The following is a 57,671-nucleotide window of genomic DNA, read 5'->3' as shown; positions in this document are numbered from 1 at the left end:
AATATCGAGCTGATGTGCTAAATCTAAATAAGTTGTTGGTTCATCCAGTACTAAAATATCTGTGCCTTGCGCCAATGCCATAGCAATCCACACTCTCTGACGCTGACCACCTGATAATGCTTCGATTGGTCGATCACTAAATTCTCTTAGCCCCGTAACATCAATAGCCCAATGGATATATTCATAGTCTTCCTTTTGCAATGTACCAAACCCTACTTGATGAGGAAAACGACCATAGGATACCAGTTCAAAAACCGTTAATCCTCCTGGTGCAGTTGCTGTTTGAGGTAAAATAGCCATTCTTTTGGCCACTTCTTTTGTTTTTAATTGATGTATAGCTTTGCCATCTAAATAGACAGCTCCATTTTGTGTGCGTAATACACGTGCAACAGCCTTTAATAAAGTAGACTTGCCACAACCATTTGGACCAATAATCGTGGAGATCTCACCTTTCGGAATCTCCACACTTAAATCATTGACGATGAGCGCTGAGGAATAACCAATCGCAACATGATCTATTTCAAGTACTGACATTTTTAACTTCCTTTCACTTTTGAGAATGCTATTACTTTTACATTTGTAAACCAAATTGGGCTGTATACAAGCCATAGTAAGCATTTTGGCGTTCCATTAATTGCTCATGTGTGCCTTCTTCAATAATGCCCTTTTTCGATACCACAACAATTCTGTCTGCATCCTTAATCGTTGCTAAACGGTGGGCAATCACTAATGTAGTACGACCGATAGAAAGCTCGTTTAAGGCTTGCTGGATAGCTTGTTCTGTTTCTGTATCCAATGCAGATGTTGCTTCATCTAGTATTAAGATTTTTGGATTTTTCAAGAAAATACGTGCAATTGATAATCTTTGTTTTTGTCCGCCTGATAATTTGACACCACGTTCACCAATGAGTGTATCCATGCCCTCTGGTAAAGCATTGATTACATCTGTCAATTGTGCTCGTTGTGCGGCATACCAAATATCTTCTTCACTGGCATTTAAATCACCATAGGCTATGTTTTCACGAATGGTACCATCGAATAAAAAGACATCTTGCTGGACAATCCCGATATGCGAACGTAAAGATTGCAATTTAAAATCTCGTATATCAACACCATCAATCTTAATGGAACCCTCATTCACCTCATAAAAACGTGGCAATAGGCTACAGATCGTAGATTTCCCTGCACCAGAAGGTCCTACTAAGGCAACCGTTTCACCAGGACGTACCTTTAAATTAATTTGATGTAAGGCACGATTATTGGCAGTGTAGCCAAACGATACATTAGAAAAAATAATTTCACCATCAATTTCATCGATTGTTTTCGCTTCTGGACGGTCTGCAATTTCGGGCTCCGTTTCGAGGAATTCAATATAGCGCCTAAATCCTGCCATGCCCTTTGGATAGCTTTCTATAAACATATTGATTTTGTTAATTGGTCCTAAGAGAATACCTGAAAGTAAAATAAATGCGATAAAATCACCATTTGTTAAATGCCCATTTAATACAAAATAAGCCCCAACAAATAAAGTAAAGAGTGATAATACCTTCGTGAGTATGCCTGAAATTGCTTCATTCCAAGCCATTACTTTATAGGAAAAAAGCTTTGTCATACGGAATCTTTCATTATTTACTTTAAAGCGTTTAATTTCATGATCTTCATTTGTAAAAGCTTGTACAACACGAATACCACTTACATTGTTTTCAACACGTGCATTGAAATCTGCGATATCTCCAAACATTTGACGGAATGCCTTGGACATTAATTTTCCGAAAATAATAGTTAAGATTAAGATAATCGGTACAAGTAAGAAAATAAGAATCGTAAAGGTTGGATCAATATAGTACATGACACCAAATGTTCCAATAATCGTCATAGCTGCAATAAAGATATCCTCTGGACCATGGTGAGCAAGTTCACCAATATCCATCAAATCATTTGTTAAACGAGAAACAAGATGCCCTGTTTTGTTGTTATCAAAATATCTAAAGGATAACTTTTGCACATGACTAAAGGATTCTTTTCTCATATCTGTTTCAATATTAATGCCCAGCATATGTCCCCAATACGAAACGATAAAATGTAGAATGGAGTTAAAAATATATAATGCAAACAGCAATAAGCTTGCCATAATAATCCACTTTAATTCCCCATCTGGCAGAATATCATCAATTACTTTATTTAAAACAATCGGAAACGCAAGCTCTATTAATGCCACTAATATGGCACAGCTAAAATCTAAAATAAATAAACCTTTATAGGGCTTATAATATGAAAAAAAACGCCGTAATAACATGGTGTAGCCTCCTATTATGATCTCGTTTTACGTATCTATAAATGAGCTATCAACAATAGCTCTCCTGTTATCTCAGTTATTGTTGATGAGCCTTTGTAAATTCAACGATTTTGTCAGCTAGTTCTTCAGCTTGGTGTAAGCCAGAGAGTGGGTCAGAGGCAAAATAATATTCAGATGGAAGCTCTAATACTTGATTATTTTTAACGACATCTAAGTTTGTCCATGTTACTGGTAACTGGCCATCTTTGTTAAAGAAATTAATCATGAAGTTATAGTCACCTACATAGTCCTCTACTACCTCATAGGAAATCTCATAGCGTCCATTATTTCCTTCCTTTGTATCAAACAGCTCCCGCACCTTTTCTTGAGGCAACATGTCTAAAATTTGATAGAGTGCTCTACCGCCCGAAACACTAGATTTCCCTATAATCGTTGCATTTTTTTCAAACATTTCATAAATAGTAAATGTAGATCCTTTTGGAATCACATCCATGATTTTTTCTTTAGCTTTGGCGATCCGATCTTCAAATTCTTTTGTAAAAGCCTCAGCCTCTGCTTGTCTTCCTAAGTAATTTCCCATTGCCTTAATCTCCTCAGTCGCTGATCGATGGGCATCTTCAGCGAAAACAATTGTGGGAGCAATTTTTTCATACTTTGCTACATCTTCCACATTCCAAGTAATAATCAAATCTGGCTTTAACTCTAAAACTTTTTCTAATGACACCTTACCATCTGTACCAATATTCGTAATTTCTCCATCCTTATAGTGTCGCTTTAAGAAAGCAGCATAATCAAGGTTAGCCGTTACGCCTCCGACTGGTACAACATCTAACGCTAAAATTTGTCCCAGATACCAATCAGTTACGACTCTCTCTGCCTTCATTGGAATTTCTACTTCACGTCCACTATCATCTGTTACGGTTCTAGTCTCTGCCTTCTCGGGCGAAGTTGGTTCATCAACCTTAGATTGGCTTGTCTCTTCATTACACGCTGCTAGTAAAACGAACAGGCTTAATAAAAAAGGAAGCTTTATATGGTGAATCATCTTCTTCATCATGATTTCATTTTCTCCATTCTCAAATCGTTTTGCTTGCGCGAGCTGATTATTATTGTATTGAAAATGATTCTCATTTGTAATGGCAATTTCGGACATATTAGATGCATATTTCAGCCTAAAGCTACTTGGAGCCAGATTTGTTGCTTTTTTAAAAGCACGACTAAAATAATATTCATCTTCAAATCCAAGAGATATGGCAATTTCTTTTATGCCATATTGATTGGTTAATAAATACTGCTTAGCCTGCTCTATTCTCAATTGTTGTAAATATATTTGTGGGCCTATTTCATAGCGTGCTTTAAAGATGCGTAATAAATGCCGTGTACTAATCTGAAGCATATCTGCTAATGTCTGGATAGATAATGGTTGATGAATGTGTTGCTTTATAAATAATCGTGCGGCTTCCGCCTTATCAATTTCATGTGGTTTCCCTTGTCCTTCTACTAATTCTCGAAAGACATGATAGATAATTTCATAGAAGGACGCCCTTACAGATAAATGCTCCTGTATAGAGCCAGATTGCCATTTGCTATACATATCTTGAAGGATGCCGTGAATGACTATCGGATTTGCGGGTACACAAGAGAAATGTGTTTGAAATGGTTGATAGTGCATGTGCAAATGCTGTATAAAGGCATCTTTGTACATGACATCTCCCTTATAGCTAATGAGAAAATAGCTAACACTTTGCTGTACCCTAATGTGAAGACATTGAGATTTTCCTATATGAAAAATACTGAAGCGCTGCACATGATAAGATTGATCATCAATGACAATCTGTGCATCGCCTGCTGTGACAATAAGAAACGAACTATATGTTAAAACCTTTGACACATGAATGTCTGATTTATTTATGTAATCGATTTGCTTCAACTGGATAAATGCATTTTGCCAAAGAAGCATATAGGCATCATAATTCATCTTCGTCTCCTTCAGAACATATTTACTTACCATTATATTGATAATGATTATCAATTTCAATATACATATATAAAATAAACATATACAAAAAAAATCACCATTGACAATTTGTTTGTCAATGGTGATGCCATTTATAAAAGTCCCTTACCCTTTGTTGCTTTTTTCATATCTTCATTTAGCTTTTCAAAAAATTCTTCATTTGATTTTGTTGTACGTATTTTTTTCAGGAAGCGCTCTGCAAAATCTGGTGCATCAGAAAATGTTTTACGAATCGCCCATAGCTTTTCAAGTTGTTCTGGCTCCAGAAGAAGCTCTTCTTTACGTGTACCCGAACGACGAATGTCAAGTGCAGGGAATATACGGCGTTCTGCTAACTGACGATCAAGATGAAGCTCTAAGTTCCCTGTTCCCTTAAATTCTTCATAGATAACTTCATCCATACGAGATCCTGTATCTACTAAAGCCGTCGCTAAAATTGTTAAACTACCGCCTTCTTCAATATTACGAGCTGAACCAAAGAAACGTTTTGGTCTATGGAACGCAGCAGGATCAATACCACCAGAAAGTGTACGTCCACTCGGTGGAATCACTAAGTTATAAGCACGAGCTAAACGTGTAATGGAGTCCATTAAAATGATTACATCACGCTTATGTTCCACTAAACGTCGCGCACGTTCTAATACTATTTCAGCCACTTTGACGTGGTTCTCAGGTACTTCATCAAATGTTGAGCTGACAACATCTGCATTGACAGAACGTTCAATATCCGTCACTTCCTCAGGTCGTTCATCAATCAGTAGGACAATTAACTCTGCTTGTGGATGATTGGTTGTAATAGCGTTTGCAATCTCTTTTAGTAAAGACGTTTTCCCTGCCTTTGGAGGAGCTACAATTAATCCACGTTGTCCAAAGCCTACAGGTGCCACTAAATCCATTATACGTGTGGATAAATTGCGTTGTGTTGTTTCTAGTTTAATTTGTCTATTTGGATATAAAGGTGTTAGTGCTGGGAAATGAACTCGTTCTTTCGCTACTTCAGGATCTTCGCCATTGACAGCATCTACTTGTAATAGGCCATAATAGCGCTCATTTTCCTTCGGTGGACGCACCTTTCCTGAAACCTTGTCCCCATTACGCAAATCAAAGCGACGGATTTGGGATGCAGAAATATAAATATCTTCTTTACTCGGTGAGTAGTTGATTGGTCGAAGGAAGCCGAAGCCCTCTTGCGAAACAATTTCTAGTACGCCTTCCATAAAGAAATAGCCCTCTTGCTCTGAACGCGTTTTCAAAATAGCAAATATCAATTCTTTTTTCGTTAGCTTGCTATAATAAGAAATTTTATATTGGCGTGCAAGGGCGTAAAGCTCTTTTAACGTCATGTTTTCTAATTGAGCGATTGTCAATGCAGACATATGCACAACTCCAGTCTTTTTCAAAATATAATTCAATTTAATGGGGTTATCATTGAAGTTTACGCTTGGCTCTGCTAACGCTTATATGGTTGCCTTTAATAATATCTTTTGGAATACTTTCCACCATATAACTAAACATTGCCTTAAAAATATGGGATGGTTATTTAAAGAAGAAGGTACCTAGCACAATAGATGTACTAGGTATATTTTAGAAGAAAATAACATTAATATCTAGGTTTTTTCTCAAGAGCGTGACGGCCTTCAACAAAGCGAACCGTACCAGATTTAGCACGCATAACTACTGAATGAGTTAAGGCATAAGCACCTTTATATTGAACACCCTTTAAAAGCTCGCAATCTGTTACAGCTGTCGCTGCAAAAATAGCATCGTCACCTTTTACTAGGTCATCTAAATAAAGTACTTTTTCAACATCCACACCCATTTTTGTGCAGCGTTCTAATTGCTCTTCATCTTCTGGTACTAGTTTTGCTTGGAAGTCACCACCAAGACATTTTAAAGCTACTGCCGCAATAACACCCTCAGGTGCACCGCCTGTTCCAAACATAATATCAATGCCTGTTTCATCAAAGGCCGTATTGATTGCAGCACCAACATCGCCATCTTGGATAAATTTAATACGTGCACCAGCCTCACGAATTTCATCAACAATCGCTTGGTGACGTGGTCGATCTAAAAGAGTAGCTACAACATCCGAAATATCTTTATTTTTAGCTTTTGCTACTTGTAATAAGTTATAAGTGACCGAAGCATTGATATCCACTTTGCCCGCTGCTTCTGGTCCTACAGCAATTTTCTCCATGTACATATCTGGTGCATTTAACAGATTCCCTTTATCTGCAATAGCAAGAACTGTCATAGCACCATTTGTACCTTTTGCTACAATATTTGTACCTTCTAAAGGATCCACTGCAATATCTACTTTAGGACCACCATTTCGTAAACCAAGTTCTTCACCAATATAAAGCATTGGTGCTTCATCCATTTCGCCTTCACCAATTACTACTGTAGCATGCATTGGAATTGTATCGAACATTTTGCGCATCGCTGTTGTTGCTGCATCATCTGCCTCAATTTTCAAACCGCGCCCCATCCATTTCCCGGATGCGATTGCTGCTGCTTCTGTTACTCGTACTACTTCCATCGATAAACTACGTTCCATTGTTGCTTTGCCTCCCGTTATGGGCACCTTTTCGTGCCAAAACATTCAAATTACCTCTATTGTAACATAATTGGTTGAAAACTTTTAGCTCTCATTATTCCTTTGTCTCAGCTACACGTGCCACAATTGTTTCACGTCGAATATCCGCGCCTAAATCACGTAATTTCTCAATAAGTGAGCTATAACCACGTTCGATATGATAGATATCCTGAATCTCAGTTTCTCCTTCTGCTAAGAGTCCAGCTAACACTAAAGCTGCTCCAGCACGAAGATCTGTAGCTGTTACAGTTGAGCCATGTAATCTACTTGGCCCTTTAATAATTGCTGTGTTTCCTTCTACACGAGCATCTGCATTCATACGACGAAGCTCATCAATATGCTTGAAACGAGCTGTGTAAATAGTATCTGTTACTTTTGAGGAACCAAATGCTTGTGACATTAACACGGCAAGCGGTTGTTGAATATCCGTTGGGAATCCAGGGTATACCAATGTTTTAACATCCACTGCCTGTAATGTTGAGAGGTCTGTTTTTGGCACATAAATACTTTCTTCACCAATCTCAATTTTCACACCCATTTCACGAAGCTTGGCAATAATTGCTTCTAAATGCAGTGGAATAACGTTATCGATCGTTATACCATCACCAACTGCTGCAGCCATAATTAAAAATGTGGAGGCCTCAATGCGATCAGGTATAATCGTATGTTCAGTACCATGTAGCTCTTCTACGCCTTCGATACGAATGACACTTGTACCTGCACCTTTAATATTGGCACCCATATTTGTTAGAAGTGTCGCAACATCAATTATCTCAGGTTCTTTTGCAGCATTTTCAATGACAGTACGTCCCTTAGCAAGGACTGCAGCAAGCATGATATTAATAGTAGCCCCAACACTTGCTACATCTAAATAAATTTTTGCCCCAATTAACTCATCTGCACGTAAATAAATGGCTCCATGTTCATTCGTAATTTTAGCTCCTAAAGCCTCAAAGCCCTTTATATGTTGATCAATAGGTCGAGGTCCTAAAAAACAACCTCCAGGTAAACCAATAACTGCTTTTTTGAAACGTCCAAGCATAGCACCCATTAAATAATAAGAAGCACGTAACTTTTTAACGTTGCCGTTTGGTAAGGGCAATGCAATCATCTCTGTTGGATCGATTGTCATTTTCCCATTCTCAAATGAAACTTCCCCACCAATTTCCTCTAATAGAGCCTTTAACGTCCAAGCATCTGAAATTTCGGGTATCCCTCCAATAGTCACTGGAGAGTTCGCCAAAATTGATGCAGGAATTAAGGCGACTGCACTATTTTTTGCACCACTAACTTTAATTGTACCTTGTAGACGATTTTCGCCAGTAATTTTATAAACATCCATTTTGCGTTCTCCCTCATGATTGGAAAGTAGTATTTTTGCAATTTGCACACTTTATAATCTTATTATTCGCCTTTTCTCTTATTCCAATCCGCTAAAAATCCTTCAATTCCTTTTTCAGTTAATGGATGGTGGAAAAGCTGTTTTAATACTTTAAACGGAGTAGTTGAAATATGTGCACCTGCTAAAGCTGCTGCTGTAACGTGTTGAGGGTGACGGACAGAGGCAGCGATAATTTGTGTATCGATATTATGGATTGTAAAAATATCTGCAATTGTTTCAATTAACTCAACACCATTTTGACCAATGTCATCTAAACGGCCGATAAATGGTGATACGTATGTAGCACCTGCACGCGCAGCCATTAATGCTTGGTTAGCACTAAAAATTAATGTCACGTTAGTTTTAATACCTTTGTTTGCAAAGAAACGACATGCCTCTAATCCAGCTGGTGTCATAGGTAGCTTTACTGTGATGTTTGGCGCAATAGCAGCTAACTCCAAACCTTCTTTAATCATTCCTTCTGCATCAAGTGCAATAACTTCCCCACTTACAGAGCCATCAACAAGCTCAGCGATTTCGCGAAGACGATCATGGAAAGAAACATTCTCTTCTTTAGCCACTAACGATGGGTTTGTTGTCACTCCTGATAAAATACCCCATGCATGTGCCTCTTTAATCTCTTCAAAGTTTGCTGTATCAATGAAAAATTTCATATTATTATTTCCTCCTGATCATTTTTCTTATATTATTAAATATTTTCCAAAATTTCTTTATTTCAAAAACAAGAGAAGGTCGATTGAAAGCATCAACACTTCTCTTATTATGTGTATTTATCTATGCTTTTGTAACATATTAAATGCAAAAATTATGCTTTTTGTGCACTTCCAAATTCACGAATTTTACCAATAACCGTAGCTTTGATGGCTTCACGTGCTGGACCAAGGAATTTACGAGGGTCGTAAACAACTTTGTCGTTGTCAAGAATTTCACGAATTACTTTTGTTGCTTCAATTTGATTTTCAGTATTGACGTTGATTTTAGCCGTACCTAATGAAATAGAACGTTGGATATCTTTTGTTGGGATACCTGTACCACCATGTAAAACAAGTGGAAGGTCTGCCAATTTAGAGATTTCCTCCATTTCTTTAAAGCCTAAGTTTGGCTCTCCTTTGTAAGGACCGTGTACAGAGCCAAGTGCTGGCGCTAAGCAGTCAATGTCAGTTAGTTCAACCATTTTGCGACATTCTTCTGGATCAGCGTAAATAATACCACCGATTACGCCATCTTCATCTCCACCAACAGTTCCTAATTCTGCTTCCACAGAAACGCCTTTAGCATGTGCGTATTCTACTACTTCTGAAGTAATTTTCACATTTTCCTCAAATGGGTGATGTGATGCATCAATCATCACGGAAGTAAAGCCTGCATCAATTGCTTCTTTACATTTTGCAAAGCTAGAACCATGGTCAAGGTGAATTGCTACAGGAACTGTAGTACCGTAAGATTCCATTAAACCTTTTACCATATGAACAACAGATATAAATCCGCCCATATATTTACCTGCACCTTCAGAAACACCAAGAATCACTGGAGATTTTTCTTCTTCAGCTGCTTGTAAAATTGCTTGAGTCCATTCAAGGTTATTAATGTTGAATTGACCAACAGCATAACCTTCTGCTTTTGCTTTAATTAACATCTCTTTCATAGATACTAATGCCATACTAAAAATCCTCCTCATAGGACTATTCTTTCTACATAAACATGCTCCTCAATCATAGCAAAAATAATAGCCCCTGAAAAGCAGGGGCTATTATTTTCTACCCGAAAGCGGAGGGTAACGGAGCGGCAGGGTGACGAAGTGAAGGGTAACGCAACGAAGTCCTACTCCCCTGAAAAGCAGGGGCTATTATTTTCTACCCGAAAGCGGAGGGTAACGGAGCGGCAGGGTGACGAAGTGAAGAGTAACGCAACGAAGTCCTACTCCCCTGAAAAGCAGGGGCTATTATTTTCTACCCGAAAGCGGAGGGTAACGTAGCGGCAGGGTTGACGAAGTGAAGGGTAACGCAACGAAGTCCTACTCCCCTGAAAAGCAGGGGCTATTATTTTCTACCCGAAAGCGGAGCGTAACGTAGCGGCAGGGTTGACGAAGTGAAGAGTAACGCAACGAAGTCCTAGCCCCTGAAAAGCAGGGGCTATTATTTTCTACCCGAAAGCGGAGCGTAACGGAGCGGCAGGGTGACGAAGTGAAGAGTAACACAACGAAGTCCTACTCCCCTGAAAAGCAGGGGCTATTATTTTCTACCCGAAAGCGGAGCGTAACGGAGTGGCAGGGTGACGAAGTGAAGGGTAACGCAACGAAGTCCTACTCCCCTGAAAAGCAGGGGCTATTATTTTCTACCCGAAAGCGGAGGGTAACGGAGCGGCTGAAGGGTAACGCAACGAAGTCCTCTCACCTGAAATGCAGAGGCTATTAATCAACATAAAAAACAGGCCGTGTGTCCACTGCCTGCTTTTTAAACTTGTAAAGCTTTATTTACTTCATCACGCACTTCGAAAATATCAAACGGTTTTGTAAAGTAACGAATGGCTCCTAATTCTAACGCTTCTTGCACAACATCCAATTCTCCGTATGCTGTCATCATAAAAACAGGCAGCTTCGGAAATTTCTTTTTTAAACGTCTCAAAATTTCAATACCATCCATTCCTGGAATTTTCATGTCCAGTAAAACACAATCCATCTCTTGTTCGTCTGCATACTTTAATGCCTCTGAACCATTCGCTGCTAAATATGTAATATATCCTTCCTTTTTCAGCACTTCATTTAAAAGTAAACGAATTCCCTGCTGATCATCGACAATTAGTAATCGTTTCACATCGCATTCCGCCCTTTTTAGTTTTATTCTTACACAAAAACTTTCTTTATTATGTATAATTCTCCTTTTTCAGCTTAATACCTTCTAGTATTATAAATTATCTGCTTTTGCTTTCTACCTTTTACCCTCTATAATATGAATAGAGGTGGGAACATGTCAAAAATTCTAACAACACAATTAAGTGGATTATTACAAAGAATTACACAAAATGAAGAAGATGCTATCGAGGAGACAGCAAGGTTATTAGCACAAGCCGCAATCGGCGAAGGAAACGTCTATTTTGCTTGCTTTGGAGAAATGCAGGTTGTGGAATTAAATGCACTTCAAGCAGTCGAAACCTTTAGCAAGTTAGCACCTTGGACTACAGACACAAGCTTAACAGAAGCTGATCGGGTTTGCATTTTTACTCGTAGTGCATATGATGAAGAAGCACTCGTCTTAGCCCAAAAATTAAATACACAATTTATTCCCTTTGCTGCTATAGCTAGTGAAGCAGCTAGTGGAGATAACCCTCTTGCAGATTTAGCCTATACGTATGTTTCTACGCGCATTAAAGGCGGTTTAATACCAAATGATCTAGGTCAACGTATTGTTGTACCACATGCACTTGCAGGACTCTTTGTATATGAAGCTGTCAAAATTGCTTATGATGAAATGCTTGGGTTGGATGAAGAAGAATTGTAGTGATCAACTTAAAAAGAGTTGTCTCGTGTATAACGAGACAACTCTTTCTGATTATTTAAATGTTGAGCCGATAAAGTCGCGGAACAATGGTTGTGGACGATTAGGACGTGACACTAGCTCTGGGTGGAATTGACAGGCTACAAAGAAATTGTTTTCTGGTAGCTCAATAATTTCAACTAATTTGCCATCAGGGCTTGTACCTGAGAAGACAAGGCCAGCTGCTTCCATTGCCTCACGATATTCATTGTTAAATTCATAGCGGTGACGATGACGCTCATAAACAAGCTCTTTACCATAAGCTTTGCTTGCTTTTGAACCATCCTTTAATTTACATGGATATAAACCTAAACGTAAAGTACCACCGATATCTACAGTATCATTTTGATCTGGTAAGAAGTCGATAATTGGATACTCTGTATTTGCATCAAGTTCTGTAGAATGAGCACCTTTTAGGCCAAGAACATTACGTGCAAATTCTACTGTTGCTAATTGCATTCCTAAACAAATGCCAAGGAAAGGAACATTATTTTCACGTGCATATTGTGTTGCTAAAATTTTACCTTCAACACCACGATCACCAAAGCCACCTGGTACTAAAATAGCGTCAGCACCTTTTAATAGCGCGGCAACATTGTCAGCATCAACGTGTTCTGCATTAATCCAGTCAATTTCAATATCAGAATTATATGCATATCCAGCATGCTTTAATGCCTCAACTACAGAAATGTAAGCATCTTGTAGTTCTACGTATTTCCCGACTAATGCTACCTTTCTTTTATTTGGTAAGTTCTTCACTTTTTCTACAAGCTCACGCCATTCTTCCATATCTGCTTCTGGAGCTTCCATACCAAAATGATCCAAAACGATATCATCTATATCTTGCGCATGTAGGTTTAATGGTACTTCGTATAAATGCTCAGCATCACGAGATTCAATAATTTCATGTGGTTGAACATCACAGAATAACGCTAATTTCTCTTTCATTTCTTGTGGTACTTCTTGTTCAGTACGAACTACGATAATATTTGGCTGAATACCTAAAGAGCGTAATTCTTTAACAGAATGCTGTGTAGGTTTTGTTTTAAGTTCACCAGCTGCTTTAATATAGGGAATAAGTGTACAGTGAATATACATTACATTGTTATGCCCTAAATTTGTTTTCATTTGGCGAATGGCTTCTAGGAATGGCAATGATTCAATATCACCTACTGTTCCACCAACCTCTGTGATCACAACGTCTGCGTTTGTTTCACGACCAGCACGTTGAATACGATCTTTGATTTCGTTTGTAATATGAGGAATTACTTGGACAGTTCCACCGTTATAATCTCCACGACGTTCTTTCTGTAATACAGATTGGTAAACACGACCAGAAGTTACTGTAGAATGTTTCCCTAGGTTAATATCAATAAAACGTTCATAGTGTCCTAAGTCTAAATCTGCTTCAGCACCATCATCTGTTACAAAAACCTCACCATGTTGATAAGGACTCATCGTACCTGGGTCAATATTGATATACGGGTCAAATTTTTGAATCGTCACTTCTAACCCACGATTTTTTAATAAACGGCCTAAAGATGCTGCAACAATCCCTTTTCCAAGTGATGATACAACCCCACCTGTTACAAAAATATACTTCGTCATGAATAAATTCCTCCTTATGATGTTCTAAAATATTAGTGCGTTTAGGGGGGATCAGAACCATTTACATTCTAATACCCTAAAAAAAGAAAAGCCGAGAATGTCTACAAAATGTAGTCGATTCGAAGCTGTAATCGGTTCTATCTCTTTTCCACTTTCCTTTAAACCATAAAACTCTAATAGCTATTCAGTCACCGTTTACTATACATCATGAATAATTAAAAACATTTATATTCATATCGATATTAAAAGTATGGGAGAACTAAAATGATTAAAGTTAAAAACAAAAAAACGCTCCTCCTGCATAGGTTTGCAGGGGGAGCGTATTATATACACGGTCTTTCTCCTTCTTTTAAGGAGCCCAAGTAAAAGATTAAACGTAACCGTGATAGAAGTCAAGATTTTTTGCTTCTAGCTTAAAAGAAAGAAAATTCTAAGAGTACTGTATTAGATCTCTTCCTCTTCTTCTTCAAATTCTTCTTCCTCTTCATCGATAAACTCTTCATCAATTTCTTCATCAATTTCTTCTAGCTCTTCATCATCAAAGTCGATGTCTTCTTTATCGTCATCTTCTTCTTCAAGATCTTCTTCATCAATGAACTCTTCAAAATCTTCATCAAAGTCGATATCTTCTTCATCTAAGTCTACATCTTCATCAAGATCCTCTTCATCAAAGGCAGCTTTAGATTTTTTCTTTTGAGTCTTAACAGAAGGCGCTGTTTCTTCTTCGATTTGCTCTACTTTAAACCATTCACGTAAGCCCCAGCCTGCTTCTTGATTATATAAGAAGCGACCATCAATATTGATGTCTGTATAAAATTGTAACAGACGGGATTTCATTTCTGCATCACTATAGCCCACAAGCTCTTGAATTAATTTTAATAAATCATTAAAAGACACTGAGGCACGTTTTTCATTTAAAATTGCATAAGCTAAGTTAATTAACGATTCTTCTGTTAATTGTTCCTTTGTCATTTCACGAAAATTCAATTCGTGCACTTCCTTTCCCTCATCACAATGGACGTTTTAAAATTACATGGTGCTTTATTCTCCAAGCGCAGCAAAAAAGGCCACGCAAAAGGTACTTTCCATACAATAAGCATAATACCCATTATATACAAAGTTTTAGCCCCTTTGCTAGCTTCAATTACTGTTTTTTATATTACGCATTTTTTTTATTCCAAGATAAAACAAATAGACAGATAATAGTAGTAAAGGAATAGCGCCAATTTGCTTATTATACAGGAAAAAGGCTCCCAATACTAAAGCTAATATAATTATGTAGTGAATAGCTGATTTCATCCTCTACTGCGCCTCCCCTTTTTTTACATTTCTATTATAACGAAAATAAAAAGAAGTGCCTAATCTTAAGACTAGACACTAGAAATTAGAGAAGCATGATACTTGAAATAGAAAACAAGAAGTTTTGAACAACCTTGCTTACATATTACGACGATATTGTCCGCCAACTTCATATAAAGCTTTTGTAATTTGTCCTAAACTTGCTACTTTTACTGACTCCATCAGCTCCGCAAAAATATTGCCATTATTGACGGCCACTTCTTGTAGACGTGCAATCGCAGCTTCACTTTCCTCTTCATGTGCTTTCCAAAAAGCTTGTAAATTACGAATTTGCGTCTCTTTTTCTTCTGTCGATGCACGCGCAATTTCCATATTATCTATATCAGCATCTGAAGGTGGATTTGGGTTCAAGTAAGTATTAACACCAATGATTGGTAACTCCCCTGAATGTTTTAACATTTCGTAGTACATAGATTCTTCTTGAATTTTACCACGTTGGTATTGTGTTTCCATAGCACCTAACACACCGCCACGATCATTAATACGATCAAACTCTTCAAGAACTGCTTCTTCCACAAGATCTGTTAATTCTTCAACAATAAATGCGCCTTGTAGTGGGTTTTCATTTTTTGCTAGACCATGCTCTTTTGTAATAATCATTTGAATTGCCATAGCACGTCTTACAGATTCCTCCGTAGGTGTAGTAATGGCCTCATCGTAGGCGTTTGTATGCAATGAGTTACAGTTATCTTGTAATGCCATTAAAGCCTGTAATGTTGTACGAATATCATTAAAATCAATCTCTTGTGCGTGTAAACTGCGCCCTGACGTTTGAATATGATACTTTAGCTTTTGAGCGCGCTCATTAGCACCATATTTATCACGCATTACAATAGCCCAAATACGTCGTGCCACACGGCCGATTACTGTATACTCTGGATCTAGTCCATTTGAGAAGAAGAATGATAAATTTGGTGCAAAGTCATTGATATTCATGCCACGACTTAAATAATACTCTACATACGTAAAGCCATTAGCTAAGGTGAAGGCTAATTGGGAAATAGGGTTTGCTCCAGCTTCCGCAATATGATAACCCGAAATGGAAACAGAATAATAGTTACGTACTTTATGGTCTATAAAGTATTGCTGAATATCACCCATCATACGTAAGGCAAACTCTGTTGAGAAAATGCATGTATTCTGTCCTTGATCTTCCTTTAAAATATCAGCTTGTACTGTTCCACGTACAACTTGCAATGTTTTTTCACGTGTCTCGGTAAACTCTTCAACTGTCAAAGTTCGTCCTAGCTCTTGCTCACGTAATTGAACTTGTTGATCGATTGCTGTATTCATAAACATCGCTAAAATAATAGGTGCTGGTCCATTAATAGTCATTGATACAGATGTAGACGGTGCACATAAATCAAAGCCTGCGTAAAGCTTTTTCATATCTTCTAGTGTACAGATCGATACACCTGATTCTCCAACCTTACCGTAAATATCTGGACGGTAATCTGGGTCTTCCCCATACAATGTTACAGAGTCAAATGCTGTAGATAAACGTTTTGCATCATCATCCTTTGATAAATAGTGGAAGCGTTTATTTGTCCGTTCTGGTGTTCCCTCGCCAGCAAATTGACGCTTCGGATCTTCACCCTCACGTTTGAATTGGAAAACCCCCGCCGTATATGGGAATTCGCCAGGAACATTTTCTTTATAAACCCAACGCAAAATTTCCCCATAGTCTTCAAACTTCGGTAAGGCTACTTTTGGAATTTTCGTGCCAGAAAGACTAGTTGTTTTTAAGATGGTACGAATTTCTTTATCACGAACTTTAGTCACAAACTCATCACCAGCATAAGCTTCTTTTAATGCCTGCCAATTATCCAATATACGCTTAGATTCTGCTGTTAATTCGTCTCTAACACCTTCTGCTAAAGAAGTAAGCGATGCCACAAGCACATCATCTAGCGCTTTTTCTTGAACGGCTGCAATAGCACCTTCTAATTGGAACAGTCGACGAGCAAATGCCACCTGCTGCTCTGTTTTTTTATGATAGCCACGGACAGTGTCCGTAATCTCACGTAAATAATAACGGCGATCGTTTGGAATAATAACATCTTGCTTTTGCGTTTTCGCAAATTGCTCATAGCTTGTTTCCCAATTAAAACCTGTTTTTTCGTTAATTATTTTAACAAGGGCAGCGAATAATGCATTTGTTCCTTTGTCATTAAATTGGCTAGCTATTGTACCATAGACTGGCATGTTATCAAGTGATTCATCCCAAAGCTCGCGTGAACGTTGATATTGTTTTTGTACTTGTCGTAGGGCGTCCTCTGAGCCTTTTCGCTCAAATTTATTGATCGCAATAACATCTGCAAAGTCAATCATATCAATTTTCTCAAGTTGTGTAGGTGCACCGAATTCGCTTGTCATGACATACATGGATAGATCCGTGTATTTAGTAATTTCGGCATCACCTTGACCAATTCCACTTGTTTCTACGATGATTAAGTCATAACCCGCTACACGTACTACATCTAGCACATCACCAATTGATGCAGATAATTCAGTACGTGAGCCACGTGTTGCTAAACTACGCATATAAACACGATTATTAAAAATAGCGTTCATGCGAATACGATCCCCAAGCAAAGCTCCACCCGTTTTTTGCTTTGTTGGATCGACTGATAGAATGGCTACACGTTTATCTGGGAATTCTTTTAGGAAGCGGCGAATTAGTTCATCCGTTAAGGATGATTTCCCTGCACCACCTGTTCCCGTAATCCCCATTACAGGCGTACCTTTTGAAAGCTTTCTTGCCTCTGCTAGCATTTCTTTCGTAGCTTCATCGTCATTTGACTCAGCTGCTGTTATTAGATTGGCTAAAATTTCAGGCGTCTCTGTCGTTAAAGCCTTTAATTTCTCTAAATAATTACCTGTTGCAGTAGGAAAATCTGTTCCTTTAATTTGTTCATTAATCATTCCCTGTAGCCCTAAAACACGGCCATCCTCTGGTGAGAATATACCTGCAATGCCATACGTATGAAGCTCTTTAATTTCACGAGGTAAAATAACTCCTCCACCACCGCCATAAATTTTAATATGTGGTGCTCCTTTTTCACGCAGTAAATCATACATATATTTAAAGTATTCCATATGTCCGCCTTGATAAGAAGAAACAGCAATCCCTTGTGCATCTTCTTGTATCGCAGCATTCACGACTTCTTCAACAGAACGGTTATGACCTAAATGGATTACCTCTACACCGCTCGATTGTAAAATGCGTCGCATAATATTGACTGAAGCATCATGTCCATCAAAAAGACTCGATGCTGTCACAAAACGTACGTGATTTTTTGGACGATATACTTCTACCTTTGTCATATGAAATCCCCACTCTCTCCCATATTGAATAAAAAAAGCCGGCAATTGCAATATCGCTATATGCAATTGCCGACAAACCCCTTACAAAATATTAAAACCCCTTTATGCCTGAAATGAACAAGGTGATTTGCATGTCAATGAATTCGTCAATAGAATGCTGACGATGTAAAGCCCATTTGCGAAACGCCCAGCTTTGTCCTGAAACAACTAAGTTATTGGCTGCTAAATGGATTTGCTTATCTGTCATTGTTAGTTCGCCAGACTGCACACATCGCTGTAACAAGCGTTCAAATGTGGCAACCATTTCAAACTCTTTACTAAAAACATAGCGTTGTGCTTCTTTCGACAATGATTTTGTTTCTTGATACATGATTGTTAGCTCATCAACCATACTATCGATTTGCAGAAAGTATTCCCGAATCATTTCTTTTAACTCATCAATTGTTCCTGCTTTAATCTCATAACTTGAAAGACGCTCCATCGCATGGTGATAGATACTGTCACAAACAAGGTATAGAACGTCTTCTTTCGTTCGGATGTATTCATACAAAGTACCGATACTAAAGCCTGCAGCTTTTGCAATCTCTCTCGTCGTGGCACGGTGAAAGCCTTTTTCTTTAAATAGCTTAATAGCTCCTTGAATCATTTGTTCACGACGAATGGCGATTAGATTTTCATCTTTTACGGTTGACTGTACTTGGGGCCTTTTATCTTTATCAGTCATCAATTATTTCGTTAGCATACGCGAGATAACAAGACGTTGAATCTCCTGCGTACCTTCGTAAATTTGTGTAATTTTAGCATCACGCATAAAGCGCTCTACAGGGTAATCTTTTGTATAACCATAACCACCAAATACTTGAACCGCCTCTGTCGTTACACTCATCGCTGTATCGCCAGCCATTAATTTCGCCATTGCAGATGCCTTACCATATGGTAGGTTATTAGATTCTAACCATGCCGCTTGGTATGTAAGAAGTCGAGAAGCCTCTATTTGCGTTGCCATATCAGCTAATTTAAAGGAAATGCCTTGATTTGCAGTGAGCGGTTTACCAAATTGCACACGTTCTTTGGCATAGTCAACTGCTGCATCGAGTGCTCCTTGTGCAATTCCTACTGCTTGAGCTGCAATACCATTACGTCCACCATCTAGTGTCGTCATGGCAATCTTAAAGCCTTCCCCTTCAGCCCCTAATAGATTTTCCTTTGGAACACGACAGTTATCAAAAATAATCTCTGTTGTTGGAGATGAACGAATTCCTAATTTCTTTTCTTTCTTCCCTACAGAGAAACCTTCAAATCCAGCTTCCACGATAAATGCGGATGTGCCATGTTTTGCTTCTGGATCTGTTACTGCAAATACAATATATGTATCTGCTACTCCACCGTTCGTAATAAAGATTTTTGAGCCGTTTAAAATATAATCATCGCCATCACGTTTTGCATAAGTTTTCATGCCACCCGCATCAGAGCCAGAGCCAGGTTCTGTTAAACCATACGCACCAATATGTTTGCCTTCAGCCATGGGACGAAGGTATTTTTGTTTTTGTTCTTCTGTACCGAACTTGTAAAGTGGCCAACCTGCCAGTGAAGTATGTGCAGATAAAGTTACACCAGTCGAAGCACAAACACGTGAAAGTTCCTCAACAGCTATGACATATGCAAGGTAATCAAATCCTGCACCACCATATTCCTCAGGCCATGGAATACCAGTAAGCCCAAGCTCCGCCATTTTGTCGAAAATCGCACGGTCAAATTCTTCATTTTCGTCACGTTCAGCAGCTGTTGGCGCCACTTCATTTATAGCAAAATCACGAATCATTTCACGTAATTGTTCATGCTCTTCTGTTAACTGAAAGTTCATTGTCCATTTCCCCTTTTTAGTTAGACTCTGTTTTGTATTACCTGATTATGGTTAGTTTAGATTAGGAGCGTTTTTCCCTTACTCTGGAACGGTACACATCACTTTGTACCATTCGCAATATCAGGCTTTATTTCAGTAAATGTTTACTAATGACTAGTCGTTGAATCTCACTTGTACCTTCATAGATTTCTGTCACCTTTGCATCGCGGAAATAGCGCTCTACTGGATAATCTTCCGTATAGCCATAGCCGCCAAATATTTGAACAGCCTCTATTGCCGTTTGTACCGCTGTTCGTGATGAGAAAAGTTTAGCCATTGAAGCTTCTGCTCCACATGATAAACCTTTTGCTCGTAAATCGGCTGCACGATAGACTAACAGTTTTGCAGATTCAACTGCCGTTGCCATATCCGCAATCTTAAATCCAACACCTTGTTGCGTGGCAATCGGCTTGCCAAATTGAATGCGTTCTTTAGCATAGGCAGTAGACGCTTCTAGTGCCGCCTCAGCAATTCCTAACGCTTGTGCTGCAATGCCGATTCGTCCAACATCTAAATTGGCCATCGCAATTTTAAAGCCTTCTCCCTCTTCCCCAAGTAGGTTGTCAGCTGGAATGCGACAATTATCGAATGTCAGCTGAACTGTACGTGAGCCGTGTAAGCCCATCTTATGCTCATCTTTTCCGATGATTAAACCAGGCGTTCCCTTTTCAACAATAAATGCTGAGATACCCTTTGTTTTTTCAGCTGGGTTAGTTGAGGCGAATACAATATACACATCAGCTTCTCCACCATTTGTAATAAATACTTTGGAGCCGTTAATCACATAATCATCGCCATCACGCACTGCCTTAGACTGTAAAGAGCCAGCGTCTGAGCCTGCACTTGGTTCTGTTAAACAAAATGCGCCTAAATATTCGCCTGTTGCAAGCTTTGGTACATAACGTTTCTTTTGTTCGTCATTCCCAAAGTAAATAATTGGATTCGTTCCAACTGAAGTATGGACGGATAAAATAACACCCATTACAGCGCTTACTTTTGATAGTTCATTAATCGCAATAATATAAGATGTAAAATCCATGCCAGAGCCACCTAAGTCTTCTGGCGTCGTAATCCCCATTAAGCCAAGTTCACCCATTTGCTGTAGAAGTTCACGTGGAAATTCTCCCGCTTCCATTCGCGCCACCCATGGTTGAATTTTTTCCTGAGCAAATTGACGAACCATATCGCGCATCATAATTTGCTCATCTGTAAATTGCAAATGCATCTATAATGTCACCCCTCTAAGTTGTCCCGAAACATCTAAATAACCCCATCCCCATAGGATTACTCGTAAACGTAAAAACCTCTTCCTGATTTCTTACCTAGCCAGCCAGCTGCAACGTATTTACGTAGCAGTGGGCAAGGGCGATATTTACTGTCTCCAAGACCCTCATGTAAAATTTCCATGATGTAAAGACAAGTATCTAATCCAATGAAATCTGCCAATGTTAATGGCCCCATTGGATGATTCATACCAAGCTTCATCACATCATCAATTGCTTCTTTTGTCGCCACACCTTCGTAAAGTGCATAAATTGCTTCATTAATCATCGGTAGTAGGATTCGGTTTGAAATAAATCCTGGGAAATCATTCACTTCTACTGGTGTTTTCGATAATTTAACCGTCATCTCTTCAACAGCTTTGTACACTTCATCTGTTGTTGCTAAACCTCGAATGATTTCAACAAGTTTCATAACTGGTACAGGATTCATAAAGTGCATACCAATTACTTGCTCTGGACGTTTTGTTACTGCTGCAATTTCTGTAATAGGCAGTGAAGATGTATTCGTAGCTAAAATAGCATGGGCTGGCGCAATGCCATCAAGTTGCTTAAAAATGGATTGCTTAATTTCCATATTTTCCACAGCTGCTTCAATGATAATATCTACATCACTAGCATCCTGTAAATCTAGTGACATACTAATTCGACTTAGAACAGCAGCCTTCTCATCTTCTGTTTTACGCCCTTTTTCTACATCACGTGATAAATTTTTGGTAATAACCCCTAAACCACGCTCAAAAAATTCTTGTTTGATATCGTTCAATTTCACATCAAAGCCTGCTTGTGCACAAACTTGGGCAATACCAGAGCCCATTTGCCCTGCACCAATGACCATTACCTTTTGAATTCCCATTAGTTCAGTCCCCCTGTTTTTGGTACTTCAATCATAATTGCATCACCTTGGCCGCCGCCTGAACAAATTGCGGCAATGCCAATGCCACCGCCACGACGCTTCAATTCCTGTGCAAGTGTTAATATGATACGTGCTCCAGATGCCCCAATAGGATGACCTAAAGCAACTGCACCGCCATTAACATTCACTTTTTCTGCATCTAAATCTGCCAACTGCTTGCTGACTAAAGCTACCGCTGCAAAGGCTTCATTGATTTCAATTAAATCAATATCTGCTAATGATTTATTAGTCTTTTTCAGTAATTTATTAATAACAAGACCTGGTGTTTGTGGGAAGTTTTCTGGCTCAAGCGCAAGTTCTTCGTGACCAACGATTACTGCCAATGGTTCTCTACCTTCACGTTTTGCACGTTCCTCACTCATGACAACAAGTGCACATGCACCGTCGTTAACCCCAGGTGCATTACCTGCTGTAATCGTGCCATCTTTGTCAAAGGCTGGTTTTAGCTTCGCCAGTACCTCCAAAGATGTTCCTGCTCTTGGTGCCTCATCTGTATCAACAATAAGTGGATCACCTTTCCGTTGAGGAATCTCTACTGGTACGATTTCTTCAGCAAAGTAACCTTTTTCAATTGCGGCTAGCGCACGTTCATGACTGCGTACTGACCAAGTGTCCTGTTCTTCTCGACTTAGCGAGAACTCTTTAGCTGTTGCATTACCATAGCTACCCATATGCGGTCTTTCTTTATCGAAAGCACATGTTAAGCCGTCATATAGCATGCCATCTACCATTGTAGAATCTCCCATACGCAAACCATTTCGACCATTCAGAAGATAATATGGTGCATTGGACATAGATTCCATGCCACCCGCAATAATCACTTCTTCGTCCCCTAAACGAATCAATTGATCTGCTAATGTCACGGCACGCATCCCTGAAGCACAAACTTTATTGATTGTTTCTGTTTTTACTGCTGTTGGTAAATTTGCCTTCAGAGCAGCCTGTCGAGAAGGAATTTGCCCCTGTCCCCCTTGTAAAACAGAACCTAAAATTACCTCATCCACTTGCCCAGGTGCAAGATTTGCTTTCTCTAATGCCCCTTTAATTGCAATCGCACCTAAATCACTTGCATGTAATGCTGATAATGAACCTCCAAATTTACCAAATGCAGTTCTTGCCCCTGCTAAAATTACAGCTCTATTCAAGTAAAACACCCCTTTTGTTTTACGTTCTCGATGAAGCTGCAAAGCATTATTGACTGAACGCTCGCTCGACTTCTATCGAGGAAAAATGGGAGTTTATTATCTCAACTCCCATTCCCATTTAATCTTATTCTACAAAACAATTTTTTATTGTGCAATTTATATTTTTCAGATAACTAAAATATTTCTGCAATAGCAATCATTTTTCTGCGTTCGCTTCCGTATTCTCGTCTTGTCGAGCATTTTCTATAGACGCTACCACTTCTTCGTATGTTTCTTCTGTTTCTTCGGAAGAAGGATTAACTGCCTTTACTTTTTCACCAAACACTGAACGTTCTAGTAATTCTGCAACATCAAATGTTCCAATAGAGTCTTCAACCTCTTTTGCCTTTGTACCATCTTCTAGCATTGTTAGGCAGTAAGGACAGCCCGATGAAATAACTGATGCATTTGTTGCAAGAGCCTGTTCTGTTCGAGCTACGTTAATGCGATTTCCTACATCCTCTTCCATCCACATTAATCCACCACCAGCTCCACAGCACATCGCTGTTTCGCGGTTACGTTCCATTTCAACAAGCTTCACGCCAGGGATTCCTCGAAGGATCTCACGTGGGGCATCATATACATCATTGTAGCGGCCTAAATAACAAGAATCATGGAAAACAATCGTTTCATGAACCTCATAGTTTAGCGCTAGACGATTTTCCTCAATCAACTGATTTAATAACTCAGTGTGATGATACACTTCACCTTTCCAACCAAAGTCTTGATATTCATTTTTAAAGATATTGTAGGCGTGAGGATCGATTGTTACAATTTTCTTCACGTCATTTTTCTCAAACTCATCAATATTTGCTGTAGCTAGCTCTTGGAATAAGAATTCATTCCCTAAACGACGAGGTGTATCCCCAGAGTTTTTCTCTTTATTACCTAAGATTGCAAACTTCACACCAGCTTCGTTTAATAGACGGCAGAATGCTAAAGCGATTTTTTGAGAGCGATTGTCGAAAGCTCCCATCGAACCAACCCAGAATAAATACTCCATTTCCTCGCCAGATTTTTTCAGCTCTTTTACAGTTGGAATTTGGATTGTTGGATCTAGATCACGCCAATTTTCTTTTTCCTTGCGGTTCAAGCCCCAAGGATTACCTTGTCGTTCGATATTCGTCATTGCACGTTGAGCATCAGGATTTACTTTCCCTTCAGTCATTGTTAGATAACGACGTAGATCAATAATTTTATCAACATGCTCATTCATTACAGGGCATTGATCCTCACAGTTACGACATGTCGTACAAGCCCAAATTTCCTCTTCTGTAATGACATCGCCAATTAAAGATGGACTGTAGATATCCTCAATTACAGCACCTTCAGCACCAGCTGCCATTGCAAGCTGATTACCCTTTGTATTGGCAAAGAATTGATAAGGAACCCATGGTTTTTGCTTTGTTACGACTGCTCCCGTAAATGTTAAATGATCACGCAATTTTACGATTAAATCCATAGGAGACAGCATTTTTCCTGTTCCTGTTGCTGGACACATGTTTGTACAACGTCCGCATTCTACACAAGAATATAGATCGAGCATTTGCTTTTGTGTGAAGTCCTGTATGCGTCCTACCCCAATAGAAGGCATATCCTCTTCGCTTTCAGCATTTTCTAAGGCCTCAAAATCAATTGGTGTTAATGTCCCCGTACGATCTAAGCGATTCATGTAAACATTAAGCGGACTGACAATTAAATGGAAATGTTTAGACTGCGGTACATATACAAGGAATGTTAATAAAATTAAAAGGTGTGCCCACCACATTACATAAAACACACCTGCGGCAACTGATGTAGGTAAGAAGCCAAAAATAGCAGCAATACTTGAAGCAACTGGCTCCGTATAAGTTAATCCCTCACCATGCCAAATTAATCCCATACCATTAGCGATTAATGTAGAAACCATTAACCCCCCAATGAAAATTAATACAAGGCCGTTTTTCCATCCTCGTTTTAGACGCACTAGCTTTTCAACATAGCGGCGGTAAAATGCCCACACTACCGCGATTAAAATCATTAAAACTACTAGTTCCTGGAAGAATGTAAAGACACCATAGAAAATGCCTAGTGGCAAATGTGACTCTGGTGCTAGTCCTTTCCAAATTAAATCAATGGCCCCTAACTGTACCATCAAAAATCCATAGAAAAACATAACATGTATTAAACCACTCTTTGGATCCTTTAATAGCTTATTTTGACCAAATACATTGACCATAATATAACGAAGTCGTTCTTTAACACTTTCATCAAACTCAACCTTTTTCCCCAATTGCACATACTTATAGCGTGTTTTCAACAGGTAGAAGAACAATCCTACTGCATAAAGCACAACCACGACTGTTAAGACAATGTTAGCAATTAATAATGGACTCATGGTTGGTCCCCCCTTTAGTTTGTCGTAATTTTCTCTCTTTGTGACGAATTTGCTAGTTCATACAGAAATGTACTTCACTTTATCATTATATTCCTATTCTAATAAATGAGTGAGCATTCAGTCAACATAAAACGGAAATATTTCTGATAATTTTATATTCTTACATTTTACAAGAAAAAAAGCCACCCTGAATTTTTTCAAAGTAGCAATTTTTACTTTCCTTACCTTTTGTACTTAGTTGGATGTCGCATATTCAGTAGACATTTGAACATCTGCTAAAATTGCATACAAACCTATACCGCCCCGTAGCTTAATACCTGGCAATTCATTTTTTGTATAAAAACATTTACTAAATCAAACTTTATTTTTTAAAAACATTCCCACTGCGGATATACTCAACATCTGCAACGTTTAAGCGAGCATTTACAACACGTGCAGCTGCAAATAAATAATCCGATAAGCGATTTAAATATTTTTGTACAACCTTTGGTACATCTTCAACTTCTTTCATGAGTGTCACCATCTCACGCTCTGCTCGACGTGCAACCGTGCGTGCAATGTGTAAAGTTGCCGCTGCTGGCGCACCTCCTGGTAAAATAAAACGTTGTAAAGGTGGTGCTTCGTCTGATAAAACATCTATACGAGTTTCAAGTACTTCAATCGGTTGCTCTGTTAATTTATAATGACGTTCTTTCATCACATTAGCAAGGTCTCCACCAGCATCGAACAGCTCATGCTGAATTGTCTCTAGGTCTGTTAAAATATCCTTAAAAAGCGCTTGATCTAATTCACTTACAGCCTTCCCAATAAAGGAATTTAATTCATCAATTGCCCCATATGTTTCCACACGTAAACTATCTTTATCAACCCGTCCTCCAATAAGACTTGTTTTCCCCGTATCGCCTGTTTTCGTGTAAAGCTTCATTTCTCTCATCTCCTAAAACTGATTTTTGTAATTCCTAATCGCCTGAACTGTTGTTTCATAGACACCCTTTGCAATCATTTTACCAACTTCTGTAATTGGGCCACCATACAGCATTTCTTCCCCTTTTTGAGTTGCAGCAATTAACAGACTATCTGTAGCAGTACCTGTTGCAATGGTTCCACTCCGTTCATCACGAATATTTTCTGATTGCAACGCCTTTGTTTTTGCCTCAGTTGCTGTCATCAATGCCTGAAAAAATGCCTCTTCCGATAAACAGCCATTAATGATAACCCATGTATTAATAGTACCAATATATGGATCATCTTGTCTTTCATGGACTCGAGATACATCAACTGCATTGCCTACGCCAGCAGTTACAGCTACGATTATACTGCCAAAAGGTGCTGAAAATTCATTGATGGCCACTAGAGCTGTTGGTACTGCGGTTAGCATAACAACAGTATTGGTAGGTGAAAAATTTTCCTTTTTTAAAAATTCTTTAACTTCTCGTTTCACATCGCTGATGACATAATCCCCAGGAACTGAGCGATTTAATAAGCAATTATGCCAGCCTATACCCGGGTTATGAACTGCCGAAGATACGGTCTTCAAAGGAAGCTCTGATTGAAGTTGGATATATTGTTCAGTTATCATAAAATGCTCTTTTTTGATGACAGCTCGCTGCTGGTAGTCTGTAGCTGCGGGCATCATTGTAATTTGAGGTTTTGGTACTTCAGGATGAGCATATGTAGTCACCCGTGCTTGATAAACTTCTTCAATTTGGGAGGCAATTAATACTTCATGTGGTGCACCAAGTGCTCTCATTCGTCCGCTTTCCATCAGCAATAATTCATCACAATAAAGAGAGGCTAAATTCATATCGTGTAGTACCATAACAACCGTTAAACCACACTCCATCGCTTCCTTCCGAACCATATCTAAAATTTGACGTTGGTGGGCAATATCTAAATGATTAGTTGGTTCATCCAGTAATAGTATTTCTGCAGTTTGTGCTATGGCTTGTGCTACAAATACTCTTTGTTGTTCACCACCAGATAAAAATTCCATTGGTGTATGCTCATATCGCTTTACACCTGTTTGTAGCATAGCATGTTGTACAGCCTGTTCGTCCTGTTCAGACCAACTCGAGAAAAAGCCTGTTTGATGCGGGTAGCGCCCCAGTGAAACTGCCTCTCTTACACTGTTCGAGAAAGCATTTGCATGAAGCTGTGGTAATACAGCCATTTTTTTTGCCAAAGCACGAGCATTATAAGAAAGAATATTTTGTCCATCAATCGAAATGGTTCCAGCAGTAGCTGGTAAAATACCACTCATTACTTTTAATAATGTAGATTTCCCGCTACCATTCGGCCCTAGAATACCAAGAATTTTTCCTTTTTCAACAGTAAAACTAATGTCCTTGACGATTGGTACATCTTCATAGCCACCTGATAGCTGTTCAACAACAATCATGCCCGTACCCCCTTACTTCTTCGCTGCTTATAAAAAATATAGGAGAAAACAGGAGCTCCAATAAATGCCGTAATAACACCAATTGGTAGCTCTCTTGGCACAATAATTGTTCGTGCTACTAGGTCGCAAATAATGAGTAATGTTGCACCATTGAAAAAAGATAATGGTAATAAATGGCGATGATCAGAACCCCAAATCATCCTTGTCATATGCGGCACCACTAATCCTACAAAGCCAATTGTGCCAGAAACCGCTACAGCCGCTCCAGTGAGCATGGAGCCACCTGCTAATATCAAATATTTACTACGCTTCACATTAACACCTAAATGTTTTGCCCGTTCTTCACCATACAACAAAACATTTAGTTCTCTTCTTTGTGTCCATAGCATAATTGAACCTACAATCACAAATGGAATGATCATTTGGACATATGGCCAACCACGCATCGAAACAGAACCAAGTAGCCAGCCTATTACCTGACGTAATTCTTCACCAGATAAGGCAATCATTAATGAAATAAGGGAACCTAAAAATGAACTAAAAATAACACCTGTTAATATCAACGTTTCCATTTTCAATGAGCGGTCTACGAGTCTAGCAAAGCTCATAACAACTACCATCGTGATGATAGCACCAATCATACTGAAGGTTGGCAGCGCATACAAACCGACAACAGGTATAGAAATACTAAAAAAGATCGTTAAAACAGCACCAACAGATGCCCCTGATGAAACCCCTAGTGTATATGGATCTGCTAATGGATTTTTTAATAAACCTTGGAATGCTGCTCCAGCAATAGCTAGAGATGCGCCTACTAGTCCCGCTAATAACACGCGAGGCAAACGAATTTTCCAAAAAATATTGGCGGCTGTTTCATCAACCGCCTTATTCCATAATACTTCTAATGGAATGTGAACTGAGCCTATCGCTACGCCACACCAGATGCTAATAAAAAGAAGCGTACATGTTAGTGTATAGGCTAGTGCTATTTTTTTCACTTAAATACCTCAGGATAGATTGCTTTTGCTAATTCTTCTAGACCTTCTGCTAAACGTGGCCCTTGACGACTTGTTGTACTTTCATCTACCTGCACAATCGCATTATTTTTTACGGCATTAATCGTATCAAAGCCCGCCCGTTTTGGTATTTTCGTTAAAATATCTGGTACATAATGATATGTCACCACGATGACATCTGGATTTTTTGCGATAATTTGTTCTGCATCAATTTTATACCAATTATCGCCATCTACAGCTACATTCTCTGCATTGATCATTTCAAGCATCGCGTTCATAAACGTACCATTGCCAGCTGTATAAATATCTGGCTCATCTGATGCTTCAACTAACACTTTTTTGGGTTCAACATCCTTGACTTTAGACAAAACTTCTTCTACTTTCGCCTTCATATTAGCAACAATTTTTTCTGCCTCTGGTAATTTCCCTGTAGCACGTCCAAGTTGCTCAATTGTTGTATATGTTTCATTAAAGTCTTGTGCATTTCTTACTACAAAAACTTTCAAACCTGCTGATTCAAGCTGTGCAATAGCCTCTTCTGAAAGAGACATGCTAGATTCGTGTGAAAAAACGATATCTGGTTTTAAGGCAATAATTTTTTCAATATCGTACTCCATACCGCCAACCTTATCCTTCTCAGCTGCCTCTGGCGGATAATCGTCGTTGTCAGTAACACCAACTATTTCATCATTTAAACCTAGTCCAAAAAGGATTTCAGTATTACTCGGAATAAGTGAAACAATTTTCTCAGGAGGTGCTTCAAGTGTAATGTCCTTACCAAGGGCACCTGTTATCGTCATTGGGAATGTTGCTTCATCCACCTGTGCTGTTTCTTGCTGTGTTTGCTGCTCGTTAGATGACTTGTTATCTTTTGCTTCCTGCCCACAAGCAGCTAGCAAGCCTACTGCTAAAAATGCTGATAATCCTATTTTCCAAAATTTCTTCATGTGAATCCTCCTTCGTTGGTCCATGCGACATTTCGCTTTATTTTGCATCAAAATAAAACCCCTCATCTTTGAACGATGAGGGGGCAAAATCGCACCAAAAAACTGATACAAAATCCACCACCCTATCCTCGTAGGTTGTCATGTCGTTATAAAGGCAGGTCTCCTGGCTAGTGCTACTTGCGATTTTTCAAGCCTTCCCGAAATCTTCAGTGGCATCATTTGAAAAAACTCACACTTACAGTGGCGGGACCGCATCGGAATTACACCGATTTCCCTTTTCACTTTACTTAAGTAAAGAACCTTTATAATATTCAGTTGATTTCATTATACATGAAAATGAAAGAAGTCGCCTCCATTCAAGACGACTCCCCGGCCATTATACAATTTCAGAAAAGTATTGGACTGTTTTCATTTGAGCACCCATTTCTCTTAATGACCATGTCTGTTCTAAATAAACGTCCGCTAGTTTTTCATATTTTCCACCAAATTTATGTGCCCACTCAACCGCTATGACACTTTCATAAAGGTGAGCCATTTTTTCAGCCATACCTTTTGCTTCAAAAGTTTTCGTTGCCTCGTCTAAAGCGCTAAAAATTTGCAGTTTTATAGAAATATTCGCCAATTGTTCTTTAACGATTTGTACTAGTGAGCTGTCAGCTAATTTCTCTAATCGTTCCTCCATCTCACAGACAAACAGTTCATGTGCATGAAACTTATCCACTAAACGAATGAGTTCTAAGGCCAAAATATTAGCCGTCCCCTCCCACACCGTCAACACTTGCGCGTCTCTTAATAAGCGGGGCGTTACAAAGTCTTCTATATAGCCATTACCCCCGTGTAATTCAATTGCCTCACTAGCATAGTGAACAGCTTGCTCTGCCGTTTCCTTTTTCATAATGGCAATATATAAACGATTCATAATAAGGTCTTGCTGTGTTCCCTGTCCACTTGTCACTTTATCGTATAATTGAATAAGATCAAAAACTGTCGCTACTTCCACGTGCAACTTAGCTGCAAATTTCCCTAAAGTATCCTGAATCATAGGGTATAGTGTTAAGGGCTTGCCAAATGCATGTCGATTGCTTACATAATGTTTTGCCTCTAAGAAGCCACGACGCATAATACCAATAGAAGCGACTGCATTACAAATTCTTGAGAGATTTAGTGCTTCTAGCATATAATAAATCCCTTTATTTTGCTCCCCTACAACATAGGCAAGTGCACCATCAAATTCTACCTCACCAGAGGGAACTGCCCGAACGCCTAATTTATCTTTCAATCGACGAATACGTAGATGATTTGTTGTACCATCTTCTTTACGCCAAGGAACTGCAAACAACGTTAAGCCTTTGGAACCTGCTGGCGCCCCTTCTATTCGTGCCAATACCATCGCTACACCACACATGCCCGCATTGGATGCAAAGTATTTTTCACCATATAGACGATACGCAGTGCCATCCTTTCTCGCCTCCACCACATTTGCACCGACGTCAGAGCCTCCTTGACGTTCTGTTAAAAAGGTCGCACCTTCATATAAATCTGTGTCACCTGTTGCACAAACATGTGGTAAAAAACGTTGCTTTACCTCTTCATCTGCATAATGATCTAATAGATAGGCAGTAGCCATCGTCAATGTTACAGGACAATAAAATCCTGGCTCTGCATGTGATAGCAAATAACCTTGTGCAAAGCTATAAACATAATTCCCCTTGTGACCTAGCTGCGGAATATGCTTGTGTACATAACCTACAATCCCAGTATTATATGTCTCTTCAATCGTTTTTTTATAGCCATCATTAACCCAAACCTCTGATATCTCTTCACCATAGGCATCATATCTTTGAAGGCGAGGTTCACTCTGTCGATCTGTATGCTTTGCCCTCGTATCAATATCACCTGCACATAGCTCACCAAAATCTGTTAACTCTCGTTGGGCATATGATAGAAACTCTTTATCTAACATCATTCCTACTATTTTTTGAAGCGTGTCATCTTCCGTAAAAAAGTTCGTAGTACGCATTGCTTCTTTTTGTAATACTTTCATGCTATCTCACCTCTTGCCCCTTCAAATTTTGTTTTAATATTTTGCCTGATGCATTGCGTGGTAGCGCTTCCACTTTTTCAAAAATACGTGGTATTTTAAATTTTGCAAGATGTTCCTCTAAATAAGCTTTCAAAGCTTCCTCATCGATGTCTTGTTTAGCAGAATACACCGCCTTTACCGTTTCGCCCCATTGCGGATGTGGCACACCAATTACCGCAACCTCGAATATTCCTTCAAAGCTCAATAAACAATCTTCAATTTCTTTCGGATAAATGTTGACACCACCCGAAATAATGACATCCTTTTTACGATCTACAATCCAAATAAAACCATCTTCGTCCTTACGAGCTAGATCTCCTGTTTTTAACCAACCGTCAATAAAGGCTTCATTAGTTGCTACTTCATCCTTATAGTAGCCAAGCATGTTACCCTCACCCAACAAGACAATTTCCCCCACTTCGCCTACATTTACATCTTCTCCACTGTTATTCACAATACGCAATTCTGTACCAAGTGGCGCCCGCTGACCAATACTTCCTGCCTTTGCTTCATGCTCCTTGCCAAATAATAATGAACCACTTGGACCTGCCTCTGTTAATCCATATACACAAGTTAAGTTATTTGTGCGGAATGCCTGCTGAATGAATCGAACCTCACTTTGAGATAACGGTGCCCCACCATAGACCCACCATTTCATAGAAGACAAATCTGCCGAATGTAGCCTTGGCATCTGTGCCGTTAATAAATAAGCAACAGGTGCACCAAAGAAATGTGTTGTTTTCTCCTTTTCAATGGAATCAATGAATAAATCGGGTGTAAAAGTTGGTGTTAATACATTTGTTGAGCCTACCAATACACCCGCCATTAAAAATAAATGTAATGGTGCAGAGTGTGTTAATGGCATCATGAGCAAAATACGGCTCTCGGGCTTTACCTCCATTTCAACAGCTATCATTTGCGCCACTGTTAAAATATTACGGTAGCTAAATAACACACCCTTTGGTTTTCCTGTCGTACCAGATGTATATAAAATCGTGGAAGGGTCATCCTCTTGTAACTGACAATCAATTGTTTGTGTACTAGCATTTTGAAGCATTATTTCATATTGATGCCATCCCACTTTTTCTTGACCTGTTTTAATTTTTAACGGAATTCCAGCTAGCTGTTCAACTGCTGCAAAAATAGTCTCATGTACGACAATTGCCTTCGCTTCGGCATGTTGCGCCACGTACTCTACTTCTTGCAATGTAAATTTCGCATTGACTGGCACAACGATCGCTCCGATACGCTGAATAGCAAAGTAACTGACTACAAACTCTAAAACGTTTGGCATAAAAATTAAAACCTTATCCCTCTGCTTTACTCCCTGCTCTAGTAAAGCATGACTAAAACGTGTCACCTGCTTATCTAAATCTTGGTAGGTTACTCTTCTGCCATGACAAATAACGGCTTCATTTTTCGGATACTTACGGGCATTACGTGCTAACAAATTGGAACTATTCATCTTGCATCTCTCCCTTTAAAGTCGCTAATTTTTTACTAAACATGCCATGCATTTGTTGTAACTCATGCTTCATCTGCGTCAGCTCAGCTATTTTACTCTCAATCTCTTGAATTTTTTGATCTCCGTATTCAACCGTTCGCTCTAATTGCTGAATTCCTGAGCGATCAAAATCAAATAGTAAAACCATCTCTTTGATTTCCTCCAACGAAAATCCGTAACGCTTGCCTCTGAAAATAAGCTTGAGCTTCGCCAATTCTTTTTTGGAAAAGGTTCGTTGGTTGGTAGATGAACGATGGGGGCAAAGAAGCCCAAGTTCCTCATAATAACGAATTGTCCGCGTAGACACATTAAACTCCTTTGCTACCTCCTGAATCGTCTTCAAAACCATCTCCCCTTTCCTAATTGGCAACAGTATACCATTGACGTTAACGTAAACTACAACAGAATTTTCGGAATTAACAGAAAAACAAAGTTTGAAACAGCTAATTTCCCACGGTTTATCCATGTCTTTTGTCTTTCTATCCGTCACATTTGGAACTTTATCTCTCATATTCAGCCTTCTATCCATAAAAAAAGCTCCTAACCCTTTTCAGGTTAGGAGCTTAAAGTTTAATTACATTTTTTCAGGTGCAGATACGCCGATTAAGCGTAGTGCATTTGCAATTGTTGTGCGGACAGCCGTAATTAATGCTAAACGAGCCTCTGTTAACTCTTTGTTTGAAGCATCTAATACTTTTTCTGCATTATAGAAGCTGTGGAATGCAGCTGCTGTTTCTTGAATATAGTTTGCGATACGGTGCGGTGTGCGGTGTTTCGCTGCTTCCGCTACCACTTTCGGGAAATCACCAATCTTTTTCAGTAAATCGATTTCCTTTTCTGCTGTTAACAAATTGAGATGTTCTGTTGTAGTAGCAAAGTCTTGTTCATTTGCTGAACGTAAAATAGATGAAATACGTGCATGCGCATATTGTGCATAGTACACAGGGTTTTCATTAGATTGTGATACTGCAAGGTCAAGATCAAAGTCCATATGAGAATCGCCAGCTGTTTTTACAAAGAAGTAACGAACTGCGTCAAGGCCAACCTCTTCTACAAGCTCACGCATAGTTACTGCATTTCCTGTACGCTTAGACATCTTGAATTTTTCACCGTTTTTATAAAGCTGAACCATTTGAATAACTTCCACTTCTAACGTATCACGATCATAACCAAGTGCTTGAATCGCTGCTTTCATACGTGGAATATATCCGTGATGATCAGCTCCCCAAATATTGATTAATTTATCGAAGCCACGGACAATTTTGTCTTCGTGGTAAGCAATATCTGGTGTTAAATATGTGAATGACCCATCATTTTTAATTAGCACACGATCTTTATCATCACCAAATGTTGTAGAGCGGAACCAAGTAGCACCATCCTCTTCAAACACATGTCCATTGGCTTTTAATTTATCTAAAGCTACTTCGATTTTTCCGTTTTCATATAGAGACGTTTCAGAATACCAGACATCAAAATTTACACGGAAGTTTGCTAGGTCTGTTTTTAATTTATCTAATTCTAAAGCTAAACCGTGCTGACGGAAGAAGGCAAAACGCTCATCATCTGATTTTGCTAAAATTGCATCACCATGCTCTTTTGCTAATTTACCTGCAATATCAATAATATCTTGCCCATGATAGCCGTCTTCTGGCATTTCAGCTTCCATTCCTAATGCTTGTTTATAACGCGCTTCTAATGAATAAGCTAAGTTATTAATTTGATTACCTGCATCATTAATATAATATTCACGAGAAACACTGTAACCAGCCATATCCAACACATTACATAAAGAATCACCAACAGAAGCGCCACGAGCATGTCCTAGGTGAAGATCTCCCGTAGGGTTTGCTGAAACGAACTCCACTTGAACCTTTTCCCCAGCGCCAGCATTTGAGCGGCCATAGTCCGTACCTTGCTCAAGTACCTGTGTCACTACCTCTGTTAGGAAATCTTTACGCACTGTGATATTCATGAAGCCTGGGCCAGCAATATCGATCTTTTCAATATCTGTGCCTGTTGTATCAAGATTTTCTAAAATAGCTTCGGCGATAGCACGAGGTGGCTTTTTAGCTAACTTTGTTAATTGCATCGCAATGTTTGTTGCATAGTCACCATTTGCTTTATCCTTTGGTGTTTCTAGGTGAATCGATAATTCTGTGCCAGCCTCAACTAGATCAGCTTTTTCAACAGCCTGCACGATCGCTGCTTTAATAGCCTGTTGTACTTGTTCTACTGCGTTCATCATTGTACCTCCGTAAATGTAATATCTAATGTATAGTTGCCAACGGATTGCCCACCCATTAGTAAATCGTACTGTACATGGAAATCTCCGCTTGTTGCCAGTTTTGTAAACGTCATATTTTTCGTATCAATCACGAGTGGCATAGCACCGAACTCACTTTCATAATGCCCTTTTTGTTGTTCAATTATGTTCAGCGGTAATCGCATATTAACCGCTCCAGCACGCATAATTAGTGCCTTCTCATGACCTAACTTCATCGTTGTGCGGATGGTTTTATCCTCCTGCACCTCATCATATTTCAAATACAAGCTTCCTGCTTTTTCAAGTAGCTGCCCTTTGAGCCACATTTCATAACTTTCGGACTCCCCATCACTTGGACGAATGGTAGAAATGAGCTTTATGTTCACTTGCGATCTTACATCGTTCGCCATAACGGATGCCCCTTTTTAGTCTTTTACTATAACCTTTTTATTATAGGATGAATACTTATGATTTTTCAAGATAGAAGTGAAGTAAAGCTCCTCAACAAGTTTATTCGAGAAAATATAAACCCTCTCCTTCCATTAACGGAAAGAGAGGGTTTCATTTTATCTATACCATTTTTTTATAATCAACTGTTGAACTATTAACATTAAAGCACTAACAGCCCAATAGATCGGGATAATCGCTGGATTGAACAGACTAAAAATGAGGATCATGATTGGATTAATAAATACCATTATCTTCATATTTAATGGTTGACCTTTCTCTAGGGCTATACAACTTTGAATGAAATAAATCAAACAAGCAATCATCGAAACCCCAATATCAATCGTTCCTAAATTCATCCAAAGGAAATTTTCACTGGCAATCACTAAATCTAGTTTAATCGCGTAGTACAGTGAAAATAATATCGGTAGTTGAATAAGGATTGGTAAACAACCTAGTAAAGAGCTTTTCAATGAAGCTGAAGTTAGCTCTTGGATTTGTTGCTGTACCATTCTTTTTTCAGATTCGCTTTGACTATTCTTATATTTGTCTGTAAGCGCATCTAACTCAGGCTTAATGGTAGTCATTAATTCTTTTGAGCGCTTTTGGTGTTTTGCCGATCGAATAAATAACGGCATAAGAATTAATCTGACTGCAATCGTAATAGCAATGACACTAAGTGCGTAGCTACCTGTAAAAGAATGGATGAAATGAATGAGGTTAATAATAGGTTGTGCTAAAAATGTTAACAATGGTTGTCCTCCTAGTTTTAAAGTTTAAATCAAACTAGGAGATACACTTTCTTCCTCATTGTCTTCGGACATTCTAATACACAGAACAAACCACGTTAGCATAGGTGGAGTCCAAGTATTCGTGATAGTATAGTCAACTTCAAACTCCTCGTCCTTCACATCTTGAACGGTTATTTTATTGACGAGATACAGATGCAAATGAACACTTAGTACAGTTAAAACCAAAGATGCTAATAGCCAAAAGTATTCCATTGTACTGACAAAAATGAATAAATCATTAATGAGAAGTGACCAAATCATAATACTCCTCCTTCCTTTATTAAAATTGAAGAAACATACATTTTACTAACCAAAAGATGACATTGTTTTCATCAATCTTTCTCTCTTTGTAATATAAACTATTACCTAACTTATCTACGCTATAAAGTAAAATAAGTTTCAATTTTATGCTAAGGCTCATTCTTCATTTCAGAAATATAAAATGGGGCTAGCTCATAGCTCACCCCATTCAACCAATCTTATTTATTTTACCCAGCCTAAGATCATTTCTCGTAATAATTTTGAGGCTGTGTTTGCTGTCATTTCTGAAGAATCGTAGATCGGTGCTACTTCAACTAAGTCGAAACCTACTACATTTACACCACTTGCTGCAATAGCATGGATGGAAGCGAGTAATTCTTTCGAAGTAATACCACCACAGTCTACTGTACCAGTGCCTGGTGCGTGTGCTGGATCTAAAACATCAATATCAATTGTTACATACACATTGCGTCCATCTAGTGTTGGTAGGACCTCTTTTAACGGTTCAAGCACTTCAAATTTTGATATGTGCATGCCGTTCTCCTTTGCCCATTCAAATTCCTCTTTCATACCTGAACGAATACCAAATGAATAGACATTTTTTGGTCCTATATGTTCCGCAATTTTACGAATTGGTGTAGAGTGCGAAAGTGGCTCTCCCTCATATTCTACTCGTAAATCTGTGTGAGCATCAAAGTGAATGATAGCTAGGTCATCATATTTAGCTGATACTGCTTTCATGACAGGCCAAGACACTAAATGTTCTCCCCCCATACCAACAGGGATTTTGCCATCCTCTAATAATTTTTCTATAAATTTCTCAATTTCATCTAATGAACGCTGTGCATTACCGAATGGTAGTGGAATATCCCCTGCATCAAAGTACTTCACTTCCTCAAGCTCACGATCTAGATATGGACTGTACTCTTCAAGACCAATGGATACCTCGCGGATACGCTGTGGACCGAAACGTGATCCTGGACGATAACTCACTGTCCAATCCATTGGCATGCCATAAATTACTGCCTGTGCATCGTCATATGTAGGATGACTTTTTATAAAAACATTTCCTGAATAAGCTTCATCAAATCTCATTGCTAGCCCTCCATATAATTAATCATCATTTTTCGTCTTCTTCTATTATGGCTTACAGGATTGTAATGAAACCTGTATCCTTTTATCCTCGTATACATTATTGGAACGTCTAGCAAATTTCGATTAAAATCTACAAGGTGCGATTTTTTTGTCGAATGCCAGCATTTCAAGTAGTACAAAAAAAGTATAGATGTTTTTGAATAAAGTGCAATAGTTTTTAGTTAGAATTTAGATTAAAGATGAATGTTCGAACACATACTAAAGCTAAGTTCGAAGTTGTGAGAAAACGAGGTGAAGTCGGATGAAACGAAAAAGCTATCATCGAAAGCAGCAACGTGTAAAGCGCACACGCAAAAGCCTTACGTTATTTGTGGCCTTTACATCTGCAATTGTCGTAGCGTTTGTCGCACTCCGCATCTATGTTCAAGTGGCTGGTGCACCGCCTTTAACCGTACCAAAGGCTTCTATTTTCTTAGATGAAAATGAGAACCAAATTGGGGATCACTTTACAAATCAACGACGATATTGGGTCGGCCTCGATGAGATGTCACCTTATTTAAAGGAAGCAGTTGTTGCTGTTGAAGATAAAGATTTTTATCAACATGGCGGTTTCGACTATTCACGTATTGCTGGTGCCATTTTAGTGGACATTAAAGCTGGCGGTAAGGTTCAAGGAGCTAGTACTATTACGCAACAATATGCTCGTAATCTTTATCTTTCCCACGAAAAGTCTTGGACACGTAAATTAAACGAAGCCCTGTATGCTTATAGATTAGAAGTTTTTTATGACAAGGACGAAATACTAGAGGGCTATTTGAATACGGTATATTACGGTCATGGCATGTATGGAGTAGAAGCTGCCAGTCGTTTTTATTTCGGAAAATCTGCCAGTGATTTAACACTTGCTGAAGCAGCAATGCTAACAGGCGTACCAAAAGGACCTAGTATCTACTCACCAATTGCCAATTTAGATAAGGCTACCAATCGTCAACACGTTATTTTAAAACTTATGGCAGACCAAGGTGCCATTACACAAGAGGAAAAAACGCGTGCGGAAAATGAACAGCTCGTCTTAAAAAATGATAGCTGGGTTGCAACCAAATCTGTTGCCCCTTATTTCCTGGATGTGGCTTGGCAAGAAGCCAGTGAAATCTTAAAATCAAAAAACCTTGATATTAGTGAAGGTGGCTGGACGATTCAAACAACGCTGAATCTGGAACATCAAAAAGCGGCTGAAGAAGCAGTAGCCAAAAATATGCCTGCCAATGATTTGCAATCTGCGTTTGTAAGTATGGAATCTAAAACAGGAGCTGTCACTGCACTAGTTGGTGGTCGTGATTATTCAGTAAGCTCATTTAACCGAGTTACACAAGCCAAACGTCAACCAGGCTCTACTATCAAGCCGATCTTATATGCAGCGGCACTAGAAAATGGTTACACTCCACTAACTTTTTTAGATGTTGGGGAAACAACTTTTACGTATGATAATGGGCGTGGCACCTATGCACCTAAAAACGTCAACGGTCAATTTGCAGATCATGATATGACGATGGCACAAGCAATTGCTATCTCAGACAATATTTACGCAGTAAAAACCTTAGAGGACATTGGCTTCAAAGAGTTTCATGATATGGCAAACCGTTTTAATGTAGGAATTGGCGCGAAGGATAATTTATCAATTGCACTGGGAACGATTGAAACGACATTATACGAAATGACAAATGCATATAATATTTTGGCATCGCAAGGACAGCAAACAACACCAACAACCATTGTATCCATTAAAAATGCACATGGAGATGTTATTTATGAAAACAAAGATGTAGCAAGCAAAGCTGAAACAGCCATTTCTAAAGAAAATGCATACATCTTAACAGAAATGATGACAGGTATTTTTGATCCGGTTTTCAGTGACTATTCACCCGCTACAGGAATCAGTATTCGTTCACGTATGACACACACATATGCTGCTAAATCAGGTTCTACGAATAGTGATCAATGGTTAATTGGTTTTACACCAAGACTAACTGCTGGTGTATGGAATGGCTATGATCAGGGTAAAAACCTTACCACGAAGGAAGATACTGCTGCAACAAAGCAAATCTGGATTGACTTTATGGAAACGGTCAACAAAGGTACAAAAAATGAGGATTTCAAAAAACCTAAAGGTGTAGAGGGCGTTGTCATTGATATTGAAACAGGTAAATTAGCGACTGACGCTTGTCCTAAACAACGTCTAGTCTATGTAGAGTCGAAGGATGTACCAACTGAAAAATGTACAAACTTCGATATTCTCGACAGTAATACATGGGGAGAATTTTGGAATATGCTACCATTCTCTATATTTAAGGACTAAAAAGAGGTAATTTCGGAAACCTTTTTAATCCTAATACGTTTTAAGCTACGAAGGCTCTCGACAAAGTAACTGATATACGAAAAATAAGAAAAGCTTTCTCTTCCCCGGAGACGTGTCCGTGGGAACAGAAAGCTTTTCTTTTTTATGGTCCGCGAAGTATGAGCATCATGGGGCATTTGGCTTGGGTTTGGGTTGTTCAAATGCCGCATAGCGCTCATCACATTCGCGATACCAAGTGTCCTAGCTTACTAAAATGTAAGCTCTGCCTCAAGTGTACTTTGTTTCAAACACACTTTCAACCTAATATCGAAAGCGATTGCAAAATGTCACAGATTGTTCAATCATTACGAGTCTATTCGACAAATAAGTCTTGACGCAATTGCTCCTCACTACGTTCCCACAATTCTGGATTAAGTTGCTTAAGGAAAGAAGCTAACACTTTTTTAGACGGTGCATCCATATGCTCTACAATAATATGACGTTTCATGGACTTATCCATTTTATTTACATGATCAGCTAGAATTTTATAGCCACGTCGTTTTTCACGATTTACAACCATCTCACAGGCTGTAACCCCTGCATAATATGGCCCATTTTCTTTATGGTCTATCGTCACCCACACGAGCCAATACGGTTTCCCGCCCTCTGAATCAGCACGGTCCATTGTAAATTTAATTCCACGCTCTACGTCACTTCTTGCATGCATGGCACCAATTTCAACCGAAGCCGTCCCCTCTTCTACATCAACTATTACGGGCGATACATTCTCTAATGAAAGTGAACCGATACCAAACCCTTTATGTCCATCTGTTGGATCATTTTTTATAATGGTAAAACCCATTTTTTGTTTTGGTTTTTCTTCATTTGTCATACTTAAATATCCTCCATTCTGCTATTATAAAGGAAAGCATATCAACGCATGTTTTATCGAAACAATCACTATTTTCGCCATTGCGTATATGCCTCAAATGCAAGTAAGAAGTTTATACTTTCTTATAAACTAACTATACAACATTATTCTATAAAGGAGGCAATATTATGCCATATGTAACAGTGAAAATGCTTGAAGGTCGTACAGAGGAACAAAAACGTGCTCTTGTAAAAGAAGTAACAGAAGCAGTATCTCGCACAGTTAATGCACCTGCAGAAAATGTAACAGTTTTTATTGAAGAAATGTCTAAAAACCATTACGGCGTTGCAGGCGTTCGTTTTAGCGACAAATAATAGTAAGTTGGATAGAGCAAGCATCTTAACGCTCTATCCATTTTTTTGAAATGGTCATAAGTTAACCATCTTTTGCTGGAATAAAACCTTCTATTTCAAAAACAAGGATGTGATCTACGACATGAATAAACTGAAGATAATATTGCTCATCACTATGCTCGTCCTTGGCCTAATACTTGTATTTATCAGCCCCATTCAAAATGCGATCATTGCCCATTTAAGCCATCAATTAAATACTACTGAAATCACTGTAGAAGAGATTGAAAAGAATAATCAGGTTAATGCAGATTATGTATTTGAGGATGTACAATCGCTGTCCATAGCGGAGGTCTTAAAGGCTCAAACAAAGGCGAATAAAATGCCCATAATTGGTAGTATCGCCATACCAAGTGTTGACATGCAACTTCCGATTGTCAAAGGTGTTGGAAATGCTGCACTGGCCGTAGGGGCAGGTACCATGAAGCCAAATCAAAGCCTCGGGCAGGGAAACTATGCCTTAGCAGGACATTATTTTGAAGAAAAGGATATCTTATTTAGTCCTCTATATAAAGCAAGTATAGGAGATACAGTCTATATAACGGATTTAACGAATATTTATGAATATCAATTAGCTTCTAAGAAAGTCATTGCGGCAACAGATATTTATGTAATCGATGATATTCCAAATAAAACTGTTTTAACACTCATTACTTGTGCTGATAATGGATCAAAGCGTCTTGCCATACAAGCTGATTTTGTTCAACAATATCCATTTGATGAAGCACCTGAAGAGCTATCAGAAGCATTTTAAAAATAGGTGAAGCCCCTAAGATTTAAGAGTCTTAGGGGCTTCTTTTTAATAATTATTTAACTTCAGCGTTGCGGCGACGTAAGAAGAATAATGCACCAAGAATAAGTGCTACTCCAATCAGAGTTAGTGCTGTTTGATCGGCACCATCTGTCTGAGGTAATTTACCTTGTGCTTTTAATTGAGCTTCTAACCGTTTTGCATCCGATTTAATTTTGTTAATATCAAGTGATTCTGCAACAGCTTCCTGTTCCTCTTTAGTTAATTGACTATACTTATTCAAGAAATCCTTATAAGCATCTAGTGTATCTTTTGTAGCTTTAGTTGGATTATAAGGCGGTAAGTTTTTCCCTTGATCAATGACACCTTGAACAGAAGGTTTAGATCCCTCAGTTTTTCCAGGATTGGCCGAATTGTTTGAATCTGGATTTGGTTTGTTTGGTTCTACTGGATTCTCAGGATCTGGGTTGTTCGGATCCTCCGGTTTCTCTGGATCTGGATTTGGTTTGTTCGGATCCACTGGTTTCTCTGGATCTGGATTTGGTTTGTTCGGATCTACTGGTTTTTCTGGGTCTGGATCTGGATTTCCAGGATTAGGTGTAGGAGGTGTTACTGGTAGATTTGGCTGAATTTTAGCCTCGCATGTATTACCCACGATAACTGTACCAATAATTGTCTTACCATTCTCTCTTACAATATACTTACCTGGTTTGATAATTGAATTACTGATTGTAATTTGACCCTTACTATCTGTTATAAACTCTGTTGAACCATTATCTTCAACCTCTATACCATCTTCACCTGTAATTGTTACTTTTACGCCTACACGTGGTTGACCAAACATATTGTTAATTGTCAATGTAAAGGCTGGACAAACTGGTGCAATTGATAATGTAATTTCACAAGGAACACTCGCATAAGAAACTTCAATCTCACCTAAGTAAAGATTTTTATCATATACTTCATATTTACCCGCAGGTGTTGTTTTAGATACAAATGTTAAATTTCCATCTTTATCTTTATTCGTTGTGATTACTTTTCCAGATTTATCTTTAATAATGACATCGTTACCTGGCTTGATGATACCATTATTATCTTTGATCATTACTGTGAAGTTTTCACATTTTGGTGTTGGTTGAACGCTCTCTTTACAATCGATATTGCTTTCAAACTCATCAATTTCTTCACCATCAACTACAACTGTGTAAACCCCTGGCTCTAAATCGCTTAATTCAATTACACCGTCTTTTGTAGTTTTTGTCGCTATAATGTTACCTGTATCTTTATTTTTAACCGTTACTGAAGTACCATCAGCAACTAAATTACCATCAACATCATAGACAGTTAATTCAAACGTTTCACATTTTGGTGCTAACTGTACTTCACTCTGACAATTATCATTGTGATACGTAACATTTACTTCCCCTAAATATTGGATACCCTCATATAGCTTATATTTTCCTGCTGGAGTTGTTTGATCAATGATGAATTGACCATCACTATTTGTTGTGCCAGTAGCTATAACAGTATTACTTAGATCTTTAAGTGTAACTGTTACATTTGGACGTGGATTTCCATTCTCATTTTTCACGGTAATTGTAAAGTTAGGACAAGAATTTGTAGGTTGGATAGTATCTTGACATTCTCCCGTACCATACTTCACGGTAACAGTACCTAATGGGATATCATTTTCATCCACTACTGTATACACGCCTGCTTGGACTTCTTTACCACCTGTACCAGGTCGCTTAATATCTGATACTTGCCCCGCAGCATTTGTTGTACCCGTGTATTTTGCATTGCCGTTGCTATCAATTAATTTAATATTTTTATTAGCAATAGCTTTACCATCAATATCTTTCACAGTTAATGTGAATGCTGGACAGGCATTTGTAGCATCAAATTGCTCATTATTTACTAATTCAATAACTTTTGTAGCATTTTTAGCCAATGCAGTGTCAGTATCTTCATTTAATTTAATTGGATAGTCTGACATAAGATCATAGCCTAATTTTGCTTCTTTTTCTTTAAGAATATAGTTTGCGTAGTTAACATTTTCAAATACTACATTACCATCTTGATCTGAAATCGCTGTTGCTACAACATAAGGTGATCCCTTCACCATTTTAACTAATTCAAATTCTATATCTGATAATGGTTTTTTAACACCCGTCAAAGTGTTTAAGCCTACCTTATTAAATTTCAAATTTCCTTTTGTTAACGAGAAGTCTGCATCTGATGCACTAAAGCTAAAGCTACCACTGTATTTCGCTTCTTGCTCTTGGTTGTCAGCAGTTGCAAAACCAAAATTTATTTTTGCGTCATTGCTAAAAGCGTCATTTTTTTTACCAAGTACAAGAGTTTGATATTGAATTTGATAGCTTTCTTTATTTAATACTCCAAAATCAATTTCAAATCCGCCACTTGCTGTAAATGTAACAGTAAATCCTAAAGAAGCAGGTGTTGACCAACTTCCACCAGAAGAGATGCCTGTATCCTTATTCACAGCATTTTTTCTTACTTGAATTGACTCTTTTAACAGCATTTGATTCCCTGATGGTACATCCTCAACTTTGACTTCGCCTAATGTAGATAATGAACGATTGACATTTAGCATCCACGTTAAACGCTCAGTAGTAGAGTTACTACCAGGAGCTGTTGTAGTCTGATTGCTGTTAAAACTTGGATTACCTTTTTCAATTAATTTATTCGCATAGTTTACAGGAACAGGTGTTGCAGGTAGATTGTAAACTTTCGGACTTCCACTTACATTTGTCGTAAAGGTTGCCGTGTTTGTATATAATTTGTTCTTGTCTGCTTTGTTACTAGACTCAATACCAATGATATTGTCAGAGTCCCTAGTTTGGTATTTAACAATATATACTTTGTTATTCGCAACCCCTAAATTATTAGCTAAAGTAAGTGTAAAGCTTTTATTATCAGTCGGAATATCTAATGAATATAAGCTATCTGGTAAATCTGCTCCTTCAGTACCATTTTCATCATTATCTGTAGTATTCAATGTAAATTCTTTTACCTTAAATGTACCTGGTACAATTACATGCCCTTCACCAATTATATCTTGAAGCACTGCATTGTTAATGTTTTGCTTATTAATATTGACTTTAATATCCCAGTTAAACACTTGATCAACATAGTCATACTTACCTTGTTTACGGCCGTTGTTAACTGAGTTTGATTCAGGTTTGTAGTGAGCTAATTTCTCAACACTATACGGTTTATCTGTTGTCCAGCTAGCATTTGCTTTATTGCCATAGCCTTGCTCATGAACAGAACCATCTGGCAAAATTTCATAGGCCGTTTTATAAGTGATTGTTGCTGTTTGTCCCTTCGCCACTGTACCATCAGTTAATGTAAAGCCATTGGCATCAATAGAAATAGTCTGCCCTGTCATATTCGATACAGTAATATCAGAGTCATTTATTACACTGTCATTATTCGCATCCACTAGTGTATGCGGTGCATTGTGAGATCCCTCTGTAAATGTATCGGCAATTGTTAAACCTGTAATATCTTTTCCTTCAGCAGTATCATTATCTGCCTTTACAGTAATTGTCCATGTGATTTCTTTTTTATTTGTATCTACTGTACGGGATTTTGTTAAGATTCCTTCTGTCAAGGTATGTGTAGCAGTTTTCGCTTGTGCTCCAGAACCGCTAATGACCGAGTTTGTCATCATTATTGTTTTATTATTACTATAGAAATCATTTGGCAATTTTGCATCATATGTGATGCGATATGCTTTTGTAATAGGATCGTTAAATTCTAATCTAAAGCCATCTGTACGCCCATTATTTATAATAGGATTTACTTGATATTCTGTCGCATCAATTTCTGTACCTGCTCCAGTAGCCGTACCTGTATCATTCACTGTCATTGCATATACTTTAATCGTATTTGTATCAATGACATGACCTGTTGGTAGCGTATCTTCTATCCAAGCATCTGCTTGGTCAATCGCTGCTTGATTATAGTTGTAACGAACTTCCCATGAAGATATATAGTTATTGCTTGTTTTTGTGCCATCTAAACTTTTTTCTAATGCCTTGCCATACGTAGTTGATGCTTTTTTAGTATCTGAATCTTCGTAGGTAGGATCAGTTAATTTAATTGAATTTGAAAATTCTTTTGTTCCCTCTTGCTGAGCAATTGGTAAATTCACTTTCGTTTGATATTTAATTTTATATGCATTTCTACCATCTAGTACAATATTCTCGAAATTTTGGTTTAATTGTGTTCCTGTAGCTGTTGCTGCTACACCATTTAATCCCACTTCATATGTCTCGACTGTAACAGAATTTGGCACGAGTATATGACCTGGACCCGGTGTATCCATAATTGTTGCATTAGTTAAATTTTTACCTGCTTTATTAACCCATACTTCCCAATCAATCATACGTTCACCGTTTATAACGGTTACTTCTCCAGATTTTTTGGTTACCATTTTTTCATTGCTAGTAGATGGAAGAAATGTCAGTTTAACAATATCTGTTCCACCACCAGCTAAAGGTATTTCTAAGTCCTGTTCTACATTATTGCTAAGCAGATTAAAACCAGAAGTAAAGTTCATTTCAAATCCAACATTATTAGAGCCTGCAATATCCGCAGATGGATCTTCAGTTATTGTGACTGTTACCTGATTTCCACTAGTATGCCAATCAAATGCGGGTGAAATAGGGGTTGCAGATTTTTGTCCATTAAATGCACCATTAAAATCTATTAATGAGGCTGGTAATGAGTAGGTGAAAAAGTCTCCAGCCTTCACATCACCTGGCAAATCAACCTTGAAAATAAATTTACCATTTGCTTGTTGATTTTGCGCTAACTCCATTGTAAATGCTGGTGGTACTACATCAGTACCATTAATTTTTAATTCAAAAACATCTAATTTTACTGAGCTAGTTAAATCTGTAGGAGGCAATGCAGATGCCTCTAATGGCTCTATTAATGGCTTAGTTTGATTACCTGGAACCATTCCATTATCTTTATCACCAATTGAGATACCTGTATCTTCTCCACCATCACCAATATCATTTCCAGTTTCTTCTTCAGGAGTAGCTGGTGATGTTCCTGATGATTCACCTCCAGAACTAGTTCCTGCATCTTCATCAGATGTAGCTGGTGGTGTTACTGGAAGCTCGCCCTCTAAATTAGTTCCAACATCTTGGCTAGACTCATTTGAAGGAGTAACAGGAGGTTGACTCTCGTCGGCAAACACTGAAATTGGTGAAAGTACTGTTTGAAATACAAGTAGCAATATAATAATCGCTATGTTTAATTTTTTCATGTTTCTCTCCTTTTTTAGTTAGAGAGCTAACTGATACTGTTTGCTACAAAGATTGATCCTTTCGTGTTTAGGAAAGGAATGAACAAACAATAGGTCACTCTCTCTTTCCTTTAATTTTTATGGAAACATCGCAAATAAAATTCAATCATTATCTTAATATAGGTCATTAGAATTATTCACGAATTTCCCAACACTTCTTCAAGGTACTTTTGTATGAAAGCAATCAATGTGCACCACCTCCATTTCAAAATTATTGATTAATTATATCTAATTCAACTTAACAGTTTCTAAACAATTATCTAAAAATAATAAAGCAGTAAACAACATCCTACTGGAATGTGTTTACTGCTTTATTATTTTTAAAATTTATATTTTATTTATTGTCTTTCCTTAATAGCATTAATATTTGTTTTTTTACAGTTGAGTTTGTTGAATCGTCCTCTAAGAAATCTAATGGGAAATAGATTTTATGATCTCGTTTCATACGCCCTGAGATGGCATCCACAATAATGGACTCACGTGAAAGCTCCCGTAGCTCACCATTTTTCATTTCTAAAAAAATTGGGACACGCACTTCTTCCTCTCCTGGTCTGTAAAAATCATATGGTAGATCTGCCGTTGTATCATGTACAAGATAATATTCGGGGTCTAATCCAGCCTTTTTGAAAAGCTCTTGAAGTTTTTGATATTTATTGAGCTCTACTCCAGGGTCTAAATCAATGTATTGAAATAGCTTACGATTCACAAAGCGGCGGCTTAAATCACTTAGAATTGCATCCTCCTCTTGCATCCATAACTGAAAATATGTAAAAAGTATACTCTCGTCTAACGCAAGATAATCCTCTAATGTAATAACATTTCGGAAAAATGCTAGGAAATGAGTAGGCTCATGCTTAAATGTATAGCCCTCTAAGCTTAATTGTTTTACTCTTTTTAATATATTATTTAAAATTACCTCTGCACTTCGTGAAACAGGATGGAAATAAATTTGTAAGTACATTTGATAGCGACTCATTATATAGTCTTCCACCGCATGCATGCCTGTTGCTTTAATTACTACTTGGTTTTTTCTTGGACGCATTACTCTTAAAATCCGCTCCATATCAAAATGACCGTAGCTTACACCTGTAAAATAAGCATCACGTTGTAAGTAATCCATACGATCTGCATCAATTTGGCTCGAAATTAAACTAATTACTTGCTTATTTGGATATGTCTTTTCAATTACTTGGGATACCTTTTCAGGAAAATCAGCTGCCACTTTTTTTAAGATCGCATTTACTTCCGTATCTCCCAACAAAATTTGCCTTGTAAAATATTCATGATCAAGCTCAAATACATTTTCAAAGGCATGGGAAAATGGGCCATGACCTAAATCATGTAAAAGGGCTGCACATAACACTAATAATCTTTCACTTTCATCCCAATCTGGACGCCCTACAAAGATATCATCTACTATGCGGCGTACAATTTCGTAAACCCCCAGAGAATGACTAAAGCGACTATGTTCTGCTCCATGAAATACTAAAAATGTGGTACCTAGTTGACGAATTCTACGTAAACGCTGAAATTCCCTTGTACCCACTAAATCCCATATCACTTGATCTCGAACATGTACATAACGGTGTACTGGATCTTTAAATACCTTTTCTTCTTCTAATTTAGCGTTTGCATATGTCATTTGGATAGCACCCCCATTTTGTTATAGCTCTATTATATGCGATAAATCTAGGACTAGCATACTTATTGCCATTTTTCTATAGATATTAACAACCTATTTTAATTACCTTTAACATTATTTTTATATTTATATTGGTCTAATTTCTCAACATATAAAAAAGCAAAACAAAAACTATCCCCCAAGTAGAGATAGCTTTCAGTTTTACTTTTTTAATTTTGCTAAAACCTTTTCCATTAGTTCATCTTCTGTTAATGCAGCAACAGGTCGGCTATTTACAAAGGTAAATGTCTTTTTGCGTCCTGGACCACAGTAAGAATGACAGCCAATTTCGATGGTTGCATCAGGATCGATTTCCTTTAATTTTGGAATTAACGTCTTTAAGTTAACGGCCTGACATTCATCGCAAACTTTAAATTCGTTTGCCATTTTGTCAACAACCCTTTCTATATAGTATTTTTCAAACATAATTTCGCTCTATTGCACACATGACCTTCACATATTTAAGTATGCAGCATGTGCACAAACCTACATCGGGTATTGTATCGTACTTTTCCCCTTCTATTCAAGCATAATTCCTTCTACATAGATGAATAAAAGGTTAAAAGATTGGTCATGCTAGTCTTAAATAACAAGTTCCAGATAAAGGTGGGAGGATTTTAATATGAGTAAAGTAAGACAAGATGCTTGGTTAAAAGAAAACGATGAATTACTAGCAGAGGCTGTAATCCGTCATGTAACAGAAGGAAGCACACAGCTTAATGCCTTTGAAGAAGCGGGCGATGCATTAAATCGTACTGCGGCAGCTTGTGGTTTTCGTTGGAATGCCGTTGTTCGTAAAGAATACGAGGAACAATTAGCAGAAGCTAAAAAGGAAAGAAAAGAGAGAATGCGAGTGTTGGGAGCGCCAGCAAGACGCCGTGCTTCTAGTATGTTTACCGTAAATAATAGTGCTGCAGAAGGAAAATCAATTCCGCTATCTGCCCTTTCTCTTGATATTGTCATAGCTTATTTACTACGTTTACAGCATTCTGGTGAAGTAGGAAATGAATCTTCAAAATGGCGACAACTTGTACATGTAACATCTGAGAAAAATAAAAAACTAGAGAAAACCATTACAAAACTAGAAGAGGAAAATCGAGCGATTCGCAAAGATTACGAGCAATTTGTTCAAATTATGAATCGTGCTAGACGTCTTGTTACGCTTGATGAAGAGGAAGAGCGAATTGCACCTGTTTTTAAAATGGAGAAGAACGGAAATCTTGTAACTAGCAGTTCTATTTATCAACCAGAAAATGGCGATGCGCTAAATTAGCCGCATCGCTTTTTCTGTTTCATATAATCAACCAACTTACTTACGTTCAAGCATTTTGGTGTTGCGCTCAAAAACACGCTGTAAATAAAAACCATACAACGTTAATTCTTCATCGTAAAAGGACTGTGGACGTACTTCCTCGGCCAACTGATTAAGTAGTTGCTGTAGACGAATAACGACCGCTTCTACCGTTAAATTGGGGTCTACAAGCTCCGCTAGCGAAGCCATGACTTCAGGCACGATTTGAGGGTAAGCGAATTTTGTTTCCTCTTGTTGCAAGCTTTCTTCATAAAAGTCACGGATAAGTGCCGCGCGTTGCGAGCCACTTCCCTCAATACATAAATAAATTTGCACTGCCACCCCTTGACGCAGGCGTCTTTGTGAAATACCAGCAAATTTTTTCCCATCAATACTTAAATCATAAGAACCTGGGCAATAAGAGCCCACTATTTCATAAGCCTCAATTTTTTCAGCTATTTCTGGGAACAACCCCTTCACAAGTTCCACCATCACATCATAGCCATCATTTATACTGAGCGACTCTTTTTGTTCAGACAATACAATGGATATATTAAGAACCCCTTCATCTAGCACAACCGCTAGTCCACCAGAATTACGAACAATAGGATGATAGCCTCTAGATTCTAGTAATTCCATACCTTGCTGAACATAAGGTAAACGATGGTCTTGAATACCTAGCACAACAGATGCCTCATGAACCCATGTACGAATTGTTGGCGGAGACATCAATTGGCCAACTAATTGGCACAATGTATCGTCTGTCGCAAAAGATTCAAGCGGTGATCTTTGCTTCGCACTAATGGATTGATCATAATAACGCCAAATTGGCTGTTGTAAAATATGTTTCATATTGGTACTCCTCTTATTACATCTCTACTCTTTAGAATACCTTATCTTTAGATGGTGTCAAATTCGTGAATTACTATCATGAACTTAGGGATTTTGTGCAAACTATGATAAACTAATTTTTGAATGGTATTCACTTATAAAGGAGTGTTTTCAATAATGAATGAAGCAGCAATTACGTTAGATGGTTGGTACGCTTTACATGATTTCCGCTCAATTGATTGGGCATCTTGGAAGCTTGTTTCTGCTGAGGAACGTCAAGCAGCAGTAGAGGAATTTATTGCTTATTTAGAAAAACTAAACGAAGCAGACGTAGCTAAAACAGGTGCTCATGCTTTCTATGCAATCGTTGGTCAAAAAGCTGACTTTATGATTATGACATTGCGTGAAACAATGGATGAGTTACAAGAGCTTGAAGCAGAATTCAATAAATTAGCTATTGCAGATTTTACAATTCCTACATATTCTTATGTATCTGTTGTAGAGCTTTCAAACTATTTAGCTGGCGAGTCAAATGAAGACCCTTACCAAAATCCACATGTACGTGCACGTCTATATCCTGAACTTCCACGTGCTAAATATGTATGCTTCTATCCAATGGACAAACGCCGTCAAGGGAATGACAACTGGTACATGCTATCAATGGACGAGCGTAAATCATTAATGCGTTCACATGGAATGATTGGTCGCGGCTATGCTGGTAAAGTAAAACAAATTATCACTGGCTCTGTAGGCTTCGATGATCACGAATGGGGCGTAACTTTATTTGCTGATGACGTACTGCAATTCAAAAAATTAGTATATGAAATGCGCTTTGACGAAGTGTCAGCACGCTATGGCGAATTCGGGGAATTTTTCGTCGGAAACCTTCTTGATCAAGATAAATTGGTTAAATTCTTAACTGTTTAATATCTAATTAAAAATGCGAGTCCGTCAATATGGACTCGCATTTTTAAATTTCGTTTTCTTCTGCATTCTCGGATTCGAATATTAAAATTATAATATGGATAAAAATCCCGGTTAGAATCATAAGAAAAACTAAATACCAATTATATGGTTGATGATAATATTCTGCTATTCCAACTGCCAGAAAAGCGCTGATGATAATCGCTACAAACATACTAAAAACACGCATGGAAACGCTCCTTCATAAAAGCAAAAATAAAGTCATTTTTAGTATGTCACGCTATATTTTTAATATACTTACTAGGCAACATTAATTATGTCTTATTGAAATAGCAGCTAAAACAAGTATTCATCGCCTATTAAGGTAAAGGCATTTTTCCTGATGCTCTGCTTTCCACACTAGCAAATTTAGAGTCACAATATAAAAAAGTGCCATCTTTTAGCGATGACACTTTCTTAACCCCAACACGTTTCTTCTACATCCTTCATTAAGAGCTCTCGTTCTTTACTTTTAAAATTAAGATAACCGTTTGAATAAAAAAACCAATCACTATAATGACAATAAAGAGATACCAATGGAGCGGCTGTCCATAAAACTCCCCTAATAGAAAAGCCAGTACTGCACTTAATAAGATCCCAAACCAAACGCCAATTTCCATAAGCCATCACCTCACATGTATTAGATACACATGCAATTCATTGATCTCACGTTCCCCTAAATCTATTTTTTTCTATTTACCCTTTTTGCTATAAAAACTATCGGGCCTTGCAGGATTCGATGTATTTTCTACGTACTTGTCGTTATTACTACTATATGCATAGTAACTTTAATATGTGATTGTCTTTCTTAACAAAATTGAACATGACTACTATACCTTCATGCATATACTGTCTGCGAGGAGGTATGAAAATCGCTGTTATTAAGACGAATGATGCGCAGACAGCCCTACTCGCAAGACTAATGCGTGCCGAAGCAGAAGGCGAAGGAGAGTTAGGCATGCTGATGGTTGGGAATGTTGGCGTTAATCGTGTAAGAGGTGATTGTTTAGATTTTGGTGATATTCGAACGATTGAACAAATGGTTTATCAGCGTCCGGGAGGCTTTGAGGCAACACAAAAGGGTTATTTTTATCAACGAGCACGTGATCAAGATATTCGGTTAGCTAAAAGGGTGATTCAGGGTGAAAGATTTCATCCAGCTACCCGCTCTTTGTGGTTTTTCATGCCAGCAGGTGATTGTCCTGCACAATGGTATGGTCAATGGAATACTGGCAGGTTCAAATCCCATTGTTTTTTCTCGCCAACTGAACAAGATTGTCCTCAAATTTAAAAAGAAAGTAGGTTGATAATTGATGATGCCTTATTATTGGACACCAACAACGCAACAACAAATGACTCCTCCTCCAGTCACACTTCCGAGCGGACGACCACCTGGCCGTGAGGAGTCCTATATAGAAAATATTTTACGTTTGAACCGTGGAAAACCAGCTACCTTCCATTTTTCTTTTGAGCACGCAGTAGAGCAGGGAAAAAACACAAAAACTGTTCGTGGTGTGGTAGAAGCAGCTGGTCGAGATCATGTCATTATTCGTGAACTCAAGTCTAATCATCGTTTCCTTTTCCCTATGATTTATTTCGATTTTGCAGAGTATGATGAGGAAATGGCTTACTTTAATCAAAATCCATAATTCTATCTCTAAGTAAAAATCCGCAATACACTCACTGACCAAAAGTCGTTGGGCGTATGCGGATTTTTATCATTCGCTATGTTCAATTTTCTTTTAAATACGTTAAGGTTGCTTTACCTAAGGTTTTTGCTGCAATTAGCATGGCACGTTCATCAAAATCAAAGCGTGCATGATGATGCGGATAGGCCGTTTCCCATTCTGGCTTTTTAGCTCCTGTGAAGAAAAATGTGCCTGGTACTTTTTCTAAATAATACGCAAAATCTTCCCCAATCATAAATGGCGGACATGTTATTACTTGATCTACCCCTGGTACAGTCGACGCCAATTGTGCCAAAAACTCAGTTTCTCTCTGATGGTTATACACAGGTGGATAATCCCTTGTGTAACGATATTCGTAACTTGCCCCAAATGCCAGACAAGTCGCATTTAATATTGCTTCTAGCTCTTGTTCCATTTGTATGCGTACTTCTTCTTCAAATGTACGAATTGTCCCCGCTAAAACTACCCGATCAGCTATAACGTTAAACGGATTAATTGCCTCAAAATGACCGATTGTTAAAACAGCTGATTTCAATGGGTCAATCCTTCTTGAAACAAGCTGTTGAGCATTGACGACAAATTGAGAGGCTAGGGTAACAGCATCAATAGAATGATGAGGCTCTGCGCCATGACCACCCTTTCCTTGAACCGTTATTTCTACTTTATCCGCGGCAGCCATGATGGCTCCATCTTTCACTAATATTTCTCCTAATGGTGTAGGTGCCCATAAATGTGTACCAAAAATAACATCTACACCTTCTAAACAACCATCCTCAATCATCGGCTTAGCTCCACCTGGCGCCACTTCCTCTGCATGCTGATGAATGAATACGACATTGCCCTCAATTTGGTCCCTCATTGCATTCAATGCCTTAGCTAGCCCAAGCAATGTAGCTGTATGTCCATCATGTCCACATGCATGCATTTTTCCAGCTATTTTAGATTTGTAAGGTACATCATTTTCTTCTTGTATCGCTAATGCATCAAAGTCAGCTCGTAATGCCACCGTTTTGCCCGGCTTACCGCCACGTAGTATCGCTACGACGCCACGTCCTCCCACTCCTTCTCGAACCACATGCCCCAATTCTCTATGAAAAGTAGCTATATAGGATGGCGTTTCGACTTCTTCAAAGGATAATTCAGGGTATTCATGTAAATAGCGACGAATCCCTACCATCTCATTATAGTTAGCATCCAGTAATGTAAATAGTTTTTCCATACTATGTAACCTCACTTTTGGTATTTTCGAAATATTGCAAGTAATATTAGTAGTGTACTATAAATTCTTACAAAATGGATAGGGATTTAAATCCCTATCTTTGAAAGATGACTGATAACAAAGAAAAACCCTCCTACAAATAATGTAAGAGAGTCAACTTAAAATTAACGAGCATGCTTGAGAGCAGTTAAAATAATAAGTAGCCATCCAGCTAAAAATAGTACGCCACCAATTGGTGTAATAGCCCCTAATACTTTAATACCACTTATTGCAAGAACATATAAGCTCCCAGAAAAGAAAACAATACCAAGGTTAAAGAAAATACCTGCTAGATTTAATTGTTTCACTTCACCTAATAGTTTAGAGCTCATTAACAGACCAATGAATAGTAATCCTGTAGCGTGGAACATTTGATATTGAACAGCCGTTTCCCAAATACCTCGACTGTATTCATCTAAAATTTCCTTTAAAGCATGTGCACCAAATGCACCCAATGCTACTGCTAATAGGCCATGAAGAGCACCAGTCACGATAAATCTTTTCATTTTCATTACCCTACCTTTAAAATGGATTAAAAATCAAAAATGGAATCTCCATTTGCCCCATCTTCTTCAATCTTTGCTGTATATAAAGTGGATGGTTTTGACTCTGACACAAGCATTTGCGGTACATGCTTATGAGGAGTGATTGATGGTGCATCACTTGAAGAATCTAAAACCACATCACATAATGCTCGAATGGCTGTAAGCGTCTCACGAATTTGCTGATCATTCCCCGCATTTTTTGCGTTAGATAATTGTTTTTCAAGTTGCTGTATAACGGCTTGATAAGAAATCATTACATTCTCCCACTTTCTACTTTTGGTACGAATTTTAAACAATCCACACCCGAGGATTGCTTCACAACAACGGATGGTATTTGCTTTGTTTTAAAGCCATAAGCTGCACATGCTCGTGGGTTTTGAGGGTCCCAGGTTACTTTAAAAAATTGACACTTAAAACAATTCACCTTCATCAATGTCCCTCACTTTCTTCTATATTAAATGTAACATGATTGCTAAAGCGTATAAAGCAAACGATTTGTGCCAATCTATTCTAAACACCAATCAATCGGCTGCTTGCCCCACTCCACTAATTGTTGATTAATCTTTGAATAAGGTTTACTGCCAAAGAATCCTCGATAAGCACTTAAGGGACTTGGGTGTGGCGCTTCCAGTATGACATGAGGTGTTTTATATTTTCGGATTAATTGCTTTTTGCGTTGCGCTGGTTTACCCCACAATACAAAAATTAGTGGTTCTTCCCTTGCAGCTAATAGATCGATAACAGCATCGGTAAATTGCTCCCATCCTTGTTCTTTATGGGAGTTCGCTTGTCCTGCTCGAACCGTAAGCACCGTATTTAATAGCATAACACCCTGTTCAGCCCACTTTGTTAGCGTTCCATTTTGAGGAATTGGACAGCCTAAATCATCCTGTAGCTCTTGAAACATATTCCGTAAGCTAGGAGGATGTGGAATACCTGGTTTAACAGAAAAGCTTAGCCCATGCGCTTGATTAGGCCCATGATAAGGGTCTTGTCCCAAAATAACAACCTTCACATCATGATATGCTGTTGTATAGAATGCGTTCATCACATCATTCATTGGTGGATAAATAGTTTGTGTCGAATATTCATTTGCG

Annotated in this window: 49 protein-coding genes and 1 riboswitch (2 of these 50 running past the window's edge); of the genes, 8 read left to right on the top strand and 41 right to left on the bottom strand. The window is 38.3% G+C overall.

The window, feature by feature from the left end; translation table 11 throughout:
* The 9 genes from NP781_RS25465 to NP781_RS25425 all read right to left on the bottom strand — a co-directional run.
* Nucleotides 1–534: the 5' portion of an ABC transporter ATP-binding protein gene (locus NP781_RS25465; RefSeq protein WP_048395606.1), read on the bottom strand. The gene continues 261 nt to the left of window position 1, outside the view; 534 of the gene's 795 nt are visible here — the first part of the coding sequence; it begins with the start codon at nt 532–534; its stop codon lies off the left edge, out of view.
* 37 nt (nt 535–571) lie between these two features.
* On the bottom strand, nt 572–2,296 hold the full coding sequence (locus tag NP781_RS25460; RefSeq protein WP_257521119.1) for an ABC transporter ATP-binding protein: 1,725 nt from the start codon (nt 2,294–2,296) through the stop codon (nt 572–574).
* 76 nt (nt 2,297–2,372) lie between these two features.
* Nucleotides 2,373–4,274 (bottom strand): helix-turn-helix domain-containing protein, encoded by a 1,902-nt coding sequence (locus tag NP781_RS25455; protein WP_221679353.1) that lies wholly within the window; start codon nt 4,272–4,274, stop codon nt 2,373–2,375.
* Nucleotides 4,275–4,405: 131 nt separating this feature from the next.
* Nucleotides 4,406–5,689 carry a transcription termination factor Rho gene (gene rho / locus NP781_RS25450; protein ID WP_016992739.1) on the bottom strand — a complete coding sequence of 428 codons (1,284 nt, stop codon included), beginning with the start codon at nt 5,687–5,689 and terminating at the stop codon, nt 4,406–4,408.
* Nucleotides 5,690–5,913: 224 nt separating this feature from the next.
* Nucleotides 5,914–6,870, bottom strand: coding sequence for a class II fructose-bisphosphatase (gene glpX, locus NP781_RS25445; RefSeq protein WP_004269449.1), 957 nt, complete (start codon nt 6,868–6,870; stop codon nt 5,914–5,916).
* A 94-nt stretch (nt 6,871–6,964) separates the two neighbouring features.
* Nucleotides 6,965–8,251: a UDP-N-acetylglucosamine 1-carboxyvinyltransferase gene (locus tag NP781_RS25440; protein WP_048395599.1), complete on the bottom strand. Its 1,287-nt coding sequence runs from the start codon at nt 8,249–8,251 to the stop codon at nt 6,965–6,967.
* Between the two features lie 62 nt (nt 8,252–8,313).
* Nucleotides 8,314–8,964 carry a fructose-6-phosphate aldolase gene (fsa, locus tag NP781_RS25435; RefSeq protein ID WP_004269447.1) on the bottom strand — a complete coding sequence of 217 codons (651 nt, stop codon included), beginning with the start codon at nt 8,962–8,964 and terminating at the stop codon, nt 8,314–8,316.
* 152 nt (nt 8,965–9,116) lie between these two features.
* Nucleotides 9,117–9,971 (bottom strand): class II fructose-bisphosphate aldolase, encoded by an 855-nt coding sequence (locus NP781_RS25430; RefSeq protein WP_004269446.1) that lies wholly within the window; start codon nt 9,969–9,971, stop codon nt 9,117–9,119.
* Nucleotides 9,972–10,764: 793 nt separating this feature from the next.
* Nucleotides 10,765–11,124 (bottom strand): response regulator, encoded by a 360-nt coding sequence (locus NP781_RS25425; protein ID WP_004269444.1) that lies wholly within the window; start codon nt 11,122–11,124, stop codon nt 10,765–10,767.
* A gap of 153 nt (nt 11,125–11,277) precedes the next feature.
* Here NP781_RS25425 and NP781_RS25420 point away from each other — a divergent pair, with 153 nt between their 5' ends.
* The gene (locus tag NP781_RS25420) at nt 11,278–11,808 is read left to right on the top strand and encodes a DUF2529 family protein (RefSeq protein WP_221679352.1); all 531 of its coding nucleotides are present in this window, start codon (nt 11,278–11,280) and stop codon (nt 11,806–11,808) included.
* A gap of 51 nt (nt 11,809–11,859) precedes the next feature.
* Here the strand turns inward: NP781_RS25420 and NP781_RS25415 are convergent, their stop codons facing one another.
* From NP781_RS25415 to speB, 21 genes are all read right to left on the bottom strand, one after another.
* Entirely contained in the window at nt 11,860–13,452 is a 1,593-nt protein-coding gene (locus NP781_RS25415) for a CTP synthase (RefSeq protein WP_221679350.1), read from the bottom strand.
* Between the two features lie 444 nt (nt 13,453–13,896).
* The gene (gene rpoE / locus NP781_RS25410) at nt 13,897–14,439 is read right to left on the bottom strand and encodes a DNA-directed RNA polymerase subunit delta (RefSeq protein ID WP_004269441.1); all 543 of its coding nucleotides are present in this window, start codon (nt 14,437–14,439) and stop codon (nt 13,897–13,899) included.
* A 450-nt stretch (nt 14,440–14,889) separates the two neighbouring features.
* On the bottom strand, nt 14,890–18,138 hold the full coding sequence (gene icmF, locus NP781_RS25405; RefSeq protein WP_257521118.1) for a fused isobutyryl-CoA mutase/GTPase IcmF: 3,249 nt from the start codon (nt 18,136–18,138) through the stop codon (nt 14,890–14,892).
* Nucleotides 18,139–18,229: 91 nt separating this feature from the next.
* Nucleotides 18,230–18,862, bottom strand: a complete 633-nt coding sequence (locus NP781_RS25400) for a TetR/AcrR family transcriptional regulator (protein WP_004269438.1) — start codon at nt 18,860–18,862, stop codon at nt 18,230–18,232.
* A 3-nt stretch (nt 18,863–18,865) separates the two neighbouring features.
* Nucleotides 18,866–20,002, bottom strand: a complete 1,137-nt coding sequence (locus NP781_RS25395; protein WP_004269437.1) for an acyl-CoA dehydrogenase — start codon at nt 20,000–20,002, stop codon at nt 18,866–18,868.
* A gap of 127 nt (nt 20,003–20,129) precedes the next feature.
* Complete coding sequence (locus tag NP781_RS25390; RefSeq protein ID WP_257521117.1) at nt 20,130–21,266, bottom strand: acyl-CoA dehydrogenase; 1,137 nt, start codon at nt 21,264–21,266, stop codon at nt 20,130–20,132.
* 59 nt (nt 21,267–21,325) lie between these two features.
* Nucleotides 21,326–22,177 (bottom strand): 3-hydroxybutyryl-CoA dehydrogenase, encoded by an 852-nt coding sequence (locus tag NP781_RS25385; protein WP_004269435.1) that lies wholly within the window; start codon nt 22,175–22,177, stop codon nt 21,326–21,328.
* Entirely contained in the window at nt 22,177–23,382 is a 1,206-nt protein-coding gene (locus NP781_RS25380) for an acetyl-CoA C-acetyltransferase (protein ID WP_257521116.1), read from the bottom strand. Before NP781_RS25380 ends, NP781_RS25385 begins: the two co-directional genes overlap by 1 nt.
* 196 nt (nt 23,383–23,578) lie before the next feature.
* Entirely contained in the window at nt 23,579–25,798 is a 2,220-nt protein-coding gene (locus NP781_RS25375; protein ID WP_257521115.1) for a heterodisulfide reductase-related iron-sulfur binding cluster, read from the bottom strand.
* 361 nt (nt 25,799–26,159) lie between these two features.
* Nucleotides 26,160–26,723 carry a cob(I)yrinic acid a,c-diamide adenosyltransferase gene (locus NP781_RS25370; protein ID WP_257521114.1) on the bottom strand — a complete coding sequence of 188 codons (564 nt, stop codon included), beginning with the start codon at nt 26,721–26,723 and terminating at the stop codon, nt 26,160–26,162.
* Nucleotides 26,724–26,735: 12 nt separating this feature from the next.
* Nucleotides 26,736–28,196: an adenosylcobinamide amidohydrolase gene (locus tag NP781_RS25365; RefSeq protein ID WP_257521113.1), complete on the bottom strand. Its 1,461-nt coding sequence runs from the start codon at nt 28,194–28,196 to the stop codon at nt 26,736–26,738.
* Entirely contained in the window at nt 28,193–29,194 is a 1,002-nt protein-coding gene (locus tag NP781_RS25360; RefSeq protein WP_257521112.1) for a FecCD family ABC transporter permease, read from the bottom strand. The genes NP781_RS25365 and NP781_RS25360 overlap by 4 nt, the downstream gene beginning before the upstream one ends.
* Complete coding sequence (locus NP781_RS25355) at nt 29,191–30,159, bottom strand: ABC transporter substrate-binding protein (RefSeq protein ID WP_257521111.1); 969 nt, start codon at nt 30,157–30,159, stop codon at nt 29,191–29,193. Before NP781_RS25355 ends, NP781_RS25360 begins: the two co-directional genes overlap by 4 nt.
* 135 nt (nt 30,160–30,294) lie before the next feature.
* Nucleotides 30,295–30,478, bottom strand: a riboswitch (cobalamin riboswitch).
* A gap of 57 nt (nt 30,479–30,535) precedes the next feature.
* Nucleotides 30,536–32,203, bottom strand: coding sequence for an acyl-CoA dehydrogenase family protein (locus NP781_RS25350; RefSeq protein ID WP_257521110.1), 1,668 nt, complete (start codon nt 32,201–32,203; stop codon nt 30,536–30,538).
* Nucleotide 32,204: 1 nt separating this feature from the next.
* Nucleotides 32,205–33,707 carry a class I adenylate-forming enzyme family protein gene (locus NP781_RS25345; RefSeq protein WP_257521109.1) on the bottom strand — a complete coding sequence of 501 codons (1,503 nt, stop codon included), beginning with the start codon at nt 33,705–33,707 and terminating at the stop codon, nt 32,205–32,207.
* Nucleotides 33,700–34,089 (bottom strand): MerR family transcriptional regulator, encoded by a 390-nt coding sequence (locus NP781_RS25340; RefSeq protein ID WP_257522574.1) that lies wholly within the window; start codon nt 34,087–34,089, stop codon nt 33,700–33,702. The genes NP781_RS25345 and NP781_RS25340 overlap by 8 nt, the downstream gene beginning before the upstream one ends.
* 231 nt (nt 34,090–34,320) lie before the next feature.
* On the bottom strand, nt 34,321–35,988 hold the full coding sequence (gene argS / locus NP781_RS25335; RefSeq protein WP_257521108.1) for an arginine--tRNA ligase: 1,668 nt from the start codon (nt 35,986–35,988) through the stop codon (nt 34,321–34,323).
* Complete coding sequence (locus NP781_RS25330; RefSeq protein WP_004231523.1) at nt 35,988–36,419, bottom strand: YwiB family protein; 432 nt, start codon at nt 36,417–36,419, stop codon at nt 35,988–35,990. Before NP781_RS25330 ends, argS begins: the two co-directional genes overlap by 1 nt.
* A 156-nt stretch (nt 36,420–36,575) precedes the next feature.
* A complete protein-coding gene (gene yidC / locus NP781_RS25325; protein ID WP_257521107.1) occupies nt 36,576–37,208 on the bottom strand; it encodes a membrane protein insertase YidC in 633 nt (210 codons plus the stop codon).
* Between the two features lie 24 nt (nt 37,209–37,232).
* Nucleotides 37,233–37,508 carry a hypothetical protein gene (locus NP781_RS25320; protein ID WP_221679334.1) on the bottom strand — a complete coding sequence of 92 codons (276 nt, stop codon included), beginning with the start codon at nt 37,506–37,508 and terminating at the stop codon, nt 37,233–37,235.
* Between the two features lie 222 nt (nt 37,509–37,730).
* The gene (gene speB / locus NP781_RS25315; RefSeq protein WP_257521106.1) at nt 37,731–38,603 is read right to left on the bottom strand and encodes an agmatinase; all 873 of its coding nucleotides are present in this window, start codon (nt 38,601–38,603) and stop codon (nt 37,731–37,733) included.
* A 301-nt stretch (nt 38,604–38,904) separates the two neighbouring features.
* Here speB and NP781_RS25310 point away from each other — a divergent pair, with 301 nt between their 5' ends.
* Entirely contained in the window at nt 38,905–40,959 is a 2,055-nt protein-coding gene (locus NP781_RS25310; RefSeq protein ID WP_257521105.1) for a transglycosylase domain-containing protein, read from the top strand.
* 352 nt (nt 40,960–41,311) lie between these two features.
* Here NP781_RS25310 and NP781_RS25305 read toward each other — a convergent pair whose 3' ends face one another.
* Nucleotides 41,312–41,830, bottom strand: coding sequence for a YwhD family protein (locus NP781_RS25305; RefSeq protein ID WP_004231517.1), 519 nt, complete (start codon nt 41,828–41,830; stop codon nt 41,312–41,314).
* 167 nt (nt 41,831–41,997) lie between these two features.
* On the opposite strand from NP781_RS25305, the gene NP781_RS25300 reads away from it, so the two are divergent.
* Entirely contained in the window at nt 41,998–42,183 is a 186-nt protein-coding gene (locus NP781_RS25300; RefSeq protein WP_004231516.1) for a 2-hydroxymuconate tautomerase, read from the top strand.
* Between the two features lie 121 nt (nt 42,184–42,304).
* Nucleotides 42,305–42,973, top strand: coding sequence for a class A sortase (locus NP781_RS25295; protein ID WP_257521104.1), 669 nt, complete (start codon nt 42,305–42,307; stop codon nt 42,971–42,973).
* Nucleotides 42,974–43,025: 52 nt separating this feature from the next.
* On the opposite strand, the gene NP781_RS25585 is transcribed toward NP781_RS25295, so the two are convergent.
* The 3 genes from NP781_RS25585 to NP781_RS25270 all read right to left on the bottom strand — a co-directional run bounded on the left by NP781_RS25585 (nt 43,026) and on the right by NP781_RS25270 (nt 50,385).
* A complete protein-coding gene (locus tag NP781_RS25585; RefSeq protein WP_263082317.1) occupies nt 43,026–48,278 on the bottom strand; it encodes a collagen binding domain-containing protein in 5,253 nt (1,750 codons plus the stop codon).
* A gap of 373 nt (nt 48,279–48,651) precedes the next feature.
* Nucleotides 48,652–49,959, bottom strand: coding sequence for an HD domain-containing protein (locus tag NP781_RS25275; protein WP_257521103.1), 1,308 nt, complete (start codon nt 49,957–49,959; stop codon nt 48,652–48,654).
* Between the two features lie 201 nt (nt 49,960–50,160).
* Nucleotides 50,161–50,385, bottom strand: coding sequence for a YuzB family protein (locus NP781_RS25270; RefSeq protein WP_004227652.1), 225 nt, complete (start codon nt 50,383–50,385; stop codon nt 50,161–50,163).
* Between the two features lie 235 nt (nt 50,386–50,620).
* Between NP781_RS25270 and NP781_RS25265 the strand changes: the two genes are divergently transcribed.
* Nucleotides 50,621–51,271, top strand: a complete 651-nt coding sequence (locus NP781_RS25265; protein WP_004227650.1) for an RsfA family transcriptional regulator — start codon at nt 50,621–50,623, stop codon at nt 51,269–51,271.
* Between the two features lie 36 nt (nt 51,272–51,307).
* On the opposite strand, the gene NP781_RS25260 is transcribed toward NP781_RS25265, so the two are convergent.
* The gene (locus tag NP781_RS25260; RefSeq protein WP_221679325.1) at nt 51,308–52,141 is read right to left on the bottom strand and encodes an octanoyl-[GcvH]:protein N-octanoyltransferase; all 834 of its coding nucleotides are present in this window, start codon (nt 52,139–52,141) and stop codon (nt 51,308–51,310) included.
* Between the two features lie 156 nt (nt 52,142–52,297).
* Here NP781_RS25260 and hemQ point away from each other — a divergent pair, with 156 nt between their 5' ends.
* The gene (hemQ, locus tag NP781_RS25255) at nt 52,298–53,047 is read left to right on the top strand and encodes a hydrogen peroxide-dependent heme synthase (protein ID WP_221679324.1); all 750 of its coding nucleotides are present in this window, start codon (nt 52,298–52,300) and stop codon (nt 53,045–53,047) included.
* 485 nt (nt 53,048–53,532) lie between these two features.
* Here the strand turns inward: hemQ and NP781_RS25250 are convergent, their stop codons facing one another.
* Nucleotides 53,533–53,703 (bottom strand): hypothetical protein, encoded by a 171-nt coding sequence (locus NP781_RS25250; protein ID WP_004227634.1) that lies wholly within the window; start codon nt 53,701–53,703, stop codon nt 53,533–53,535.
* Between the two features lie 245 nt (nt 53,704–53,948).
* Between NP781_RS25250 and NP781_RS25245 the strand changes: the two genes are divergently transcribed.
* A complete protein-coding gene (locus tag NP781_RS25245) occupies nt 53,949–54,374 on the top strand; it encodes a cell wall hydrolase (protein ID WP_004227631.1) in 426 nt (141 codons plus the stop codon).
* A 22-nt stretch (nt 54,375–54,396) separates the two neighbouring features.
* Nucleotides 54,397–54,732: a spore coat protein GerQ gene (gene gerQ / locus NP781_RS25240; protein ID WP_004227629.1), complete on the top strand. Its 336-nt coding sequence runs from the start codon at nt 54,397–54,399 to the stop codon at nt 54,730–54,732.
* Nucleotides 54,733–54,814: 82 nt separating this feature from the next.
* Here the strand turns inward: gerQ and NP781_RS25235 are convergent, their stop codons facing one another.
* The 5 genes from NP781_RS25235 to NP781_RS25215 form a co-directional block, all read right to left on the bottom strand.
* On the bottom strand, nt 54,815–55,990 hold the full coding sequence (locus NP781_RS25235) for a M20 family metallopeptidase (protein WP_257521102.1): 1,176 nt from the start codon (nt 55,988–55,990) through the stop codon (nt 54,815–54,817).
* A gap of 164 nt (nt 55,991–56,154) precedes the next feature.
* Entirely contained in the window at nt 56,155–56,535 is a 381-nt protein-coding gene (locus tag NP781_RS25230) for a DUF423 domain-containing protein (protein WP_004227623.1), read from the bottom strand.
* A gap of 26 nt (nt 56,536–56,561) precedes the next feature.
* Entirely contained in the window at nt 56,562–56,828 is a 267-nt protein-coding gene (locus NP781_RS25225; protein ID WP_202342029.1) for a YwdI family protein, read from the bottom strand.
* The gene (locus tag NP781_RS25220) at nt 56,828–57,004 is read right to left on the bottom strand and encodes a hypothetical protein (protein ID WP_048393435.1); all 177 of its coding nucleotides are present in this window, start codon (nt 57,002–57,004) and stop codon (nt 56,828–56,830) included. The genes NP781_RS25225 and NP781_RS25220 overlap by 1 nt, the downstream gene beginning before the upstream one ends.
* 75 nt (nt 57,005–57,079) lie before the next feature.
* Nucleotides 57,080–57,671, bottom strand: the 3' portion of a protein-coding gene (locus NP781_RS25215) for a uracil-DNA glycosylase (protein WP_004227613.1). 86 nt of this gene lie beyond the right edge of the window; only the last 592 of its 678 coding nucleotides appear in the window; its start codon lies beyond the right edge, outside the window; its stop codon occupies nt 57,080–57,082.

It is taken from the genome of Lysinibacillus sp. FN11 (assembly GCF_024628845.1).
GTDB classification, from domain to species: Bacteria; Bacillota; Bacilli; order Bacillales_A; family Planococcaceae; genus Lysinibacillus; species Lysinibacillus capsici.
This window is presented reverse-complemented; position numbering and strand designations above follow the sequence as displayed.

What these genes read in the sequence shown, in the direction of transcription:
- NP781_RS25460 (WP_257521119.1), bottom strand. Translation starts at nt 2,296, where the DNA reads ATGTTATTACGGCGTTTTTTTTCATATTATAAGCCCTATAAAGGTTTA.
- NP781_RS25455 (WP_221679353.1), bottom strand. Translation starts at nt 4,274, where the DNA reads ATGAATTATGATGCCTATATGCTTCTTTGGCAAAATGCATTTATCCAG.
- rho (WP_016992739.1), bottom strand. Translation starts at nt 5,689, where the DNA reads ATGTCTGCATTGACAATCGCTCAATTAGAAAACATGACGTTAAAAGAG.
- glpX (WP_004269449.1), bottom strand. Translation starts at nt 6,870, where the DNA reads ATGGAACGTAGTTTATCGATGGAAGTAGTACGAGTAACAGAAGCAGCA.
- NP781_RS25440 (WP_048395599.1), bottom strand. Translation starts at nt 8,251, where the DNA reads ATGGATGTTTATAAAATTACTGGCGAAAATCGTCTACAAGGTACAATT.
- fsa (WP_004269447.1), bottom strand. Translation starts at nt 8,964, where the DNA reads ATGAAATTTTTCATTGATACAGCAAACTTTGAAGAGATTAAAGAGGCA.
- NP781_RS25430 (WP_004269446.1), bottom strand. Translation starts at nt 9,971, where the DNA reads ATGGCATTAGTATCTATGAAAGAGATGTTAATTAAAGCAAAAGCAGAA.
- NP781_RS25420 (WP_221679352.1), top strand. Translation starts at nt 11,278, where the DNA reads ATGTCAAAAATTCTAACAACACAATTAAGTGGATTATTACAAAGAATT.
- NP781_RS25415 (WP_221679350.1), bottom strand. Translation starts at nt 13,452, where the DNA reads ATGACGAAGTATATTTTTGTAACAGGTGGGGTTGTATCATCACTTGGA.
- icmF (WP_257521118.1), bottom strand. Translation starts at nt 18,138, where the DNA reads ATGACAAAGGTAGAAGTATATCGTCCAAAAAATCACGTACGTTTTGTG.
- NP781_RS25400 (WP_004269438.1), bottom strand. Translation starts at nt 18,862, where the DNA reads ATGACTGATAAAGATAAAAGGCCCCAAGTACAGTCAACCGTAAAAGAT.
- NP781_RS25395 (WP_004269437.1), bottom strand. Translation starts at nt 20,002, where the DNA reads ATGAACTTTCAGTTAACAGAAGAGCATGAACAATTACGTGAAATGATT.
- NP781_RS25390 (WP_257521117.1), bottom strand. Translation starts at nt 21,266, where the DNA reads ATGCATTTGCAATTTACAGATGAGCAAATTATGATGCGCGATATGGTT.
- NP781_RS25385 (WP_004269435.1), bottom strand. Translation starts at nt 22,177, where the DNA reads ATGGGAATTCAAAAGGTAATGGTCATTGGTGCAGGGCAAATGGGCTCT.
- NP781_RS25375 (WP_257521115.1), bottom strand. Translation starts at nt 25,798, where the DNA reads ATGAGTCCATTATTAATTGCTAACATTGTCTTAACAGTCGTGGTTGTG.
- NP781_RS25370 (WP_257521114.1), bottom strand. Translation starts at nt 26,723, where the DNA reads ATGAAGCTTTACACGAAAACAGGCGATACGGGGAAAACAAGTCTTATT.
- NP781_RS25365 (WP_257521113.1), bottom strand. Translation starts at nt 28,196, where the DNA reads ATGATTGTTGTTGAACAGCTATCAGGTGGCTATGAAGATGTACCAATC.
- NP781_RS25355 (WP_257521111.1), bottom strand. Translation starts at nt 30,159, where the DNA reads ATGAAGAAATTTTGGAAAATAGGATTATCAGCATTTTTAGCAGTAGGC.
- NP781_RS25350 (WP_257521110.1), bottom strand. Translation starts at nt 32,203, where the DNA reads ATGAAAGTATTACAAAAAGAAGCAATGCGTACTACGAACTTTTTTACG.
- NP781_RS25345 (WP_257521109.1), bottom strand. Translation starts at nt 33,707, where the DNA reads ATGAATAGTTCCAATTTGTTAGCACGTAATGCCCGTAAGTATCCGAAA.
- argS (WP_257521108.1), bottom strand. Translation starts at nt 35,988, where the DNA reads ATGAACGCAGTAGAACAAGTACAACAGGCTATTAAAGCAGCGATCGTG.
- NP781_RS25330 (WP_004231523.1), bottom strand. Translation starts at nt 36,419, where the DNA reads ATGGCGAACGATGTAAGATCGCAAGTGAACATAAAGCTCATTTCTACC.
- NP781_RS25320 (WP_221679334.1), bottom strand. Translation starts at nt 37,508, where the DNA reads ATGATTTGGTCACTTCTCATTAATGATTTATTCATTTTTGTCAGTACA.
- speB (WP_257521106.1), bottom strand. Translation starts at nt 38,603, where the DNA reads ATGAGATTTGATGAAGCTTATTCAGGAAATGTTTTTATAAAAAGTCAT.
- NP781_RS25310 (WP_257521105.1), top strand. Translation starts at nt 38,905, where the DNA reads ATGAAACGAAAAAGCTATCATCGAAAGCAGCAACGTGTAAAGCGCACA.
- NP781_RS25305 (WP_004231517.1), bottom strand. Translation starts at nt 41,830, where the DNA reads ATGACAAATGAAGAAAAACCAAAACAAAAAATGGGTTTTACCATTATA.
- NP781_RS25300 (WP_004231516.1), top strand. Translation starts at nt 41,998, where the DNA reads ATGCCATATGTAACAGTGAAAATGCTTGAAGGTCGTACAGAGGAACAA.
- NP781_RS25295 (WP_257521104.1), top strand. Translation starts at nt 42,305, where the DNA reads ATGAATAAACTGAAGATAATATTGCTCATCACTATGCTCGTCCTTGGC.
- NP781_RS25585 (WP_263082317.1), bottom strand. Translation starts at nt 48,278, where the DNA reads ATGAAAAAATTAAACATAGCGATTATTATATTGCTACTTGTATTTCAA.
- NP781_RS25275 (WP_257521103.1), bottom strand. Translation starts at nt 49,959, where the DNA reads ATGACATATGCAAACGCTAAATTAGAAGAAGAAAAGGTATTTAAAGAT.
- NP781_RS25270 (WP_004227652.1), bottom strand. Translation starts at nt 50,385, where the DNA reads ATGGCAAACGAATTTAAAGTTTGCGATGAATGTCAGGCCGTTAACTTA.
- NP781_RS25265 (WP_004227650.1), top strand. Translation starts at nt 50,621, where the DNA reads ATGAGTAAAGTAAGACAAGATGCTTGGTTAAAAGAAAACGATGAATTA.
- NP781_RS25260 (WP_221679325.1), bottom strand. Translation starts at nt 52,141, where the DNA reads ATGAAACATATTTTACAACAGCCAATTTGGCGTTATTATGATCAATCC.
- hemQ (WP_221679324.1), top strand. Translation starts at nt 52,298, where the DNA reads ATGAATGAAGCAGCAATTACGTTAGATGGTTGGTACGCTTTACATGAT.
- NP781_RS25250 (WP_004227634.1), bottom strand. Translation starts at nt 53,703, where the DNA reads ATGGAAATTGGCGTTTGGTTTGGGATCTTATTAAGTGCAGTACTGGCT.
- NP781_RS25245 (WP_004227631.1), top strand. Translation starts at nt 53,949, where the DNA reads ATGAAAATCGCTGTTATTAAGACGAATGATGCGCAGACAGCCCTACTC.
- gerQ (WP_004227629.1), top strand. Translation starts at nt 54,397, where the DNA reads ATGATGCCTTATTATTGGACACCAACAACGCAACAACAAATGACTCCT.
- NP781_RS25235 (WP_257521102.1), bottom strand. Translation starts at nt 55,990, where the DNA reads ATGGAAAAACTATTTACATTACTGGATGCTAACTATAATGAGATGGTA.
- NP781_RS25230 (WP_004227623.1), bottom strand. Translation starts at nt 56,535, where the DNA reads ATGAAAAGATTTATCGTGACTGGTGCTCTTCATGGCCTATTAGCAGTA.
- NP781_RS25225 (WP_202342029.1), bottom strand. Translation starts at nt 56,828, where the DNA reads ATGATTTCTTATCAAGCCGTTATACAGCAACTTGAAAAACAATTATCT.
- NP781_RS25220 (WP_048393435.1), bottom strand. Translation starts at nt 57,004, where the DNA reads ATGAAGGTGAATTGTTTTAAGTGTCAATTTTTTAAAGTAACCTGGGAC.